Source organism: Streptomyces ortus (assembly GCF_026341275.1).
In the GTDB taxonomy this organism is placed as follows: Bacteria; Actinomycetota; Actinomycetes; order Streptomycetales; family Streptomycetaceae; genus Streptomyces; species Streptomyces ortus.
Genome location: NZ_JAIFZO010000002.1, coordinates 5,962,550 through 6,020,220, shown reverse-complemented (window position 1 = coordinate 6,020,220; position 57,671 = coordinate 5,962,550). Strand labels below are relative to the sequence as shown.

Sequence of the window (57,671 nt, the reverse complement as noted above, 5' to 3'; positions counted from 1 at the left end):
ACCGGGATACGGATGGTGCGGGCCTGGTCGGCCATGGCGCGGGTGATCGCCTGACGGATCCACCACGTGGCGTAGGTCGAGAACTTGTAGCCCTTGGTGTAGTCGAACTTCTCCACCGCGCGGATCAGACCGAGGTTGCCCTCCTGGATGAGGTCCAGGAAGAGCATGCCGCGGCCGGTGTAACGCTTGGCCAGGGAGACCACCAGACGGAGGTTGGCCTCCAGGAGGTGGTTCTTGGCGCGGCGGCCGTCCTCGGCGATGATCTCCAGCTCGCGCTTGAGCTTCGGGGCGAGCTTGTCGGCGTTGGCCAGCTTGTCCTCGGCGAACAGACCGGCCTCGATGCGCTTGGCGAGCTCGACCTCCTGCTCGGCGTTGAGCAGCGGGACCTTGCCGATCTGCTTGAGGTAGTCCTTGACCGGGTCGGCGGTGGCACCGGCCGCGGCGACCTGCTGCGCGGGCGCGTCGTCCTCGTCCTCGTCGGACAGCACGAAGCCCTGGGCGCCGTCCTCGGTCGGCTCGTCGCCGGTCTTGGCCGTGCCCGGAGTCTCCTCGGTCGCCTCGTCGTCGCCCTGCTCGGCGTCGGCGCCCTTGGCGGTGGTCTTCTTCGCCGCCGTCTTCTTGGCGACGGTCTTCTTCGCGACCGCCTTCTTGGCGGTCGTCTTCTTGACCGCGGCCTTCTTGGCGGTCACGTCCTCAGCGGGATCGTCGACCTCGGACACGGTCGGCGTGGCGGTGGCGGTGGCCTTCTTGACCGTCGCCGTCTTCGCCGCGACGGTCTTGGTGGCGGTGCGCTTGGCGGGACTCTTCGCTGCGACGCTCTTCCGGGTGCGCTTCGGCTCCGCGGCACTGACCATCAGCGTCACACCCTCTTCCTCGAGGATCTGGTTGAGGCTGCGCAGTACGTTCTTCCACTGAGTGGCCGGAATCTGGTCAGCTTCGAAGGCCCGACGCACGTCATCGCCGGCGATCTGCCCCTCAGCCTTTCCCCGCTCAATGAGCGCCATGACAGAGACGGACTCGGCGATCTCCGGCGGGAGCGTACGGGATGTGCTGGCCGACACGAACAACCTCTCGGAACGTTGGAAAACGGCTTCCGGCCCCGTCCACTGCGGAGAGGAGCCGACGACCGCCGGCTTTGGAGTGGGCCGACGGCGCGGGCGGGAGCCGGGGAGAGTCACAGCGCCTGAAGCGGCGCCCGTATTCCCTACTCGGCTGTCACCTCTTAGGTCATCGCGCTGTCCCGAAGAGTGTTACGCCCAATCTGCGTGGCCCGAGTCACACCCCGTAAGCATCTAAAACTGCCAGATGCGGTCAAAGGTGGTCGGTGGCCGATTCCAGCACCCATCGCACCGCCGGGCCCCGCCGGACTCCTGGAGGATCCGGCGGGGCCCGGCGGCAGACGGTTCGCCGGCCGAACGGTGCCACGCCGGGCGAACGCTCCCGACCGCGCCACCCGCGGTACGCGATCAGTGCTCGCGCGGCGCGGGCACGACGCGCTCCACCTCGGGGTGAACGGTGAGCAGCTGCCGCATGGCCGCCTCCGCGCCCGAGGCGTCGCCCGCCGCGAGCGCGTCGGCGATGCGGGCGTGGTGCGAGAGGGAGGCCTCGGTCGGCCGGTCGCAGCCCGCGATCGGGCCGCCGGACACCTGGAGCGCGGCCGACACGATCCCGGAGAGGTGCTCCAGCATGCGGTTGCCCGCGACCTGGATGAGCAGCGAGTGGAACTCCGCGTCGGCCCGCGAGAAGGTGAGCGCGTCACCCTGCCCCATCGCGTGCCCCATGATCTCGACCATGTCGGTGAGCCGCTGCTGGACCTCCGGCCGACCGTGCCCGGCGGCAAGGCGGGCGGCCAGCGGCTCGATCGTCCAGCGCAGCTCGCTCAGCTCACGACGCTGGTCGTCGCGCTGCGGGCCGAAGGCGCGCCATTCGATGATGTCGGGGTCCAGGAGGTTCCAGTCGCTGACCGGACGTACCCGTGTGCCGACATTGGGGCGGGCACTGACCAGGCCCTTCGCCTCAAGGACGCGCAGGGACTCACGGACGACGGTGCGGGAGACCTCGAATCGCTGGCCGATCTCCTCGGGGACGAGCGGGCGGTCGGCGCCCAGGTCCCCGGAGACGATCATCTGACCCAGCTGCTGAACCAGTTGGCCATGCAGGCCGCGGCCGCGACTTCCGGCGGCACGTCGCCCCATGCGGCCCAGGTCGGGGTCCGTGGCATCCCACACAGAGCTGCTGACGCGGTCCGCGCCGGGTCCCTCCGCGTAGGGGTAGCGGTCGAGTTCGCCCGGACCGGTGAGGCCGGAATCTGCGGAACGGGCGGCTGTCATCATGGCGTGCGCAAGGGTAGTCACGGATCATTTGTCGGCGTCGTCTCCAACTCCCTTGAGGTCTTTGGTGAAAAGCACACGAAAGGGTGATCGCTCACCGCGTCGCAATTGACGCCTTATCGTAAAGAAATGGGCGTTCTGCGCGGAGTTGTGCGCATCAGGGGAACACACGTGCACGGGTGGTCGTCATCGAACCCGGCTCCGCAGGCTCGTGAGCAGATAAGCGCAGAGCAGAGCGGTGAGTGACAACATCAATGCGCCCGCGACGGGTTGGGCGATCACTCCCGCCGCGGCGACCAGATAGTGCTCGCCCCCGAACGGCCACCGCACCAGTACGAGCTCACGCAGCCGCGTCGAGACCCCGGCGGCCGTCCGGACCGACGGCCCCTCCAGAACCTTCTGCACCAGCGGTACGACCAGGATCGGCACGGCGAGCACCGCCGCCAGACCGGCCGTGGTGGACCGGAAGATCCCCGCCGCCAGAACACCCGCCCAGGCGCAGCCGATCACGAGACCGATCCAACTGGCACCCAGAGGGATCCAGTCCGGCGGAACTCCGGTCAGCTCCCGTCCGTAGACGATGTGGAGCAGTTCGGCGTTCAAACCCACCACGCCGAGGGCGAGCGTCAGCGCGGTGGCCGCCGCGACGACGAGTTTGGCGGCCAGCAGCCCAAGGCGCCGGGGGACGGTACCGCGGTCGGTGGCCAGTGCGGGGTGACGGAACTCGTCACCGAAGGCGAAGGCGCCGAGCAGTCCCGCACCGAGCGCCGCGGGCGGCAGGGGAAAGTCCCGCGGCCACGCGGCGAGCAACCGCGACTGCGGTGTGTGGCCCGCTCTGGCGAGGAGTACGGACACGAGGGCGGAGACCGCGAGCACGGCGGCCGCGGTGAGCCAGCCCGTCGCGACTCCCGCCGCCCGGCGCAGCTCGTAGCGCAACGGACGCAGGGGGCCGGCGCCCCGGCGGACGGTGACGGGCGGCGGCAGCGGCGACAGTTCACGCCCGCCCCGCACCCCCGCGCTCCGCACCGAAGGACCGGCCCCACCCCCGTCCTCGACCTCGGTCTCCACCTCCCCCGCCCGGGGACGCTCCTCCGGTTCCGGCGCGGACGCCGCCCCCATGTCCCCCACCTCGTCGGCGAGTTGATGTACGAGGATGCCGTGGCGGTAGGCGGACTCGCCGATGTCCGCACAGGTGCTGCCGTACACGGAAAGGCGGTTGCCGTCCTCCCGCACGACCTCGACGGAACACCGGTCGGCGCGGGCCTCCTTGACCAGCAGGGCACCGAGCCGGGCGGCGTGCGGGCTCCGGACGACGACGCGCGGCCGGAGCCGGGTGCGGGCGAAATCCGCGGCCTCCTGGTCGGCGACGAGCCTGCCCTTCTCCAGCGTGACGACCCGGTCGGCGGTCCGCGCGGCCTCCCTGGGGTCGTCCGTGGCGAACAGCACGGTGCCGCCCGCATCGGCGTGGGCGCGCAGCACTCCGTGCAGCCAGCGGCTTTCGCGAGCGGAGAGTCCGTCCGTGGCGCCGTCGAGCACGAGGGTGTGCGGATCGGCCAGCAGGGCACAAGCGAGGCCCAGGCGGCGGTCCATACCTCGCGAGAGAGTTCCCAGACGTTCGTCACGCAGGCTGACCAGCCCCACCACCTCCAGGACGTCGTCGGCGCGGCGCGCGGGTACGCCCGCCGCGGCGCACAGCATGCGGAGTTGGCCCCGGACCGTGCGTGCCGGGTGGCCGGGAACCTCACCGAGGAGAACGCCCACCTCGCGCGAGGGGTGGGCGATGCGGTGCAGCGGGCGGCCTCTGAAGTAGGTGATTCCGCGGCCCTGTTGCAGTTCGAGCATGAGCCTGAGGGCGGTTGTCTTGCCTGCGCCCGGGGCTCCGAGGAGCGCCGTGACGCGGCCGGGGGGCGCCTCGAAAGAGACGTCGTCGACAGCGGGGGGAAGCTCCTTGCGGGCGTTGCTGGTCAGTCCGATGGCCTGGATCACCCAAAGCAAGATAGCGCGATATGTACCGTTTCCCGGTCACCTCGGGCGCGCCCGGGAGCAGCCTTCCCGCCGGTCCGGCCGCTTTGCCTCAGTGCCGTCGTCGTGGCCGACGGCTCCCGGCTCGGCGTCAGACTTCGGGGCGGAGCATCGGCGGGTTGAGCAGGGTGGCGCCGCCCGCCCGGAAGAGCTGGGCGGGACGGCCGCCCTGCCGGGTCGTGGTCCCGCCCGTGGGGACGAGGAAACCCGGCGTACCGGTCACCTTGCGGTGGAAGTTGCGCGGGTCGAGCGCCACCCCCCACACCGCCTCGTACACGCGGCGCAGCTCTCCGACCGTGAACTCGGGCGGGCAGAAGGCCGTGGCCAGCGACGAGTACTCGATCTTGGAACGGGCACGCTCCACGCCGTCCGACAGGATCTGGGCGTGATCGAAGGCGAGGGGCGCGGCCTGCTCCCCGTCACGTCCGTAGCCGCCCTGCTGAAGCAGGTCCTCGACGGGAGCCCAGCGCGCGCTGTTCGCGTCTCCGCCGGCTCTGGGCGCGGGCAGGTCGGGCGCGAGAGCGAGATGGGCGACGCTGACGACCCTCATGCGCGGGTCACGCTTGGGGTCGCCGTAGGTCGCGAGCTGCTCCAGGTGAGCCCCGTTCGCCTGCACGGGAGCGTCCGGGGAGTGTGCGCACAGCCCGGTCTCCTCCCGCAGCTCCCGGGCCGCGGCCTGCGACAGGTCTTCGTCGGGCCGCACGAACCCACCGGGCAGTGCCCACCGCCCCTGGAAGGGCGGCTCGCCCCTGCGGATCGCCAGCGCGCACAGCGCGTGACGACGCACGGTCAGCACGACCAGGTCGACGGTGACGGCGAACGGCGCGAAAGCTGACGGGTCGTAGGGCATGCCGCGATCATAGTCGTCTGCCTGACGATAAACACTCTCTTCACGGGTCGCTCACATGGGGATCCGACGCCCTCGGACAGCACACAGCGGCCCTCGTGAGCCCAGGTCCGCGGGGGACCGATCCTCACGCCCCCAGCTGGAGCCCGTCGGCCGCCTCCTCGACCATGGCCAGACCCAGCCTGCTGACACGTACGGAGAAGGGGGCACCCGCGACGCGCAGGCCGGTCAGCCCGATCTCTCCCAGCGGAGCACCGCGCACCGGACGCAGCGTCACCGTGCCGGCCGGCACGTCGGGACGGATCCCGGTGAGCGTGGCGAGCAGGAGGACACCGGCGGCCGCGGCGGTGGCCGCCGGTCTGCAGGCCGCCGGATGCGGAACCGGGGAACCGCCTTCCGTGCGCCGCTCCCCCGCGTACATCTCCGGCAGCCGGTGACCGAAGGCCTCCGCCGCCGCCAGCACGCCCAGCAGCAGCGCACTCGCCTCCTTCTCGTAACCCGCTGCGGCCAGCCCCGCCACGGCGAGTGCCGTCTCATGGACGCGCACGGCACCGCTCCGATGCCCGAAGGGGTTGTAGCCCGTCTCCTTCACCCCGAGGCTGCGCAGTCCCCAGCCCGAGTCCATGGCGGGTCCGCCGAGCAGACGCGCGAGCTGTTCCGTCTGCGCCTGATCGAGCAGACCCGGTGCCGCCGCACCCGCTCCGAGCAGTCCGGTATCGAGCAGGTGGACACCGCCGGAACCCAGGTACGGCACGATCCGTCCACCCGGCAGCAGGGCCGCGGCCGGTCTGCCGCCTCCTCTGTCCTCGATCCAGAAGTCCTGCCGGAACGCCGTACTCATAGCCCCCGCCCACCGCCGCAACTCGGCGCCGCCTTCCCTGCCGTACGCGTCGAGGAGGTCGGCGCCCAGCAGAGCGGCCCGATGAGCGTGCGCCTGTGTCTCACAGCGCCATGGCCCGCCCGGGTGCGGGTCCGCCAGGTACGTACCGTCCCCGACCGCGGTCCGCAGCCACTGGAGGCAACGTTCGGCCGCGGGCAGCAACTCCTCCGTCTCCGCCCCGGAGAGCCCCCAGCGGCGGGCCTCCGCGAGCACCACGGGAAACAACAGCGTCGCTTCCTGCCCCGTGCAGGTCGGTGGCAGTTGCGCACCGGCCTGCCTGCGCGGGCCGGGAATCAGACCGGAGCCTGGTCCGGCGCCCACGAGTTGGGTGCGGGCGAGGGTTCGCAGGGTTCCCGCGGCGAGACGCGTACCCAGCGGCAGAGTCATGCGAGCTGCCGCCAGAGCCTCGGCCGGTGCCATGCCGCAGCGCCAGGGGGCCCCGGCCGCCAGGTGTGCGTCGGACGGCTGCACGGGGTCACGCAGCAGAAGGGCCTGCAGATCCTCGATGCTGGCGCGCAGAAGTGCCTCGGCCCGTGGATCGTCACTATCGGCCCGGGCCGGAGCGAGGGGGCTTGTGGCACCACGCGCGACGACCCGCAGGGGCCTCGCCCCCGCCGGACCCACCCGCAGTTCCACGCTACGGGCGCCGCCGGGAAGCAGTTCGAACTCCCAGCGCAGCAGCCCGGCGGAGGCCAGCGCATCCGCGGGCGGCGGGTCGGCCGTGACAACGGAGTCCCCGGTGGCACACGACCACCGCATGCCCGAGTCGTGGACGCTGGCCGGCAGATCGGGGCCGGCTCTCCCCGCCGCGACCGCACCCAGTTCGGCCAGGTCCGTGCCGAGCGCCACCTCGACGGGGAGGCGCAGAGGCCGGTCGGCCGCGCTGCGCAGGGTGATCCGCTCCGTGCCGTCCGCGTATCGCATACGTTCGACCAGGACGTCCGGGTCGGGGCCACCGTCGGCGCGGAGGCTCAGGACCGCCGCGAATCGCGCCTGGTCGGGCGCGACCATCCGGGCCTGGACCGCGAGCGGCTCCCGGCCCGCCACCCGCAGCCGGCACCGGGAGAGCACGCGCCGGCCCGATCGGTAGAAGCCCTCAAGGCCATGTCCCGTCAGCTGCCCCTGATCCGTGGAGATGGCGAGCCCCGGCAGGGCGACACAGATCAGTGCGGCGTGGGCGGGTGGCAGGGACACCGTGCCGCGTGGCACGACCGGCGCCGTCTGCGGGGCAAGGGCGGCGCCGCGACCCATTGAGGGCCGGTCGGAACTGCCGAAGGACGACGGGCCGCTGTTCGGGCCGGAGGGCATGGAGGACGGGGTGGGCAGAGGCATGGGGCGGCTTCTTCCGTACTCCGTGCGCTGAGTGGATGCTCGGCGGTGTATGAGGGCTCGGCGAGGTGCGAGGGCTCCGACGGGGCGAGGCCGATGCGAGGGCACGGCACGCTTGCGGGCTGCGCCACACAGGTGAACGGAGCTGACCTGTCCCGAGTCACGCCCGGGTCGGCGCAAGCCCGCCGATCGGACCCGACCGGCCGATCCACCGACACCGCGGCCCGGCCGGCCTGACTGACTCCCGGAAGCCCACGGCCTCACTGGACACCCCGCCCCGCCCCTGGCGCCGACCTCACGCCTCGCCCTTCGACTCACTCTTCGGCGTTCCGGACCGCCCGGTGCGGCGAGAGCGAGTCGCACCAGGAGTGCCGTCGCCATCGCGGCCCGGACCTCCCTGCGCATGGGACGCCGAACCGGAAGGAGCGGCGCGAGGACGGCGTGTGCCACCCGTACCGGCCGGTCGGGAACCAGGCCGGTCGACCACGCCCTCCGCGGCGCGCGACCTGCGTCGGCGACGGGCGGAGCCCTTGGCGGGCCCCGCCGGAACCTCTCCGGGCAGCCCATCGGCGCCCGACGGCCCCACACACGCCGCCGACGAGGCAAGCACCTCACCGTCGGCATGCTCGGCGCGCTCCCCCCGCAGACAGCGGCGGATCGTCTCCGGGTCCAGACCCTCGTTGCACGCCTGGTGGAGCAGCCGGGCGAAGAGGTATCCGGAATCCGCTCCGAGTGCCATGGCCAGGGCCTCGCGCGCCTCCAGCTCGTCGCCCGAGGACCAGGCGACCCACCCGGCGAGCGTGAGGGGCGCCGCCGCGTGCTCCCCGTACGATCCGACGCAGCGGCGTGCCAGGGCCCTCCAGAGACGCAGGGCAGGTCCGGCCTCGTCCCCCTCCATCCACACTGCCGCCCGGTCCCGGGTGGTGCGGTCCTGCAGCCCGAGGATCAACGTGGCCGCCTCCTCGTGACGCAGTAGCTCGTCGTCCCGGAGGTCCGCCGGCAGTGTGCCGGGCCCCGGAGCTGCGGAGGTGGTGTCGGCGAACCGGCGCATGACCTGTCGGGCCAGCTCCAAGGTGCCGGCCGCCACCCCGGAGCGACTCTCGTCGTCCAGAATCCGGGGAATCAGCGCCATGCTCACCGCGTCCAGCGCGGATTCCTGCTCCAGCGCCGCCTTGCTCTCCCAGGGCGTGAGCCTCGCCCGCAACTGCCGCAGGGTGCCCCGCACCTGCAGCCCGGCGTAGGTGGCAGCCGCCGCCAGCACGGACGTGCCCGGCAGCCCCATGGACGTACCGTCCGGCGGACAGCAGTGCTCGCTGGGGCAGCAGTACGACCAGAAGCGGCCGTCCGAGATGCACAGCGCCTCGATCACCGGGACGTCGAGTGCTCCGCAGGCCGTGCGCAGCAGCTGGGCGAGCGGACGCAGCCGTTCCATGACCGCCCGGCCCGACTCCCCTTTCCCGGGTTCGTGACAGAGGAAGGCGACCATGCTCTCGGGCAGGGCCCCCCTTCGCTCGCTGCCCTTCACCAGGCCGTGCGTCAGCTGCTGCGCCACGGACGGCCAGTCGTCCGCGTGGCTCGGGATGCCGAGTCGGGCCCGTCCGCCGAAACGGCCACGCCCGTCCCTGTCGTGCAGGGCGACGAGCACGATGCTGTCCTCGGGCCGGTATCCGAGCAGGTACGGCAGGGCGTCGGCCAGTTCGGCCGGTGTGCGGAGGGTGACCTGGTGGTTCGGACACAGGCTGCCGGTCGCGCCAGGTGAACCGCCGACCGCGGTGTGTGCCGCACCGGCAGAGGTCGTCCCGTCGTGGCCCTCCCACCCGCTCTGCCTGCTCTGGTGGCTGTGATTGCTCTGCTGGCTCTGGCTGTCCTGCCTGTCCGTGCCGTTCTGCGCGGCGGTCTCGTCGCATCGGCCGGTGTCACCGTCGGCGGGGTTCTCGGCCGGTTCGCTGTAATTCGTCATGCCGTGACCATCCCGCGAAACCCGGGATTCTGGTTATACCTGTGGATAACCACGACCATGGCCACGTCAGAAGTTGTCCACAGCTGACCGGCTCATTCGCGCGATGTCCGACCCATCGGGTTGCATGGGGCCATGAGCAACGAAGAGCTGCGCACAGCGGCCGACACCGTCCTCGCCCGCCTCGTCGGCGCGCCGGGAGGCGACGCCCGGCTGCGCGAGGACCAGTGGCGCGCCATCGAGGCCCTCGCGGCCGACAAGCGCAGGGCCCTGGTCGTACAGCGCACCGGCTGGGGCAAGTCGGCCGTGTACTTCGTCGCGACCGCGCTGCTGCGCGGGCAAGGGGCCGGTCCCACCGTGATCGTCTCCCCGCTCCTCGCGCTCATGCGCAACCAGGTCGAGGCAGCCGCCCGCGCCGGCATCCGGGCGCGGACCATCAACTCGTCCAATTCGGAGGAGTGGGACACGATCCAGGACGAGGTCGCCGAGGGTGAGGTCGACGTCCTGCTGGTGAGCCCGGAGCGGCTCAACAACCCGGACTTCCGGGACCAGGTGCTGCCCAGACTGGCGGCTGCGACAGGTCTCCTCGTGGTGGACGAGGCGCACTGCATCTCCGACTGGGGCCACGACTTCCGGCCGGACTACCGCCGCCTGCGCACGATGCTCGCCGACCTTCCCGCGGGCGTCCCGGTCCTCGCGACCACTGCCACGGCCAACGCGCGTGTGACCGCCGACGTCGCCGAGCAACTGGGCACCGGCGGAAGCACCGACGCCCTCGTCCTGCGGGGCCCGCTGGACCGCGAGAGCCTGAGCCTGAACGTGCTGCAGTTGCCGGACGCCGCCCACCGGATGGCCTGGCTCGCCGAGCACCTGGTCGATCTGCCGGGCTCCGGGATCATCTACACGCTCACCGTGGCCGCCGCCGAGGAGGTCACCGCCTTCCTCCGGCAGGCCGGGCACACCGTGGCCTCGTACACGGGGAAGACGGAGAACGCGGAGCGCCAGCAGGCCGAGGAGGACCTGCTCGCCAACCGCGTCAAGGCCCTTGTCGCCACCTCGGCGCTGGGCATGGGCTTCGACAAGCCCGACCTCGGCTTCGTGGTGCACCTGGGTTCGCCGTCCTCACCCATCGCCTACTACCAGCAGGTGGGCCGTGCGGGCCGTGGGGTCGAGCACGCCGAGGTGCTGCTCCTGCCCGGCAAGGAGGACCAGGCGATCTGGCAGTACTTCGCATCGATCGCCTTCCCTCCGGAGGAGCAGGTCAGGCGCACCCTGGATGTTCTCGGCCAGGCGGGCCGCCCGCTGTCGCTCCCCGCGCTCGAACCGCTGGTGGAGCTGCGCCGGTCACGGCTCGAAACGATGCTCAAGGTCCTGGACGTGGACGGCGCCGTGAAGCGCGTCAAGGGCGGCTGGATCTCCACGGGCACCCCCTGGACGTACGACACCGAGCGCTACGCGTGGGTGGCCAAGCAGCGCGCGGCCGAGCAGCAGGCCATGCGTGACTACGTGACGACGACGGGCTGCCGGATGGAGTTCCTGCGCCGGCAGCTGGACGACGAGGGGGCCGCCCCGTGCGGCCGCTGTGACACCTGCACGAAGCCGCGGTTCACCGACGCCGTGTCCTCGTCCGCACTGGACTCGGCACGTGGCGAGCTCGGCCGCGCGGGTATCGAGGTGGACCCCAGGAAGATGTGGCCCACGGGCCTGCCCGCCGTGGGCGTCGACCTGAAGGGACGCATCCCGGCCGGGGAGCAGGCCGCCACCGGACGGGCGCTGGGGAGGCTTTCGGACATCGGCTGGGGGAACCGACTGCGACCGCTGCTCGGCCCCCAGGCCCCGGACGGACCTGTCCCGGACGATGTGGCGCAGGCCGTGGTCGGCGTCCTGGCCGACTGGGCCAAGGGACCGGGCGGTTGGGCCTCGGGCGGTTCCGGCGCCGTGGCGCGCCCGGTCGGCGTCGTCACCATGGCGTCGCAGCGCCGGCCGCACCTCGTCCGGTCGCTGGGCGCGCGGATCGCCGAGGTCGGCCGCCTGCCTCTGCTGGGTTCCATCGAGTACGCCCCGGGAGCCGACGCCGCACAGGTCTCCAGGAGCAACAGCGCACAGCGGCTCAAGGCTTTGGACGGCGCGCTGGTGGTGCCGCCTCCGCTGGCCGAGGCGCTCGCCGGAGCCGATGGGACCGTCCTGCTCGTGGACGACTCGACCGACACCGGCTGGACGCTCGCGGTGGCCGCGCGCATGCTGCGGCGGGCCGGCGCTCAGGGGGTGTTGCCGCTGGTACTCGCTGTGCAAGGTTGATTCCTGCGGTGCGGTGGTAAATACCGAGCAGGGATATAAGCAGCGGATCACCAGATAACGGTCGGTGGCCCCAATTGCTCGTTGCCGCAACCAAGTTCGACAGGAAGAATTGGCCTCGCGCCCCGCGTGGCCTCCTGAGGCCGCCCGTTCGGGCTGTGCCGCGGCGCGCTCCCCCAGTCCGACCTCGCCCGCTGTGTGGGCGCGTAGCCGAAGGGAGGACCGTGACCTTCGGATTCGCTCCGTCCTCGGCGGCATCGATGTCGACGGCCGCCACTTCCGCCCACCCACTGACCCGGATGCTCGAACCCGCCGAATGGGCCGCTGCGGGGATTCCGCTACTGCGTGATCCCCGGGAGGTCGTCAGCGGGCTGCACTCCCGACATCGGCCCGGCCCCACGACCGCGATCCTGGCGGTGCTCGATCCCGACGAGCGGCTGAGCGCGAGCGCGTCCTTCGTCAGGCGGCCGGCTCCGGCGGACGGCTGGATGTTCCGCAACGCGCTGCTCGCGCAGTTGCGCCGGGTCATCCCGCACGACCTGCGGCGCCGCACCCCGGTGCGTACCGCCGTGCTGCTCTACTGCCGTGACGGCGACGCCCGGTGGACGGAGGAGGACGGGGCCTGGATGTGGGGGCTGCGCGACGCCTGCACGTTGCACGGGCTGCGCTGCGGGGCGTACATCACGCTGACGCGTGACGGCTGGCAGGTACTCGGTGAGGGACGCGGCGGCCGTCGGCCCAACGCGGACTCACCGCCGGAGTCCCTGGAGTCGCTCGCGGCGGCCGAGTCCATACAGCCGCGCACCGGTGGATCCGCTTCGGAGGTCCTGCGCCGCGCGGCCGCGCGCTGAGCCGACGGCCGGCTTCGGCCGTCGGCACCGGCACCGGCACGACCGAACGCGACAGCCACTCTGATGACGTCACAGACGTCACACCGGTGGCGTCACGCCGGCACGTCCCCCGTACCGGCACACGTCGGACCGTCCTCTGTGCATGCTCCGCAGGCTCCGAGCGGATGCCACCGCGGTGGCATCCGAGCCGTGTGAAACCCCTGGAAGAGCGGGAGTTCTCAGACCCTCGTGCCCAGCACCGAGTTGATCTGCTGCGGGTCTCCGCAGACGATCAGCAGGGCGCCGGCTCGGCCGAGGGCCAGCGGCAGCGCGGTGGCAGCGGTGGCGTCGGGCCCGCCATTGACGGCGACAACGACCACGGGCCGGGACGCGGCACGACCGACAGCGGAGGCGTCGGCGTAGAACACGTCGTCTCCCGCGTCGTGCTGGGCCCAGTACGCGGCCTCGCCGAAGGAGAGCTCGTGCGCGGCCCACGGGTGGGGTTCGCCGGTGGTGACCACCAGCACCTCACCGGGGGCCCTGCCCGAGTCAAGGAGCAGGTCGACCGCTTCCTCGGCGGCGTCCAGCGCGCCCTCGGCCGAGGCCGGGATCAGCTGGATCGTCGGGGACGAGGCTGCGGGTGGGGCCGCCGGAGCGGCAGGCCCCGGCTTGGCCACGGCCGTGTCGCGCGGCGTGCGTTGCGCAGGCGGCATCGGCCGGACAGGACCCGGACGGCCTGGACGCGGCGGTGCCGCGGGACGGGGGCCGGGTACGGGGCGGGGGGTCGGCGCGGTCCGGCCGGTGGCCGGACTGACGCGGGGACCCTGGGCACTCTCGTGAATCTGAGGCTCCTCGGGAATGAGAGGCATGAGCTGATTTTTATCAAACGCCGGTGCGACCCGCGCAAGCGGGTGGCACATGAGTGCGAACGGAACTGTCAGAAGTCGAAGCCGAGTTGCCCTTCGATCTCCGGAACGGTTTCATCCGCCCAACTGCGGACCTTCTTGAGGTGCCGCCACTGGGGCAGCGCATCAAGATACGCCCACGACAGCCGGTGGTACGGGGTGGGGCCCCGCATCTCCAGTGCGGCCCGGTGAACCGGTGACGGATACCCGGCGTTGGCCGCAAAACCGAAGTCTGCATGGTCGACACCCAGTTCGGCCATCATTTTGTCGCGCTGGACCTTCGCGAGCACCGAGGCCGCCGCTACGGAGACGCAGGACTGGTCGCCCTTGATCACCGTGCGGACCCGCCATGGGAGGCCCAGGTAGTCGTGTTTCCCGTCGAGAATGACAGCGTCGGGACGTACCGGCAGCGCTTCGAGGGCGCGGCAGGCGGCCAGCCGCTGTGCGGCCGTCATCCCCAGCTGGTCGATCTCCTCCGGAGAAGCATGCCCGAGGGCGTACGACGTCACCCACTCCGCCAGTATCCCGGCGAGCGCTGTGCGCCTCTTGACGGTGAGGAGCTTGGAGTCGGTGAGGCCTTCGGGCGGGCGACGCAGGCCCGTGACCGCCGCGCAGACGGTGACCGGGCCGGCCCAGGCGCCGCGCCCCACCTCGTCGACACCGGCGATGACCTTGGCTCCGGTCGTGGCGCGCAGGGAGCGCTCGACGGCGTGGGTCGGTGGTTCGTACGGCATGACACGCTCAGCGTACGCCGCCCGCGACCCCACCCGACACCCGGTTCCCACGAGCGCCCCGCGCACCTCCGCCCGGAGCGACAGCGGAAGCCCGGTCAGGCACCTTCCGGGCGCAGCAGCGGGACCATGAGCTGGTCGATCATCTCCTCGATGTCCCGCTCGTGCCATTCGCTCGCGCACACCTTGGATCGGTACATCATCATCGCCGGAATGGCGTCGAGGACATAGGAGTTGGCCGCGTCCGGGCGGACCTCCCCCCGCTGGATCCCACGGTCGACGACCTCGCCGAGCAGGCGGATCGTCGGCTCCACGACCCCCGACAGGATCACGTCATGGAAACGCTGCGCCTGCGACGAGTCACATTCGTGAATCACCGAGCGCAGCGCGAAGCCGGGGCGCGAGAACATCGCCTCGCGCGCCCGGCGGCACAGTTCGAGCAGGTCGTCCCGCACGCTTCCCAGATCGGGCACGTTCATCAGCGACGGCAGTCCGGCCCGCAGCGCGTCCGCGACGAGGTCCTCCTTGGACGGCCAGCGGCGGTAGACCGCGGCCTTCCCCGTCTGGGCGCCTGCCGCGACACCCTCCATCGTGAGTCCGTTCCAGCCGACCGTGCTGAGCTGCTCCAGCGCGGCGTCGAGGATCGCGCGTTCGAGTACGGCGCCGCGTCTGCGCGGGGAGGCCGCCTGAGCGGGGACGGCCGTCCAACTCGAAGTAACCATGAGCCTGTCTCCATGTGAGCGGGCGAGGGACGCGCACGTTCGGGCACCTGCACGTACGCGCCGTACGGACCGGGGTCCGTGAGCGGGCGAGTGACATCAATCGGCGGCGAGTTCAGTGAACGCTTGCGTTCACTGTCGGGGACTCACTACCTTTTGACGCGACAGTGAACGCGAGCGTTCACTAACGCACTCGTGGGGGACTCAATAGTGACTACCTCTCCGTTGATCAAAGATCAGAAGCCGGGAGCGGCCCGCCGGGAAGGGCATCCCGGCATCGCGCTCACCGTCATCGCGGCCTGCCAACTCATGGTGGTACTCGACGCGACGATTGTGAACATCGCGCTCCCGCACATTCAAGGCGCCCTCAAGTTCTCCACCACGGATCTCACCTGGGTGGTCAGCGCCTACACACTCACGTTCGGCGGTCTGCTGCTGCTCGGCGGCCGGGCCGGTGACATCCTCGGGCGACGCCGGGTCTTCATGTCCGGCATCCTGCTCTTCACGGTCGCCTCGCTGCTCGGCGGACTCGCCCAGGAGCCCTGGCAACTGCTGGCGGCGCGCGCACTGCAGGGGGTGGGCGGCGCGATCGCCTCCCCCACGTCGTTGGCGCTGATCACGACGACTTTCCCCGAAGGGCCCGAGCGCAACAGGGCGTTCGGGGTGTTCGCCGCGGTCTCGGCGGGCGGTGGCGCGATCGGGCTGCTCGCCGGTGGCATGCTCACCGAATGGCTCGACTGGCGCTGGGTGCTCTTCGTCAACGTACCCATCGGTGTGCTGATCGCGGTGCTCACCCCGCTCTACATCAGCGAGTCCGAGCGGCACCCAGGGCGCTTCGACATCGCGGGCGCCCTGACCTCGACCCTCGGTATGGCCTCGCTCGTCTACGGCTTCATCCGGGCCGCGGAGGAGGGCTGGCGGGACAGTCTCACCATCGCGTCCTTCGGCACCGCGGTCATCCTCCTGGCGGCCTTCGCGCTGGTCGAGTCCCGGGCCAGGGAACCGATCACACCGCTGCGGATGTTCGCCGACCGCAACCGCTCGGGTACGTACGTGATCATGCTGAGCCTGGCCGCGGCGATGTTCGGCATGTTCTTCTTCATCGTTCTCTTCGTGCAGAACGTGCTGCGGTACACGCCGATCGAGGCCGGTCTGGCCTTCCTCCCCATCACGGTCGCGATCGTCACCGGTGCGGGGCTGTCGCAGCGGTTCCTGCCGGTGCTCGGCCCCAAACCGTTCATGGTGGTCGGCTCGACCCTCGTGGTGATCGGACTCGGCTGGCTGACCTTCATCGACCCCGAGAGCTCCTATGTCAGCGGTGTGCTCGGTCCGATGCTGCTGTTCGGCTTCGGCATGGGGCTGAACTTCGTGACGCTGACCCTGACCGCGGTCTCCGGAGTGGCCACCCACGAAGCGGGCGCCGCGTCGGGGCTGCTCAACGCGACGCAGCAGGTGGGCGGTTCGCTCGGCCTCTCCATCCTCACCACGGTCTTCGGTACGGCGAGCCGTGACGAGGCGGAGAAGCAGGTCGTGGACTTCATGGCCAACGCCTCGCCCGAACAGAAGGCGGAGTTCGCCACCACGCACCAGCTGCCCGCTCCCTGGAGTCATGAGGTGCTCGCCCACGGCATCTCCACGGCCTTCCTCCCGGCTGTCGCCATGGCCGTGCTGGCCCTTGCCGTCGCCACACTGGTGATCCGGGTCCGCAAGAGCGACCTGGAGGCGCTGTCGGGCACGGCGGGTGTCGCGGCGGGCTGACCGACCGCCGTCACGGACGCGATGCGCAGGCCGGGCCGCCGTACTGGAAACGGCGGACCGGCCTGCTTGGTTCCCACGCGGTCGACGCGGCGGCATCGGAGAGAAGCGAGGGCGCGCCACGAGGGGTGCAAAGGACTGCGAGGAGTGCGCGAAGGACTGCACGAGGAGTGCGCGAAGGACTGTGAGGGGTGCACGAAGGATCCGCGCGGGATACGCGCCCCGCGCGCCCCGCGCGCCCCGCCTCAGCGGTACGCCAGTTCCTGGCCCAGGCGGCCGCACACCCGCCAGTCGGCCTCGGGGGACGGCTTCCGCTCGTCGAGGATGTTCCGGGCGCGTGCCTCGCCCCAACTCGTGGCGTACCAGGGACGGGCATTCTCCCCCAGGTCCTCATCGATGGATTTCAGGGCACAGGAACGTAGCGGCTCATCAAGTTTGTCCAGAGCCGGTACGGCGTCGGCGGACAACCCGCGCGCGTAGTCGAGGTCGAACGTGCCGGTCCGCTCGTACCGCTCCACGTTGGTCTCGGCGATCAGCCCGTCGGGCGACACGATCCCGAAGACGAGCACTGTCGCGGCGGCGCCGGCCAGCACGGCGCGCGGCAGCCAGCGGGCTCCGAGGACGCCGGCCGCCATGATGAGCACGATGACCAGGCCGAGCCAGAGTTCGACGGTCACCACGGAAATCCTCAGCCGGGTCAGCCCGTACGCCTCCACGTACATGTCCATGCGCCGGACCGCCGAGGCCACGACCACCAGGGCGAGGGCACAGAGGGTGCCGAGGACCGCGCGTACCAGCGTCCGGTCGCGCGGGTCGCCCCGGGGCGCCCAGCGCAGGGCGAGGACGATGACGAGGAGGGTGAGGAGCGTGACCAGGAGCAACTGCCAGAAGCCCTGACGCGCGTACTCGGAGTACGTCTGGCCGGTCTTCTCCAGGACGGCGTCGTAGCCCCCGAGCAGGACGACCAGCTGGACGGCGTTGAAGACCGCGAAGAGCGCGACGAGCACGATCAGGGGCAACGTCCACTCGACTCGGCCACGGGCACGGCCCGCGGGCACCGCGACGCGGTCCCACCGAACGGGTGCCGCAGCCGTGTGCGCCGCCGCCAGAGCGCCGACCACGCCGATCACGAACAGGAGTGCGTGCCAGGGACCGCCGGAGACCGACGCGTCGGGTACGAGGTCCGCCAGGAGGTCGGCGAAAGCCGCGTCCGCGCCGGCGAAGAGGGCCCCGAAGACCACCAGCAGGACGGCGGCCACCACGATCGCGCGCAGCACCGGGCCCACGGTGCCGCGCGCCCCGCCGGTCCGCTCGCGCAGTCCGCGCCAGCCCCAGCCCGGACCGGTGACCAGCGAGGTGTAGAGGCCGATCGGGCCGAACAGCATCCCTGTCCAGGTACGGCCGCCGTGCAGGGCGAGCGAGCCCACCGCCAGAGCGGCGACGACGGCGAGGAACGACGGCCAGCCGGCGTCCCGCAGGGCCGGAACGATCAACAGCGCGAGTCCGCCACCGCCCCACACCAGCGTCCACGGGCGTAGCCGTCGGCCCGCTCTCCCTGGCGCGAAGTACACGCCGAGCGTGACCGGTATCGCCACCAGCAGGAGATTGAGCGCCAGACCCTCTCCGAGCAGGAGCATGCTGAGCAGTCCGGTGGCCAGTGCGGCCCAGAGAGTCGCGGTACGGACGGGCGCGGGCGTGCCCGGCTGGATGTCCGCGAACCAGGACTCCACCGCGGGGCCGCCGGCAGACCCGGCGGGCCCCGCAGACCCCGCTGACTCCCCCGACTCCACCGACTCTTCGATTGTCGACCCGCTCGGCTCGGCCGCCTCGGCCGCCTCGGCCGCCTCGGACGGTTTGTCGGACACAGGACCCCCTCCCCGACCGGTCCGGGCAGCACGCAGCGCACGGCTGCGGGGGAAGCGCGGGGACCGGTTTCTGTCGGCGCCGACGCTTGATGATCAACGATCGGCGTGCCGGAAAGAGTAACCGCGGGGTTATCCGGACAGCGGGCCAAGGCTTCTCTGTGGCAGGGCTGTGACAGGGATCGACACGTGGGACGAGTGAGAAGAGGGCACGCGCGCGTGGCCCATCACTTGAGCAGGCATCTCGCCGCCAACCAAAGACAGCCACCCTCAGACCCTGCCGAAGCGCCCCTCAAGCCCTGCCGAAGCCCTCCGCAAGCCACGCCGGACGGCCGCCCTGGGGTGCCCTGCCGCAGTCATCCTCAAGCCCTGACGGACGGCCCCCGCCCCCTAGACCCCATCCGCCCGTGGCAGCCATCCCGGCAGCGTCTCGGTGCGTTCCAGCCACTGTGCGGGAGGCGCCCCGGCCGTCCCGGCGGCCACCACGCCGCCGACGATGGCGCAGGTCGTATCCATGTCGCCGCCCACCTGGGCGGTGGCCCAGAACCCCGCTTCGTAGTCGCCGAGGGCCCGCGCCGCCGACCAGAGCGCGAACGGGACGGTGTCGTGCGCGGTCGTGCGTCGGCCGCAGCCGAGGACGGCGGCCACCGTGGTCGCGTCCCCGTAGTCGAGCATGTCCCGGGCGCGCCGCAGACCCGCCCTCACGGCGCTGCGCGGCACGAGAGCGATGACCGCGTCGAGCAGCGCGGCGGGCCCGGGCGGCCCTCCCGGCGCCGCGGCCAGCGCGGCGGCGGCCGCCACGGCCATGGCGCCGACCACCGCTTCGCGGTGCTGATGCGTGGGGTACGCCGAGATCTCCGCCTGATGGGTGGCCTGCTCCGGATCGTCGGCGTACCAGGCGCCCAGGGGGGCGATCCGCATCGCCGCGCCGTTGCCCCAGGAGCCCTGTCCCTTGAAGAGGGCCGAGGACAGTTCGCGCCAGTCGCCGCCCTCCCGGATCTGTCGCAGCAGCCGGTCCACCGCGGGCCCGTAGTCCCGGTCGGCGTCGTGGCGCTCGGCGAAGGAACGCGCCAGTTCGTCCTGGTCGATGCGGTGATGGGCGGCCAGAGTGGCCACTACGGAGGCGGCCATTTCCGTGTCGTCGGTCCAGCTCCAGGGGCCCGGCGGCAGTGCGCGGTCCTGGAGCAGCGGATAGTTCGCGGGCACGAAGAACTGTGAGCCCAGCGCGTCTCCGACCGCGAGACCGCGCAGGCTGGCCAGGGCGCGGTCGAGGCGCCCGGCGGAGGAGGAGTCAGCGGTCATCGCCCTGCCACTCTGGTTCGTCGCCGACGAATAACGGACAAAGAAATATAAAGTACAACAAATAAAAATGGCACCTGCTACCCGATGGCCCCGTACGACTCCGGATCGCGCCAGCGGTCGAAAGGACGGTCGATCGTGTAGCGGCCGTCCTCCCCGAGGACCAGCATCCGCATCTCCGCGTTCCCCGGGTTCGACAGCGACTCGAACTCGGCGACCGTCCAGTGGAACCAGCGCATGCAGAACAGCCGCATGGCCAGACCGTGCGTCACCAGCAGCACGTTGGGCGGGTGGTCGGGTGCCTCGAAACTGCGGAAGAGGCTCTCCAGGAAGTTGCCGACCCGGTCGTACACGTCGGCGCCGGACTCGCCCTGGGCGAAGCGGTAGAAGAAGTGCCCGTACGCGTCCCGATAGGCCTTCTGGAGACGAACGTCGTCCCGGTCCTGCCAGTTCCCCCAGTCCTGCTCGCGCAGCCTGGGCTCCTCGCGGACGCGGACCTGGCCGGGATCGAGATGGAAGGACCTGAAGGTCTCGTGCGTGCGGCGGTACGGGGAGACGTACACGCTCACCTGCTCGCGGCCGAAGACCTCCCTGAGCCGCTTGCCCGTCTCCTCCGCCTGTCGCCACCCCTTCTCGGTGAGTGCCAGAGCGTGGTCGGGTTCACGCTCGTAGACGGAGTCATCGGCATTGCCCACCGACTCGCCGTGCCGGACAAGAACGATGCGCCGTGGACGTGCCATACCGGCACCCTAGATCGGGTCACGCCCGATGGAGCACTCGTAAGGGCTTCATACGTCACAGGTCACACCGATCGCGGCCGTGGTGGGCGCCGTCGGGAAGCCGTGTCGGACGTCGTCAGGAGGCCGTGGCGGGGCTGTCAGGAAGCGTGGCGGGACGCCGTCAGACGGTCCAGGTCGGTTCCAGTTGGACGATGTCCCCCGTGAGCGCGACGACGTCCGCCTCTATCTGGGCCCGCAGGGCGAGCCGCTCCACCCGCTCGGCGCGGTACTTGCCGTGTTCGGCGGCGGACTTCCACATCGACAGGACCAGGAACTCGTTGCCGGGCGCCTCGCCGAACAGGCCCCGCACCATGCCGGGCGAGCCGGCCATCGCCGGGTTCCAGACCTTCTCCTGCATCAGCGCGAAGTGCTCGGCGCGCTCCTCGTGCACACGACAGTGCGCCACCCGCACCAGATCGGCCTCCGTGAAACGCGGCTCGAAGCCGGTCTTCACATCGAAGCGGTGGTCGAAGAGTGTGGCGTACTGGTCCTTGAAGGTGCCCGACTGGGACGCGGCCAGCCGGTCATGGGAGCGCGCCATGAAGGAGTCGTAGAAGGCACGGCTCTCCCAGAAGGCGAAAACGTGGGCGACCCCGGGCCTGCCCCGGCTCCAGCCCCCGCCCTGCCCCCGGAATCCCGGCTCCCCCAGAAGTCCCGCCCATTTTCGCTGTCCCCGTTCGAAACCGCGGCGGTCCACCACGGTGCAGCGAATCCACTTGACCAGCACGGCGCCATCGTAAGGCCCAGGAACGTGGCGTCGGTCACGGTCGGGTGCACTGCATCCGCGCAAGCGCCCCCGTGTGCGTGGCACGATGGGCAACACGCCTCACCTGCCAGGCAGTTGAGGCGGCCGACACAGGGGCACCAGGAGGGATGTGCGGTGAACGGCCTGAACAAGGGCATCAGCAAGGTCGAGGTCTCGGTGAAGTGGGACCCCAGTCCCCCCGGCGAACCGGCCATCGATCTCGACATCGTCGCCGCCACCTATCTCTCGACCGGAACGCACGAGAACCCCGACTACGTAGTGCACTTCGGCAGCCGTTCCCCGGACGGCACCATCTACCTCAACCGGGACAGCAAGGACGGCAAGGGCTTCGGCTGGGACGAGGTGATGACCCTGGAGCTGAGCCGTCTCAACAAGCGCTACGCGCGCGTGATGGTCGGCGTCGCCATACAGCAGGGCGGCGGACGGCGCACGTTCGTCGGCGTCGCCAACCCGGCCCTGCGGATCCGTGAGGGCTACACCGTCCTGTCCGAGGACGACTTCGGCGGCGTCCTCGGGTCCACGGCCACGACGGTCGCGGAGTTCGTACGTGACGACTCCGGAGAGTGGACCTTCCGTCCCGCCGTTCGCGGCTTCGACGCGGATCCGGCGACCTTCGCGACGATCATGGGCAACGCCGACGCGACCTGAGGACCTCCGGCTCGCACGCACGCGCCGAAGGGCCGACGATCCGCGGACACGCCCAAGGGGCGAAGATCCGCGGACGCGCCGAAGGGCGGCACAGCTTGTCGCTGTGCCGCCCCTTCGGCGTACGGGTCCGGCCGGACCCACGTCCGGCCGGCGCCCTGGATCAGCTGCAGCCGCTCGTCGAGCCGCAGCCCTCGCAGATGTAGCAGGAACCGGCACGCTGCATCTTCGTACCGCAGGAGAAGCACAGGGGGGCGTCCGCCTGGATGCCCAACTGCATCTCCACCAGTTCGGCACTGGTGTGGGCCTGCTGCGGAGCGGGCTTGACCGCTTCGACCTCGGCCTTGGGGGTGATGACGGCCTTCAGTTCCTGCGCGCGGGGCGCGGACTGGGCAAGCCCCTCGACATCGACGTCGACCTCTTCCTCGCTCGACTCGTACGAGCCCGTCTCCAGGTGGCGCTGACGCTCGTCGGCCGAGTGGATGCCGAGGGCGGAACGCGTCTCGAAGGGCAGGAAGTCGAGCGCCAGGCGGCGGAAGATGTAGTCGACGATCGACTGCGCCATCCGCACGTCCGGGTCGTCCGTCATACCGGCCGGCTCGAAGCGCATGTTCGTGAACTTGGAGACGTACGTCTCCAGGGGCACGCCGTACTGCAGGCCCACGGAGACGGCGATCGAGAAGGCGTCCATCATGCCCGCGAGGGTGGAGCCCTGCTTCGACATCTTCAGGAAGACCTCGCCGAGACCGTCGTCCGGGTAGGAGTTGGCGGTCATGTACCCCTCGGCGCCGCCGACCGTGAAGGACGTGGTGATGCCGGGACGGCCCTTGGGCAGGCGCTTGCGGACCGGGCGGTACTCGACGACCTTCTCGACCGCGGTACGGATGGTGTCCTCGGCCTTGGCCGTGACAGCGTCCGTGACGGTCTTCTCCTTCTCCTTGGTCTTCGCGGAGAGGGGCTGGCCGACCTTGCAGTTGTCGCGGTAGATCGCGAGCGCCTTGACGCCCATCTTCCACGCCTCGAAGTAGACCTCTTCGACGTCCTCGACGGTCGCCGTCTCCGGCAGGTTGACCGTCTTGGAGAGCGCGCCGGAGATCCACGGCTGGATCGCGGCCATCATGCGGACGTGGCCCATCGCGGAGATGGAACGCTCGCCCATGGCGCAGTCGAAGACCTCGTAGTGCTCGGTCTTCAGACCCGGGGCGTCGATCACATTGCCGTGCTCGGCGATGTGGGCGACGACCGCCTCGATCTGCTCCTCCTGGTAACCCAGGCGGCGCAGGGCCTGCGGGACGGTGCCGTTGACGATCTGCATCGAGCCGCCGCCGACCAGCTTCTTGAACTTGACCAGGGCGAGGTCGGGCTCAAGGCCGGTGGTGTCGCAGGACATCGCGAGACCGATGGTGCCGGTCGGGGCGATGACCGAGGCCTGCGCGTTGCGGAAGCCGTTCTTCTCGCCGAGGCGCAGGACGTCCTGCCAGGACTCCGTCGCGGCGGCCCAGATCGGCGTGTCCAGGTCGTCCACGCGGGGAGCCACGGCGTTGGCGTCGGAGTGCTGCTTCATGACGCGCTGGTGCGGCTGCGCGTTGCGGGCGTAGCCGTCGTACGGGCCGACGACCGCGGCGAGCTCGGCGGACCGCTTGTACGAGGTGCCGGTCATCAGCGAGGTGATGGCGCCGGCCAGGGACCGGCCGCCGTCGGAGTCGTACGCGTGTCCGGTCGCCATCAGCAGGGCGCCGAGGTTGGCGTAGCCGATGCCCAGCTGACGGAAGGCGCGGGTGTTGTCGCCGATCTTCTGCGTCGGGAAGTCCGCGAAGCAGATCGAGATGTCCATCGCCGTGATGACGAGCTCGACGACCTTCGAGAAGCGCTCGACGTCGAAGGACTGGCGGCCCTTGCCGTCGTCCTTCAGGAACTTCATGAGGTTCAGCGAGGCGAGGTTGCAGGACGTGTTGTCCAGGTGCATGTACTCGCTGCACGGGTTCGAGCCGTTGATGCGGCCGGACTCCGGGCACGTGTGCCAGCGGTTGATCGTGTCGTCGTACTGGATGCCCGGGTCGGCGCAGGCCCAGGCCGCCTCCGCCATCTTGCGGAAGAGGTCCTTGGCGTCGACCTCCTCGATGACCTCGCCGGTCATGCGGGAGGTGAGGCCGAACTTCTCGCCGTTCTCGACGGCCTTCATGAACGTGTCGTTCACGCGGACCGAGTTGTTGGCGTTCTGGTACTGGACGGACGTGATGTCGTCGCCGCCCAGGTCCATGTCGAAGCCCGCGTCGCGCAGGGCGCGGATCTTCTCCTCTTCCTTGACCTTGGTCTGGATGAAGTCCTCGATGTCGGGGTGGTCGACGTCCAGGATGACCATCTTGGCGGCACGGCGCGTGGCGCCGCCCGACTTGATCGTTCCGGCGGAGGCGTCGGCACCGCGCATGAAGGAGACGGGACCCGAGGCGTTGCCGCCCGAGGAGAGCAGCTCCTTGGAGGAGCGGATCCGGGAGAGGTTCAGGCCGGCGCCGGAGCCGCCCTTGAAGATCATGCCCTCTTCCTTGTACCAGTCGAGGATCGACTCCATGGAGTCGTCGACGGCCAGGATGAAGCAGGCGGAGACCTGCTGCGGCTGGGGCGTGCCGACGTTGAACCACACCGGCGAGTTGAAGCTGAAGATCTGGTGCAGGAGGGCGTACGCCAGCTCGTGCTCGAAGATCTCGGCGTCGGCGGGCGACGCGAAGTACTTGTAGTCCTCGCCGGCCTTCCGATACGTCTTCACGATGCGGTCGATGAGCTGCTTGAGGCTCACCTCGCGCTGCGGAGTACCCACGGCACCCCGGAAGTACTTGCTGGTGACGATGTTGACCGCGTTCAACGACCAGAAGTCGGGGAACTCGACGCCACGCTGCTCGAAGTTGACCGAGCCGTCGCGCCAATTGGTCATGACGACGTCACGGCGCTCCCAGGACACCTCGTCGTACGGGTGCACGCCCGGGGTGGTGTGAATGCGCTCGATGCGCAGTCCCTTGGTGGCCTTGGTGCCCTTCGCGCGGGAACCTCGTGCCGGACCGCTCGCCGTCTCTGTCATGCCGCCTCCCTGTATCAGGCTAAAACGCCCTGAAGTGCCTCGTTCTTCCCGGGGCACGGTCTGTGTTCTGGTATTGCGAGCACCGCCTACGCGTCCGCTCGCAACAGGTATGTGGTCGCCGCCGACCGGCAGGGCCGGTGCCGGCCCCTCTCGTCAGTCGGCGGCGTTCGCGGGTACGGGGACCTCGACAGCCTCTCCGGACCCGCGGTCGTTCCCTTGGCACCCCTCGCACACGTCGTCGTCGGCCGTGGCGGGGCCGTGCGTCTCTTCCCTGAGTTCCGTGATGGCGGACTCGAAGTCCTCCAGCGAGTCGAACGCCCGGTACACGGACGCGAACCGCAGGTAAGCGACGAGATCGAGCTCCTGCAACGGCCCGAGTATGGCCAGACCCACGTCATGGGTGGTCAGTTCGGCACTCCCGGTGGCCCGCACCGCCTCCTCGACCCGCTGGCCGAGCTGAGCGAGTGCGTCCTCCGTGACGGGCCGCCCCTGGCACGCCTTGCGCACGCCGTTGATGACCTTCGTACGGCTGAACGGCTCGGTGACTCCGGACCGCTTCACCACCATGAGGGAGCACGTCTCCACGGTCGTGAACCGACGGGAGCAGTCGGGACACTGGCGGCGCCTGCGGATCGACGTGCCGTCGTCCGTCGTACGACTGTCGACGACACGACTGTCGGGGTGCCTGCAGAAGGGGCAGTGCATCGAATCCAACCCTCCTCGCACAGCACGACTCGATAGCCTCGACAGGCCCTCGGGCCCCTCGAAGCAGCCCCCAGCATAGGCGATGACCTAGGACCCGGAAGACCCGGGACCACAACTTCTGGGCCACTGAGGAACTCGGACCACTATATGTAGGGCCTGACCCGAATTTCACGCTCTACGCGCGTGTCGCACCCGTATTGGCATGTGCCGCGCGTCCGTTCCGGCGGAGAGCGTACGGGGATACGGTGTGCGGCAGCGGTACGGGGGCCGGTTCCCGCTCCACGGGGCGCCTGATGGCAGACTGGCCTTCGTCCCGCTCCGACCCACAAGGCCTCGGCATCGGCGACGAAGAGTACGAGAAAATGCGGCACCGAGCACCTTCGTCCGCCCCGTGCAGCGGTAGCCATACACCCAGACGCGTGATCACGTAAGGCCATTCGCGTTTTTTCACTCGAACGTGTGTTTGGCGCAACCTTTCGAAAGCAACTACCGTTGTCCAGCAGGGAGACGAACGAGAGGGGCCGACGTGACCACCACCGCAGACAGTGCCACCATCACTGCCCAGGACCGCTCCCAGGGCCGATTTGAGCCGGTGCAAGCCATGAATGAGACCGCGAACCAGGAGGGGCAAAAGCCCGCCCGCTCCCTGCCGGGCCGACCTCCAGGCATCCGGGCGGACAGCTCCGGACTCACCGACCGGCAACGCCGCGTCATCGAAGTCATCAGGGACTCCGTGCAGCGGCGGGGATATCCACCGTCCATGAGGGAGATCGGGCAGGCCGTCGGCCTCTCCAGCACCTCCTCCGTGGCCCATCAGCTGATGGCACTGGAGCGCAAGGGCTTCTTGCGCCGCGATCCGCACCGCCCCAGGGCCTACGAGGTCCGCGGATCCGACCAGTCCACCGCGCAGCCCACCGACACGGCCGGCAAGCCGGCGGCGTCGTACGTCCCGCTCGTCGGCCGGATCGCCGCCGGTGGTCCGATCCTCGCCGAAGAATCGGTCGAGGACGTCTTCCCGCTGCCCCGGCAGCTGGTCGGCGACGGCGAGCTGTTCGTGCTGAAGGTCGTCGGCGACTCGATGATCGAAGCCGCGATCTGTGACGGCGACTGGGTGACCGTCCGGCGCCAGCCGGTCGCGGAGAACGGCGACATCGTGGCCGCCATGCTGGACGGTGAGGCGACGGTCAAGCGCTTCAAGCGCGAGGACGGCCATGTGTGGCTGCTGCCGCACAACTCCGCCTACCAGCCCATCCCGGGTGACGAGGCGACCATCCTCGGGAAGGTCGTGGCGGTGCTCCGGCGGATCTGAGGATCCACCCCTGACCGGGCCCCGGGACCTCTGCGCCGGTTCCGGGGCCCTGTGCTGTCCCCGTTTCCCGCACACCTTCCCCGCGGGGCCCTGCGCCGGACCGCTGCGCACGTCACAGGGGCTGCTTTCTTCCGGCTCTCACCCGAGCCGGAAGAAAGCAGCCCCTGTGACCGTTCAGGCCTCCTCGACCGCCCCGGCCTCCTGAGCCGCACCATCCTCCTGAGCCGCCTCGGCCTTGCGGGCCTTCTCGTCGATGGCGGCCAGCGACCGCCGCGCCTGGTTACGGTCCGTCGTGTACCAGAAGTCGGGCAGCGACGCCTTGAGGTAGCTGCCGTAGCGCGCGGTGGCGAGCCGCTGGTCGAGCACGGCCACCACACCCCGGTCCTCCGTCGCCCGTACGAGGCGGCCGGCGCCCTGGGCCATGAGCAGGGCCGCGTGCGTGGCCGCGACGGCCATGAAGCCGTTCCCGCCGGCGTCCTCGACCGCCTTCTGCCGGGCGCTCATCAGCGGGTCGTCGGGGCGCGGGAAGGGGATCTTGTCCATGACGACCAGCTGACAGCTGGGGCCCGGGACGTCCACGCCCTGCCAGAGCGAGAGCGTGCCGAACAGACAGGTCTTCGGGTCCGCGGCGAAGTTCTTGATCAGCTCGCCGAGCGTCTCCTCGCCCTGCAACAAAATGGGGAACTCCGGGATGCGGGAGCGCAGTTCCTCCGCGGCGAGCTGGGCGGCCCGCATGGAGGAGAACAGGCCGAGCGTACGGCCGCCGGCCGCCTGGATCAGCTCGGTGAGCTCGTCGAGCATGTCCCCGCGGTCGCTGTCCCGGGCGGGTCTGGCCAGGTGTTTCGCGACGTACAGGATGCCCTGTCTGCCGTAGTCGAAGGGCGAGCCCACGTCGAGGCCCTTCCAGAGCGGGATGTCGTCCCCCTGGACGCCTTCCGGGGACAGGCCGAGCGAGGCTCCCACGCCGTTGAAGTCCCCGCCGAGCTTCAGTGTGGCCGAGGCCAGGACGACGGAGCGGTCCGTGAAGAGCTTCTCGCGCAGCAGGCCCGCCACGGACATCGGCGCGACCCGCAGGGAAGCCCCGAAACGGTCGTGCCGCTCGTACCAGACGACGTCCCACTCGGAGCCGTTCGTGATGCGCTCCGCCACGTCGTGGACGCTCTCCACGGAGGCGAGGGCCTGCTTGCGGACCGCGTCCTCGTCGGTGACGGACTTGTCGCGGGTCGCCCCGATCCCCGAGATCACCGTGCGGGCGGCGTCCCGCAGGGCCATCAGCGCGTACCCGAGGTCTTCCGGGATCTCTTCGAGGCGGCCGGGCAGGGCCAGCTCCATCAGCCGCTCGAAGCCCTCGGCCGCCGTCTGGAGCTGATCGGCCGCCTTCTCGTTCACCAGTTTCGCCGCCCGGCGGACAGCGCGGTTGACCTGGCCCGGGGTGAGCTCGCCGGTCGCGACCCCGGTGACCCGGGAGACCAGCTCATGGGCCTCGTCGACGATCAGCACCTCGTGCTGCGGGAGGACGGGAGCGCCTTCGATGGCGTCGATCGCAAGGAGGGCGTGGTTGGTGACGACGACATCGGCGAGCTTGGCGCGCTCACGGGCCGCCTCGGCGAAACACTCCGCTCCGTAGGCGCACTTCGAGGCGCCGAGGCACTCCCTGGAGGAGACGGAGATCTGTGACCAGGCACGGTCCGAGACACCGGGGGTGAGGTTGTCCCGGTCCCCCGTCTCGGTCTCGTCCGACCACTCCCGCAGCCGCAGCAGGTCCTGGCCCAGCTTGCTGGTGGGCGCCGCCGCCTCGAACTGGTCGAAGAGGCCCTCCTCCTCGTCCTGCGGCGCCCCTTCGTGGAGACGGTGCAGGCACAGGTAGTTCGACCGGCCCTTGAGCATCGCGAATTCGGGGCGGCGGCGCAGCAGCGGATGCAGGGCGTCCACCGTGCGTGGCAGGTCCCGCTCCACGAGCTGCCGCTGGAGCGCCAGAGTGGCGGTCGCCACGACGACCCGCTCCCCGTGCGCCAGCGCGGGAACCAGGTAGCCGAGGGACTTACCGGTGCCGGTGCCCGCCTGGACCAGCAGATGGGAACCGTCGTCGATGGCCTGCGCGACGGATTCGGCCATGGTCACCTGGCCGGGGCGCTCCGTACCGCCGACGGCTGTGACGGCGGCGTGCAGGAGTTCGGGGAGTGAGGGCTCTGTCATAGCCAGCCCACCCTACGGGTCGGCACTGACAACCGGGTGATCGCGGCGGTGGAGGGGGATGTGATCAGGACGCGTACCCGGGCCACGGCGGCGCGGGTGATCACGACCGGTGGAGGGGGTTCGGGACGGTGCCGTGCACGGCGGCGTGCGGGCGCCGCGGCCGGTCCCGGTAACCGTCGAGGTGCAGCCGGTTGCGGTTGAGGCAGAGCCGCTCGATACGGGGAGTGAGCAGGTCGAACGTTTCGTAGCGTTCCTTGAGCTCGGGAAAGAGCTGGTGGTGCCGGATGATCTCCGCCCGGACGAGTGACCAGAACTCGTCCTCACGGACACCCAGTTGCTCCTGGCACAGCGGGGCCAGATAGCGGAAGACGCCGACGAAGAGCCCGGAGTGGATGAACTGGGTGAGGAAGGCGGCCGGTTCGGTGAGCAGCACCGCCCGTACGTCGTCGGGCATCGAGGCGTGCTCGGGGAGGCGCTCGGCGCTCACGTTCACGTCGTCCACGAAGTCCTTCACCGCGAGCCGCACGGGTACGTCGTGGTCGTCGAAGACGACGATCGCGTTCTCGCCGTGCGGGCTGAACACCGTGCCGTAGCGGTAGAGGAAGTGCAGCAGGGGCGGCAGCAGCGCGGCGAACAGGCGGCGCAGCCAGCTGCGCGGGTCGAGGCCCGAGCGGTCGACGAGCTCCGCCGCGAAGGCACGGCCCTCGGGGTCGGTGTGCAGCAGGGCGGCGAGCGTACGGGCGCGTTCGCCGGGTGCGAGATGGCGGGAGAGCGGCTCGCGCCAGATCGCGCCGAGCAGTTCCCTGTACTGGTACGGGACTTCCGGCAGCGCGTCGTAGACCGGGTGCCCGACCGTCACGGACGCGACCTCGCCCAGCAGGATCACCCCGCAGGTGTCGTGCAGGAAGGGATCGGTGTCCCGCAGCCCGTGCATCCAGGCCGTGACCGCGGGGGCGGCGAGCGTCCGTTCCGTCGGGAGCCCGCGCCACACAAGGGTGTTGAGGACGGACAGCGACAGCTTCACGGTGTGCCGGTCCGGACGTGAGGTGTTCAGGAACGTACGGATCGACTGCTGGGGCAGACGGAGATCGCCGTCCGGGGGCAGGGGGACGATGGCTCCGGCGGCGACGGAGGGCGCGAAGAGCGGCAGCACGACGTCGTTCCACTGCCAGGGATGCACGGGCAGATAGAGGTACGACTCCGGAGTGAGCCCCCGTGTGCGCAGTGCGGTGTCGTACGACTTGCGGACAGCCGGGTCGAGCTCGCGCGCGTAGAGCTGATCGGCGCTGTCCAGGCCCCGGACGCCCCGGTAGGTGGCGAGCGAGGTGTGGACGGCGATCCAGGGCAGGACGGTGGCCCTTCGGCCCTCGGGCGCCCACTGGGCGGCGTCGGTCGCGGAGAAGCCGAGCCGCCCCTTGTTGAGGACGATCCAGGGGTGGCCCGTCTGGTGGCCCTCCAGCTCCGCGTATCCGAGATCGGCGAGGCGGGCGGCCGGGAGTGCGGTGTGGTCCAGCCGGGCGTCCGCGGCGAGGGTGGTGGACAGCTCTCGGATAACGTGGCCGAGGGTGGCGCCGTCGAGGTGGAGCACGGCACGCGCGCGCGTGAGGAAGTCGAGGGGGTCGGTGTAGGGCCGCTGGTGCGGGGAGGACTCGGCTTCGGCTGCGAGTACGGTCCAGGCGGCGCGTTCGGCGGCAGGTGCCGCGGTTGTCCCGGTCGCTTCGGTCAGCGTGAGTGATGACGGGTCGACCCGCCAGCTGTCGTACGCCCCACGGCGGGCGCGGAAAGCAAGGATGCCACCGGCGTCGAGACGGAGTGTGTAGGAGCGTTCGCCGTCGAGGGCGGGGCCGGCCGGTTCGGGCTCGATGGAGGGCGCGGCCTGGGGCCTGAGGGCGGGGGGCGAGGTGGGCGGCGAGGCGGGCGGTCCCTGAGCCTCTGTGCCGGGAGGCGAATCGTCTCCTCTGATGGGAACGCCGGCTGCCGCCGTACCGCCGCCGCGGTGCGCAGCCGGTTCCGGCAGCAGGATCTCCTCGTGCGCGAACTCACCGATCATCTTCGCGAGCAGGCGGCGCCCCGCCGCCTCCCATCTCTCCTGGCTCAGTTCCGGCGGGTCGTAGAGATCTGAGGGCTCTCCGGGAGCCGGGGCGGCGGACGGGTTCGGCACAGGGACTCCTCGACTGGGAACCTGATCGGGACGTGTTTCGTTACTGCAAGTGACGGATCTACAACAGAGCGCGCAGGGCCCGGTCTCGGACCATGAGGGCTGCCTTCTTGTCGGGCAGCTCGACCTCGGCGGAGAACCGGAAGCCGGCGCCCAGGAAGGCGGCCACGGAGGGGGTGTTGCGAAGGTCGGGCTCCGCGACCACGCGTGCGCAGGAGGGACGACGGTCGAGGACGAGGTCGGAGACAGCACGGAGGAGGACCGTGCCGAGTCCCCGCCCGCGATGGGCGACGCCGCCGATGAGGAGGTGGATACCGGTGTCGTGCAGGCGGGCCGGGTAATGGCGGGCCAGCGGGTCGAGATCGGCGCGGTAGATCTCCCAGTAGCTCATCGGGGTGCCGTTCAGCATGCCGAGACAGGGGACGCTGCGTCCGTCGCCGTCGAGCTGGGCGCGCAGATGGTCCTCGGTCGCCGTACCGGGCCCGGAGAGTTCCCAGAAGGCGGCCACCGCGGGGTCGTTCATCCAGCGCCCGATCAGCGGAAGGTCACGGTCGAGGCGTACGGGGACGAGGTGGAAGGCGCCCGCGGAGGTGGCCGTCGGCCCCCAGTCACCGACACGGTCGAGCAGGTCCTCACCTGCGGGGGTGAAGGGGTGGACGTCCTTGGTGAAGAGCGCGAGGAAGTCGTCCGGCAGACGCAGGTCGAGGGTGTCCGCGTTGCCCGGGCTGCTGGCGTCGGGGGGAGGCACGGCGACGCTCCTCTCAGGAGACGGAGACGGAGTGGGTCATGTGACGGAGTGGGTCATGTTCGCCAGGAGCGCAGGGGGTTGGCGATGGTGACGTAGACGGACTGGGTGTCGACCGGGCCGACGAGTTCGTCGAGGCCGTGCAGCCGGGTCAGCAGATTCGCCTTGCAGCGCAGGACGGGAGAGTCGAGCAGAAGGGCGGGCAGGGTGGTTCGCGGCAGGCGGCCCGGGCCGGAGGCGACGTTGGTGAGGAAGCGACGGAAGGCGGCCAGCAACAGCCGTTCATCGGCGAGACGTTGGGAGCCGAAGGCGCCGATGAGACCGAGCACGTTGTTGATGGCGAGGTAGTAGGCGAACCGTTCGTCGGTGACCTCGTCGGAGACGAAGGTGTCGCTGTGCTCGCCGATGCCGGGCAGCCGCTTGCTCAGCTCCGCGCGGCGGGACTCGCGGAAGTAGTAGCCCTGGTTGTCGCGGTAGCGGCCACCCCTGGGCCAGCCGTCCTGGTCCAGCAGGAGCAGGGTGTTCTGCTGGTGTGCCTCCAGCGCGATGCCCGCTTCGCTGTCGAGCCAGAGGACCGGGCGGACGACGTGTTCGAGGTAGCGCAGGAACCACTCGGCGGCGACCGCTCCGCGCGGTCGGCCCGTGCGTCCGGCGAGCCGGGTGACGATCTCGGTGAGCCGGGAGCGGCTCACGGACCGGGCCGGCTCGGGGTGCCGCTGTCCGGGGGGCGTGCCGCCGGGCCTGGGCGAGACGAGCCCCGCGATACAGGAGACATCGTCGGTCGGCGTGAACGGATTGTGGCGGATCATCACGTCGAGGCCGGTCACCGGGGTGCCGTCGGATTCGTTCACCGCGAGCCACGCGGGGTCGCGCACGATGTCGAAGCCGGGGTGGGCCGCCTGCCACTGTTCGGCGAGGCCGGCCCGCAGCAGGCGGTGGACCTCCACCCCGCGGTGGAATTCCTTGCGGAGGTTCTCCCTGCGGGAGTTGGTGATGCGCAGGCCCAGCGACAGCTTCAGCATCGCGGGGGCACCGGAGCGGTAGAGGGTGCGGACGGAGGAGGTCGGGTGCCATGGGGAGCCATGGGGGCCGAGGTCGCGGAGCAGACCGGCGGTCAGGAGGTTCGCGGTGTCCGGGCGCCGGTGGACTTCTCGAAGCTGCCAGGGGTGCATCGGCAGCGCGGCGTACCCCTCGGGCAGTCGCAGTCCAGTACCGGCGAGCCGGGCCGTGAGCTGTCCGGCCGCCACAGGTCGGCCCCGCTCGGTCCACGCCGAGTCGGTGGCGAGCACGGAGGGGGCTACGGCCATCCAGTGCAGCGCGAAGGAGCCCCTCAACTCCGGCGAGTAGAGCCGGTTCTCGGCGACAGAGAGGCCGTCGCGGCTCTTCGGGGTGGGGTGGAGCGGATGGCCGAGCAGTAGTGACTGTTCGGCGGAGAGGAAGAGGTCGGAGCCGTCGGCGGGGTTCGCCCTGCGGTCCGCGATGAAGACGACGGTCCGTCGCAGGGAGTCCGCGACCCGGCCGACCAGGTCACCGTCGTCGACCGGTACCCGGAACCCGGCGACCGCCGCCGCGGCGGCGCCGTACGCGCTTCCCTCGACGGCGGTCGCACCCGGTACGGCCGGAGTCCCGTGCGTCGGCGTGCCGTACATCGGCGTTTCGCGCGTCGGGATCTCGCGGCCCAGCAGGGCCGCGAGCGTGACGGCGTCGGTGGGAGGTGCCTCGTCGGGGGCGCTGGCCAGGTGAGGCGGGCCCAGTCGGTGCCAGCCCGTGGGGGACCAGTACTGGACCGGGACGACGAGGGCCGTGCCACTGGCGGGAAGGGGGATGCGCAGGGTGCCGTCGACCGGAGCGGGGAGGTCGTGCTCGCGTACCCAGCAGCGCAGCAGGTTCTCCACGGCCGCGGCCTGGGCGGCGGTGTGCGGGTCGGGGTGTTCCAGCAGATCGGTGTGGGCGCCGTACAGTCCTTCGGACTTCCTGGCCCCTCCCTTCTGCCGGGGGACCGCTTCGGCCCCCGGCCCGAGCGGGACCTGTGGGCGGCAGGTTGCTCGCTCGTGGGGCTGGGGGCGTCCGTCGGATGCGGGCGTGGCGTTCAAAGAGGTTCCTTGGAGTGGTTCGGGGTGGTGAGGTGGGAGGTGCTGCTCGGTGCTGCCGTGTGGCGGTCACCAGGAGTGCGCCGGCTCCGCCGCCACCTCCGCCACCGCGTCCGCGAGCCGGTCCAGTACCGCGGTCGCCTGCTCGTCCGTGATCGTGAGCGGTGGAAGCAGACGCACCACGCTGGAGTCCCTGCCACCCAGTTCCACGATCAGTCCGCGTCTCAGGCACGCCCGCTGGACGGCGGCGGCCGGCGCGGGCGCGGCGGGAGGAGGCCCGCCGGGGGTCGTGGAGGGCCTCTCGGGATCCACGAACTCGACGCCGATCATCAGCCCCCGGCCGCGCACCTCCCCGACGCAGCCGAAGTCGGCCTCCAGAGCGCGGAGTCGGCCGATCATGCGGTCGCCCAGTGCGGCGGCGCGCTCGGCGAGTCCGTTCTCGCGGACGTACGCGAGGGTCGCGGCGCCCGCCGCCATGGCGAGCTGGTTGCCCCGGAACGTGCCGGCGTGGGCGCCCGGTTCCCATACGTCGAGGTCGTCGCGGTAGACGACGACGGCCAGCGGCAGGCTGCCGCCGATGGCCTTGGACAGGACCATCACGTCGGGTGTGACGCCGCTGTGCCCGACCGCCCAGAAGGTGCCGGTCCGGCCGACCCCGGTCTGCACCTCGTCGGCGATCAGTGGAATGGAGCGCGCCGCGGTGATCTCCCGTATCCACCGCATCCAGTCGTCGCGGGCCGGGATCACCCCGCCCTCGCCCTGCACCGGTTCGAGGATCATTCCGGCGGGGTTCGGCACCCCGGATTTCGTGTCGTCGAGGAGGGACTGCGTCCAGCGGGCGGCGAGTTCGGCCCCGTGCTCGCCGCCGACGCCGAACGGGCAGCGGTAGTCCTGCGGATAGGGCAGGCGCGTGACTCGTACGTCGGGAGCGCCTCCGGATGCCGCGAGCGCCCCCTCCGTCATCCCGTGGTAGGCGCCCGTGAAGGCGAGGATCCCGCTGCGTCCGGTCGCGGTGCGCACCAGTTTCAGCGCCGCCTCCACGGCGTCCGTGCCCGCGGGGCCGCAGAACTGCACCCGCGCGCGGTCGGCGAGACCGGGCGGCAGGGTGCGGAACAGCTCGGTGGTGAAGGCGTCCTTGACGGGCGTGGCCAGGTCCAGGACGTGCAGCGGGGCTCCCGAGTCGAGGACCTTCCGGATGGCCTCCAGGACGACCGGGTGGTTGTGGCCAAGGGCCAGTGTGCCCGCGCCGGAGAGGCAGTCGAGATAGCGGCTCCCGTCGGCGCCCTCGATGGTCAGCCCGCGCGCCCGGACGGGGACGATCGGCAGGGCGCGCGCGTAGGTGCGTGCCGCGGACTCGCGCGCCGACTGCCGCCGCAGGATGCCCTCTTGCGCCGTGCGCGCCGTGCGCGCCGTCGCGTTCTCGTTCATCGTGTGCACGGTCGCGGTGTCGCGCGCCGTGCGCGCCCTCGCGTTCTCCTGCACCGCGTGCGCCCCCGCCGCTTCATGCATCGTGCGCGCCCCCGCCGCTTCCTGGGTCGCGGGCGCCGTCTCGGGCGCAGACTCCGTCACAGCCACGTCTGCCGTCCTCACGCTGTTCACGCTGTTCACGCCGCTCACGCCACGCTGTGCGGAGGCGCGTCGCCGGTCCGCCCGATGGGAGGCGGCAGGGGGAATGAACGCAGCCGGAACGTCCCCCGTACGTACCAACGACAAGAACCGCGCGGGGCAACGGCGGGGCAGCGGCGGGCCGAAGATCCTCGCCGTGACGGAACCGTTGCGGGCCCGTCGGAAGTCCCCCACAGCAACGGCATAGTCTGTGGTGCCGTTCGGCGATCCTCGCTGATCAGCACCCACGGTCCACGTCGGGTACGTACGGGTCCCCGGATCCGTGCGGGGTCCGGGGTGGCAGCACAGAGCAGTTCGTTCACCTCCAGGGGGAGTTCACACCATGCGACCGATACGCCCGCTCTTCACCGCCCGTCCAGGGAGGAGCCCGCGCCGCAGAATCTCCCCCGTGCTCGCCGCGGTCGGCATGGCCACCGCGCTGGCTCTGACCACCACCGCCTGTGACTCCGGTACGGACGCCGACGCGGCTGCCGAGACGTCCGCCGCCGCGGCCGGTGACGGCAAGATCCAGATCCCGGACGACATCAAGGACCGGCTCAAAGAGCACGGCATCGACATGGACAAGTGGAAGGACGGGGCCTGGAAGGACTGGGACCGGGACGACTGGTTGCGCGAGGCCGGCGACTACATCAACCCGATCATCGCGGACCTGTGGGACCCGGACCGTATGCGCGAGGCCGAGGACCCGGACCAGGGCAAGGGGGTCGACGAGAACGACCTCTCCGGTGACCAGGGTGTGACCGACCCCGAGCCGGCGCCGGTGGAGGCGCAGGCCGTCCCGGCGGCGTACCACGAGAACGTGCCCGAGGCGGGCAAGGTGTTCTTCGACTCCCCCGAGGGCACCATGGTCTGCTCGGCGACCGTGGTCGAGGACCCCGCCCACCCGGGCAAGTCCAACCTCGTCTGGACGGCGGGCCACTGTGTGCACGCGGGTGCCAAGGGCGGCTGGTACCGCAACATCGCCTTCGTGCCCTCGTACAACAACAGCGCGCTGTCGGCGGGCGAGAACGCGAACGCCACCAAGGAGCAGGTCGCTCCGTACGGTGTCTGGTGGGGCAACTGGGCGCAGACCTCGGACCAGTGGATCGAGCAGGGCGGCCCGACGGGCGGCGAGGGTGCCTCGTACGACTTCGCCGTCATCCATGTGACGCCGGAGAAGGGTGGCGACGGCAAGTCCTTGGAGGAGACCGTCGGTTCGGCCCTCCCGGTCGACTTCAACGCTCCCGCCGTGTCCGAGGTCGGGGACATCACCGCGACCGGTTACCCGGCGGCGAAGCCGTTCGACGGGGAGACCATGTACCAGTGCACGGACAAGCCGGGCCGGCTCTCGCTCGTCAAGTCCAATCCGACGATGTACCGCATCGGGTGCACCATGACCGGCGGTTCCTCGGGCGGCGGCTGGGTCGCGACGGGCTCGGACGGTGAGCCCGCGCTGGTCTCCAACACCTCGATCGGCCCGGTGACCGCGGGCTGGCTGGCGGGTCCGCACCTGGGCACGGAGGCCAAGGGGATCTACGACGCGGTGAGCAAGAAGTACGCGGCACAGCGGTAGCGGCCCGGGACGGACGGCGGCAGGGTGGGCCTCTCCTGGGGCCAGGGCTGGACCCACAGGTGCCCGATTCGCCGGTGCCTGACCCGCAGCCGCCTGCCCCGCAGGTCGGAAATACACGTTCTATCGGGGGTAACCACACCATGCGTCCCACACGTCCCTCCTACGCGGCACGTCGCGGACGGCGCCGCGTCCTCGCCGCCGCCGGACTCGCCGCGGCCCTGGCCCTCACCGGCACCGCCTGCGACTCGGGGGACGACAAGGCCGCCGACAGGCCGGCCGCCACGGGTTCCGAGACCTCCGGTTCCGACAAGATCAAGATTCCGGCCGACATCGCCGACCGGCTCAAGGAGCACGGCATCGATGTCGACGACTGGAAGGACGGCGAGTGGAAGAACTGGGACAGGGACAAGTGGCTCAGTGAGGCCCAGGACTTCGTCAACCCGGTGATCGAGGACCTCTGGAAGCCCGAGCGGATGACGGCGGCCGAGGACCCGCAGAAGACGCTCTCCACGAACGACGCGGCGGCCGAGCAGGGTGTCAGCGACCCGGCGCCCGCGCCGGTCACGGCGACGCGCGAGAAGACGCCGTACCACGAGAACGCCGCGCCGGTCGGGAAGGTCTTCTTCGACTCCCCCGAGGGTTCGATGGTCTGCTCGGGCACGGTCGTCACGGATCCACGCCATCCCGGCAAGTCCAACCTCGTGTGGACCGCGGGCCACTGTGTGCACGCCGGCGGCGGCGGTGGCTGGTACCGCAACATCGCCTTCGTGCCCGCCTACAACGACCTGGGCAAGTCCGAGGCCCAGCTGGGCAATGCCACGCAGCAGGAGATCGCCCCGTACGGCCAGTTCTGGGCGGACTGGGCCTCGACCTCCGACGAATGGATCGCGGGCGGCTCGGAGTCGGGCGGCGCGGGTGCCCCGTACGACTACGCGGTGCTGCACGTGAAGCCCGAGTCCGGCGACAAGTCCCTTGAGGAGACGGTCGGCAACGCGCTGGACGTCGACTTCTCCACGCCCGTCGCCGCCAGGGCGGGCGCAATGGGGGCCTGGGGCTACCCGGCGGCGGCACCCTTCGACGGGCTGATCATGCACAAGTGCGTCGACCGGCCGGGCCGGCTCTCGCTCGGCCCGGGGCTGCCGACCATGTACCGCATCGGGTGCACCATGACCGGTGGTTCGTCCGGCGGCGGCTGGTTCCGCGTGGCCGACGGCAAGACCGTGCTCGTCTCGAACACCTCGATCGGCCCGTCCGACAGCACCTGGCTGGCCGGTCCGCAACTGGGCAAGGGCGCCAAGGCCATCTACGACAACATGAGCGAGGAGTACGGCGCCAAGTAGCCGCCGTACCTGCCCGCACCTCACGTCATGCGAACGCGAACGCAGAACTACGCATACGCGGAACTACGCATACGCGGAACGGCGAAAGGCCCGCCCCCTGCTGGAGGGGGCGGGCCTTTGGGCGTTGTACGGAGGTCAGGCCACGGGCGCCGGAACGTACGGAGCCAGCTCCGCCGCCAGTTCCTCGTGCACCCTCACCTTCAGCAGGGTGCCCTCCGGGGTGTGCTCCTCGGAGAGGACCTCGCCGTCGGCGTGGGCGCGGGCCACCAGCCGGCCGAGCGTGTAGGGCACGAGGGCCTCCAGCTCGACCGAGGGGTGCGGCAGTTCGACGTCGATGAGCGCGAGCAGCTCCGCGATGCCCTGGCCCGTACGGGCCGAGACCGCGATGGAGCGCTTCTCGTTGCGCATCAGCCGTTGGAGCACCAGCGGGTCCGCCGCGTCCGCCTTGTTGATCACCACGATCTCGGGCACCTTGGTGGCGCCCACGTCACGGACGACCTCGCGCACGGCGGCCAACTGCTCCTCCGGCGCCGGATGCGAACCGTCCACCACGTGCAGGATCAGGTCGGAGTCGCCGACCTCCTCCATCGTGGAGCGGAACGCCTCGACGAGGTGGTGCGGCAGATGCCGTACGAAGCCGACGGTGTCCGCCAGCGTGTACAGCCGCCCGCTCGGGGTCTCGGCCCGGCGCACGGTCGGGTCGAGGGTCGCGAACAGCGAGTTCTCGACGAGTACGCCCGCGCCCGTGAGGCGGTTGAGCAGGGAGGACTTGCCGGCGTTCGTGTAGCCCGCGATCGCGACCGAGGGCACCTTGTTCCGGCGGCGCTCCTGGCGCTTGATGTCGCGGCCGGTCTTCATGTCCGCGATCTCCCGGCGCATCTTCGCCATCTTCTCGCGGATACGGCGCCGGTCGGTCTCGATCTTGGTCTCACCGGGACCACGGGTGGCGAGGCCGCCGCCCGCGCCGCCGCCCATCTGGCGGGACAGCGACTGACCCCAGCCGCGGAGCCTCGGCAGCATGTACTGCATCTGCGCGAGGGCGACCTGCGCCTTGCCCTCCCGGGACTTGGCGTGCTGGGCGAAGATGTCGAGGATCAGGGCCGTCCGGTCGATGACCTTGACCTTGACGACGTCTTCGAGGTGGATGAGCTGGCCCGGCGACAGTTCACCGTCGCAGATGACCGTGTCCGCACCGGTTTCGAGCACGATGTCGCGCAGCTCGTTGGCCTTGCCGGAACCGATGTAGGTGGCCGCGTCCGGCTTGTCCCGGCGCTGGATGACACCGTCGAGCACGAGCGCTCCCGCGGTCTCCGCGAGGGCGGCCAGCTCGGCCAGTGAGTTGTCCGCGTCGGTCGCGGTCCCCGAGGTCCACACACCGACGAGTACGACGCGCTCCAGACGGAGCTGTCGGTACTCGACCTCGGTGACGTCCTCGAGCTCGGTGGAGAGGCCCGCGACGCGGCGCAGGGCCGCACGCTCGGAGCGGTCGAACTGGTCGCCGTCCCGCTCTCCGTCGATCTCGTGGCTCCAGGCGACGTCCTCTTCCATCAGGGCATCGGCCCGAAGACCGTCGGGGTGGTTCTGCGCGGGGTGCTTCTGCGCGAGGCTCTGCGTGTCCTGAGAAGGGGAAGAAGAGGAGGTCATTGGGTCCTTACGTCGATGGGTTACCGGGGTGACGGACTCCTCGCCCGTCACACGGCACAACGTCCGGGGCCGCCGGGAGATTCCCGACCCGGGCCGGAGGGCCGTGCCGCCGACCTGAAGCGTCGTCGACGTGAAGATGTTCGCACGGTACGCCCCGTCTCGTCACTCGAATTCCCGGCGGCTACGGGGCACGCCCGGCGGGAGTCACCGGGCGCTTCCCGGTGGCCGCGAGGCATGCCCGGCGGGAATCGCCGGGCGGGCTTCGAAGGGGTCACCCGGCGCGTTTCGCGGTTTTCGCGGCGGGCGCCGCGCTCTTCCAGTCGGGGTGCCCGGGCATGGGTGGGGTCTTCTCGGCGTAGAGCCACTCCTTGAAGAAGCCGCTCAGATCGCGGCCCGCGATGCCGGTGGCCAGGCGCTCGAAGTCCGCCGTGTCGGCGACACCGTCGTGGTGGGTCCTCACCCAGGTGCGCTCAAGCCGCTCGAAGGCGGGGCGGCCGATCTCCTCGCGCAGCGCGTACAGGACGAGCGCGCTGCCGTCGTAGACGTTCGGACGGAAGATACTGAGCTTCTCGCCCGGCTCGGCCTCCTTGGGGGCGGCGGGCGGTCCGCCGGCCCTGCGCCAGGTGTCGGACGACCCGTAGGCGGCCTTCATCCGGGCCTCCATGGGCCGGTCCGCCTTCTCCTCGGCGAAAAGAGCCTCGTACCAGGTCGCGTGTCCTTCGTTGAGCCACAGATCGGACCAGGTGCGCGGGGAGACGCTGTCGCCGAACCACTGGTGGGCCAGTTCGTGCACCATGATCGACTCGACGTACCACTTCGGGTACTCGGACCGGGCGAAGAGTTCCCTCTCGAAGAGGGAGAGCGTCTGCGTCTCCAGTTCGAAGCCGGTACGTGCCTCGGCGATGAGCAGCCCGTACGTCTCGAAGGGGTAGTCGCCGACCTTCTCCTGCATCCAGGCGATCTGGTCGGGGGTCTTCTTGAGCCACGGCTCCAGCAGCTCGCGGTCCTTCGTGGGGACCACGTCGCGTACGGGGAGACCGTCGGGGCCGTTTCTGCGCACTACGGAGGAGCGGCCGATGGACACCTGGGCCAGTTCGGTGGCCATGGGGTGTTCGGTGCGGTAGGTCCAGGTGCTGCCCGCAGCCCGGCGGGTCGTCCCTACGGGGAAGCCGTTGGCGACGGCCGTGTAGCCGTCGGGGACGGTGACCCGGATGGTGAACATCGCTTTGTCCGAGGGATGGTCGTTGCTGGGGAAGACGCGGTGCCCGGCGTCGGCCTGGTTGGCCATCGCGAGGCCGTCCTTCGTCTGCACCCAGCCGCTCTGCTGGTCCTTCGTGGAGACGGGGTTGCTGTCGTGGTGCACGGTGACGCGCATCGGGATGCCGGGCGGCAGCGTTTCGGCGGGCGTGACGACCAGGTCCTCGCCGGCGCTCCGGAACTGCGCGGGCTCGCCGTCCACCTCGACCGACCGCACTGTTCCGTGCGAGTAGTCAAGATTGAACTGCTCCAGCCAGTCCGTCGTACGGGCCTCGATGACCGTGACGGCCGGCAGCGGCTTGGTGTTGTCCCCGGAGTAGGTGAAGGCCAGGTCGTACGCCGTCACGTCGTACCCGGGGTTGCCCAGGTGCGGGAAGAGGCGGTCGCCGATCCCGAGCGGGGACGGTGCGGGGGCGCTCGCGGCGATGAGGCAGACGGAGGCGGCGGAGGCAAGGAACGCGGTCGTGAACCGCCGCTGCCGCCGCTGCCGTCGCTGTCGAGGGGCCGTCGCGGCCGGCGTCCCGGCGCTGTGGGGGGTGGTGGTGGGGGTGCGCAGCATGAACCACGGCTATCAGCGCACACGCCCCCCACAACGCCGACTCGCACCAAAGCCACCCAAACGGACACCTCCCCGCGCCCGCAAGAGACCCCCCACCACGTGACACGCCCCCAAAGAGAGGACCGCCCACACCAAACGCCACAACCCTCCCCTCCAGGGGCGGGAGGACTGCGGAATCGCCTGCCCTTACGAGCGCGGGGAACAGCGCAACCTGCGGCCTTCAGGGGCGCGGAGAAGGGCGCAGTCCTTCCCTTTAGGGGCGCGGGGAACGGCGCAGTCTTTTGCCTTTAGGGGGCGTAGGGAGCGGCGCGGCCAGCCACCGCCGGCCCCGCACCCACACCGCTTCGCGGACAGCTCCCGCTCAGCCGTCCACCGCGCGACAGCGCGACCGCGCCCTACGGAGCCGTCGACTGATGATGCGCGCGACTCACGTCGTAGACCCCCGGCACATTCCGCATCGCCCGCATAAGAGCCGGCAGATGCGCGGCATCCGGAAGCTCCAGCGTGTACGTGTGCCGCACCCGCTGCTGGTCGGGCGGCTCCACGGTCGCCGAGACGATGGCGACACCTTCCAGGGCGATCGCCTCGGTGAGGTCGGCGAGGAGATGGGGCCGCCCGAAGGACTCCGCGAAGAGCGTGACACGGCACTCGCTGCTGTCACCCCACCGCACCTCGACCTCCGCACGCCCCACGCTCTTCATGCGCTCCACCGCGGCGCACTCGACGCGGTGCACGGTCACCACTCCCCCGCGTACGGAGAACCCGGTGATCGCGTCGGGCGGTACAGGCGTGCAACAGCCCGCCAGACGGACGGTCGCGCCGGGCCGGTCGACGACGACGTCCGCGGCGGCGGGCCGGGCGGCGGGCCCGTCCGCGGCCGGGCGGCGGGTCTCGGCGGGCGCCTCGGACGCCGTGCCGGACGTCGGGTGCGCCGCCAGCCAGCGGGTGATGGCGATCCGCGCGACAGGCGTGTGCGCGTGCTCCAGCCACTCTCTGGAGGGCTCCGAGGCCGGGTCCTGGCCCATGAGCAGCTGAACGGTGTCGCCGTCGCTCAGAACCGTGCTCAGTCTCGCCAGGCGGCCGTTGACCCGTACGCCGATACAGGCGTGCGCGTCCTCGCCGTACTGGGCGTAGGCGGCGTCCACGCAGCTGGCGCCCGCGGGCAGTCCGAGGGTGCCTCCGTCGGGACGGAAGACCGTGATCTCCCGGTCCTGGGCGAGGTCCTCCCGGAGCGTGGACCAGAAGGTGTCCGGGTCGGGCGCGGCCTCCTGCCAGTCCAGGAGGCGGGACAGCCACCCGGGGCGGGTGGGGTCGGCGCGCTCGCCGTCGCCGTCGGCCTGCCCCTCCTGGGCGTCCGCGGGATCCGCGGCCTCCGTCGGAGAGGCGTAGGGATTACCGAGGGCGATGACGCCGGCCTCGGCGACCTTGTGCATCTGGTGCGTGCGGATGAGGACTTCGGCGACCTGTCCGTCGGGGCGGGCCACGGCTGTGTGCAGCGACTGGTACAGGTTGAACTTGGGGACGGCGATGAAGTCCTTGAACTCCGACACGACCGGGGTGAGACAGGTGTGCAGTTCGCCGAGGACCCCGTAGCAGTCGGCGTCCTCGTTCACGAGGACGAGCAGACGGCCGAAGTCGGCGCCCCGCAACTCGCCGCGTTTGCGCGAGACGCGGTGCACGGACACGAAGTGCCGTGGCCGGATGAGGACTTCGGCCTGCAGACCGGCCTCGCGCAGGACTCCGCGCACCTCTTCGGCGATCTCGGCGAGGGGATCGTCGGTGCGCGAGGAGTTCTCGACGATGAGTCCGCGGGTGTGGGCGTACTCCTCGGGGCGCAGGATCGCGAAGACGAGGTCTTCCAGCTCGGTCTTGAGCGCCTGGACACCCAGGCGCTCGGCGAGCGGGATGAGGACGTCCTTGGTGACCTTGGCGATGCGTTCCTGCTTCTCGGGCCGCATGACTCCGAGGGTGCGCATGTTGTGCAGCCGGTCGGCGAGTTTGATCGACATCACGCGTACGTCGCTGCCGGTGGCTACGAGCATCTTGCGGAACGTCTCGGGCTCGGCGGCCGCTCCGTAGTCGACCTTTTCCAGCTTGGTCACGCCGTCGACGAGGTAACGCACCTCCTCGCCGAACTCCTCCCGCACCTGATCGAGCGTCACATCCGTGTCCTCGACGGTGTCGTGGAGCAGGGAGGCGGTCAACGTCGTGGTCTCCGCGCCCAGTTCGGCGAGGATCAGCGTCACGGCGAGCGGGTGCGTGATGTACGGCTCCCCGCTCTTGCGCATCTGGCCGCGGTGCGAGGACTCGGCGAGGACGTAGGCGCGGCGCAGCGGGTCGAGGTCGGCGTCGGGGTAATGGGCCCGGTGGGCCTCGACCACGTGGCCGATCGCGTCGGGCAGCCGGTCGCGGCCCGCGGGCCCCAGGAGGGCGGCCCTGCCCAGGCGCCGCAGGTCGATCCGGGGGCGGCCCCGCCTGCGCTGTACCGCGGGCGTGATGGGGCCGGGCGTCGCGGGGTTCGTGGCCTCCGCACTCATGGGCACCTCCGGCTGCGTTGACCGGCGGACGGGGCGCCCCATGGCGTACGCGGCTCTGGGGATGGCGTCGTTCCCCCGTCCGGGCCGGCCCTTGATGCTACCGAGCCCACCACGCCCGACTGACCGCCTCTCGCCGAGCGTGAAACGGATCACCCATTCGAGCGAAGGTTCAGGGGGTCGCGTTTTCGAGCCATTCGGTGTCGATCTCACCCTCTGCGACGATCACCGCAGGCCCTGTCATCTCGATCTCGCCGTCGGGGCGCTCGGTGATCACGAGCCGTCCCCCGGGCACGTCGACGGTGTATGTGGCCGGAGTACCGGTCACCGCGGGGTCGGCGCCGTCCCTGCGCGCGGCGGCCACGGCCACGGCGCACGCGCCCGTGCCACACGAGCGGGTCTCGCCCGAGCCCCGCTCGTGAACACGCAGAGCAACGTGATGAAGGCCACGGTCGACGACGAACTCGACGTTCACGCCGTCCGGGTACGCGGACGGTGGGCTGAACGGCGGTGGGGTGTACAGATGTCCGGCGTGGTCCAGGTCCTCCACGAAGGCCACCGCGTGGGGGTTGCCCATGTTCACGTTGCGGGCGGGCCAGGTGCGGTCTCCGACGGTCACCGTGACGTCGCCCTCGGGGAGGATCGCCCTGCCCATGCCGACCGTGATGTCGCCCTCCTTGGAGAGGTGCACGGTCTTCACGCCCGCGCGCGTGGCGACCGCGAGGTCACCTTCGGCGACATGTCCGGCGCGCTGGAGGTAGCGGGCGAACACGCGCACTCCGTTGCCGCACATCTCCGCGATCGAGCCGTCGCCGTTGCGGTAGTCCATGAACCATTCCGCTTCGGCCGCCATCGAACGGGCCTCGGGGTGCGCGGCGGACCGTACGACATGCAGCAGGCCGTCCCCGCCGATGCCCGCGCGGCGGTCACACAGGGCGGCGGCGGTGGCCGCGGGCAGGTCGATGGTGTTGTCGGGGTCCGGGACGATCACGAAGTCGTTCTCGGTCCCGTGCCCCTTGAGGAAGGCGATCCGCGTGCTCATTCCTCGATCGTAAGGGGTCGGTACGACAGCCCGGCATGCCTGCCGGCCCCGGCGGACCGGCCTGCCTGTCCGGCGGGCGGGACGGGCGTTCCGGCGGGCGGGACGGGAGACCGAGCGGACGTGCCCCCCCCTGTCGCGAGTCCGGCCAGGGGCGGCCGGGGGCCTCAGCGCAGGCGGGCCACGCGCCACACTGCGAGCACCACGACCGCGGCGACGAGGACGGCGTACGCGATCGCTACGCGCCAGTCGGGGCGGCGGCCCGAACCGCGCTGGGGCAGGCCGGGCCACGTGTAACCCACCCGGCGGGCCGCCATCATTCCCCAGCCCGCGGCGCAGGAGCAGATCAGCAGGCCGAGCATGGCGATCATGGCTCCGCTGTCGCCGAAGTCGAAGGCCAGCGGGAAGGCGAACATCAGGGAGCCGAGGGCGGCGAGGCTCACGATGGGGGCGAGCTGCCAGATGCGCATGCGGCGCTGCGGACGCAGCTCCACCTCGACCTCGGGCCCCGGGAACATCTCGTCGGGCTCGGGACCGTCCGCGGTCACCCCGCCGCCGATCTCCTCGGGGCCGTCCGGGCTGAGCCGGTCCCCGTCGGGGTCCTGCTGGTCCTGTGCGGTGTCGTGCACCCCGCCGGGGGCGGTGTCCTGCTCCGCGCCCGGTGCGGTGTCACGAGGGCCGGCCTCCATCGCCACGCGCCCTCCCCACTCGGACTCCACTTGGTCGATCGAAGCTCGATGATGGCACGGCCCCAGAGGCCCGGATGACGGCCGGAGCGTCCCGATGCCAGGACGTGATCAGGCTGTGACCGGTCGTTCGACCAACGCCAACGCAAGCTGCGGAAGTTCTGTGAGGTCCGCCGAGGCCCCACTGAGCCAATGCACCCGCGGATCCCGTCTGAACCATGAATCCTGACGGCGCGCGAAGCGCTTGGTGGCACGTACGGTCTCGGCTCGCGCCTCGTCGTCGGTGCACTCCCCGGAGAGCGCCGTGAGCATCTGCTGGTAGCCGAGTGCGCGCGACGCCGTACGCCCCTCACGCAACCCCTGCGCCTCCAGTGCGCGCACTTCCTCGCCGAGGCCCCCCTCCCACATGCGGTCCACTCGGCGGGCGATGCGCTCGTCCAGCTCGGGGCGCGCCACGTCGACGCCGATCTGGAGGGTGTCGTAGACGGAGTCGTGGCCCGGGAGGTTGGCGGTGAAGGGCCTGCCGGTGATCTCGATGACTTCGAGGGCCCGGACGATACGGCGGCCGTTGCTCGGCAGGATCGCGTGGGCGGCCTCGGGGTCCGCGACGGCCAGCCTGGCGTGCAGGGCGCCGGAACCCCGCAGCGTCAGTTCCTCCTCCAGGCGCGCCCGTACCTCGGGATCCGTGCCGGGGAATTCGAGGTTGTCGACGGCACCCCGGACGTACAGGCCGGAGCCGCCTACGAGGATGGGCCAGCGGTTCTCCGCGAGCAGCGCGTCGATGCGGATGCGCGCGAGCCGCTGGTACTCGGCGACGCTCGCCGTCACCGTCACGTCCCAGATGTCCAGCAGGTGGTGGGGAACACCGCCGCGCTCCTGGGGCGTCAGCTTGGCGGTGCCGATGTCCATCCCCCGGTAGAGCTGCATCGAGTCTGCGTTGACGACCTCACCGCCGAGGTGTTGGGCGAGGTGGACGCCGAGATCGGACTTTCCGGCCGCGGTGGGACCCACGACGGCGATGACCCGCGGAACGGGAGCTGCTCTACTCACCGTCACAGTCTCGCAAACCTCCGGCCCACTTCTCGAACGAGCTACGTGACGGTACGCGGTCGAGGTCGTTGCCTGTTGCGAGGTTCCAGCCGCCGGTTTCGAGGACCGGTGACCCCGGGCGACGCAATGGGACGCACCGGGCGACGCGGAATTTCGCCCACACGAGCAGGGTATGGAGACGAAATGGGCGTTTTTGCATGGCTTCTTCGCAAGGAGAGGTCTGAATCCCGCGGGGCCGAGGAGGCGCCGGCCGCGGAGGCGCGGACGGACAGCCCGGAGGCCGGATCGGGAGCGGAACAGGGGGCTGAGCCGGTTTTGGAGGGAACGGCCGACGCCGGGCCGGAGGCGGCGGTGGTCGATGCGACTGCCGGCGCCGCCGATGCCACCGCCGCCGACGCTGCCGCCGAGCCGGGCACCGGGTCCGAGGCCGGGGCCGGGCCCGCACCGTCCGCGTCCGCGTCCGTGACTGCGGAGAGCGGCGAGGCCGCGGCGGAGGCCGTCGAGATCCCCAAGCAGCAGTCCGCCGCGAAGGCGGCCGACAGCGAGGTCGGCGAGAACGCCCGTCAGTGACGGAGTGACGCCTCCGGCGCCTGTGCGGGCGCCGCCCTCGGTGCCCTGCACGACCACACTTCGGCGGACGACCTCGGAGCCATCACGGCTCGGGGTCGTCCGCCGTGTGCGCGACACCGGTCCCCGGGGGTTTGCGGGTTGCGCGGGCCGCGGAGGGGGCGGCCTTCGGGTGCTGCCGGGGCGGGTCGCGCTCTTCAGATGCGGGCGCGCTGTGGTTTTTGCGCCGTTCCCCGCGCCCCTGGGGCGGTGAGGGTGAATGCAGTCGGGAAGTGCGCGATGGCGTGGCTGCCGGGGCGGGTCGCGGTCTTCAGGTGCGGACGCGCTGTGGCTTTTGCGCCGTTCCCCGCGCCCCTGGGGCGGTGAGGGTGGGCGCGGTCGGCGGGTGCTCGGGGTGTGGTGGTGGGTCGTCCACGCGCGCGTGGGGGCCGACGGGCTACGACCAGGTCGCGATCAGGTAGCCGACTCCGTAGGGGGCGTCCTCGTACAGGAGGGTGCCGTCGAGGTCCGCTCCCTGGGCCGCGCCCGCGAGCACTTGCCAGGGGGCCCGGCCCGACGCCTTCAGCTCGTACGCCAGCCCGGCGTCCAGGGCCTGGAGGGCGGCCACGTCCGCCGTGCCCAGTGCACGCGCGACCTCCGCGTCGAAGCCCGCCGCCCGCTCGTCCAGGTAGCCCGGTGCCTTGAGCGTGCGGCACGCGCTGGAGTCGCCCATTACCAGCAGGGCCAGCCGCTCGGGACCGGCGGCGACCTGCCGTCCGACGTCGGCACACCGCTCGGCGGCGAGTGGTTCCCCCACCCCGAGGCCCTCGACGGGAGCGGCCGACCAACCCGTGCGGCCGAGCAGCCAGGCGGCGACCGCCAGCGAGGCCGGGAGCACCCGTCCGCGGGCGTCGGAAGAGGGCTCGGTGCCGTTCTGGCGTCCGTTCCCGCCGAGCCGCACGTCGAGGTCGACACCGAACCCGCGGAACGAACCGTGGGCGCCCTCCGGATGCGGTCCGCGCCCGCTCTCCTCGGCGGGTCCCACGACAACCAGCCGGTCCGGGCGGGCGGCGGCCAGTACCCCCAGGGCGTCCGTGCAGGCGGCCCGGGCCGCGTCGAGTTCGGGCGCGGCCCCCGCGGCCACCTCGGGCACGAGCAGGGGCGGGCAGGGGCACACGGCGGCGGCGACAAGCATGATCGGCAGCGTAACCCCGCACGGCGGCCGGGCGGGGTGTCAGTCCTCGATCAGCACGTCGGTGAGGCCGCGGACGGTGAGCTCCTCCCAGCGGAGTTCCGCCAGACCTCGGCCCAGGCTCTCGGACCGAGCCCTCGGTCCAGCCGTGAAGTCCAAACGCTCAGTCCAGGCGCTCAGTCCTGACCCTCAGTCCAGAGCGCAGCCGCTGCCGGTGGCGACCGGCAGCGGTTCCGGGACGCCGATCTGCGGCAGCCCCAGCATGACGCCGACCGGCTTCGCTGCCTCGGCGGTGTTGCGCTTCTCCCAGGCGTCCCCCGCGCGCGTGCGGCGCACGTCCAGCGTGGGCCCCTCGGCGAGGAGGTGGTGCGGGGCGGCGTAGGTGATCTCGACGGTGACGACGTCGCCGGGGCGCACCTCGGTGTCGGGCTTGGTGAAGTGCACCAGGCGGTTGTCGGGGGCGCGGCCGGAGAGGCGGTGCGTGGCGCCGTCCTTGCGGCCCTCGCCCTCGGCGACCATCAGCTCCAGCGTGCGGCCGACCTGCTTCTTGTTCTCGTCCCAGGAGATCTCCTCCTGGAGGGCGACGAGACGCTCGTAGCGCGCCTGCACGACCTCCTTGGGGATCTGCCCCTCCATGGTGGCCGCGGGGGTACCGGGACGCTTGGAGTACTGGAACGTGAACGCCTGCGCGAAGCGGGCCTCGCGGACCGCGTGGAGGGTCTGCTCGAAGTCCTCCTCGGTCTCGCCGGGGAAGCCCACGATGATGTCGGTGGTGATCGCGGCGTGCGGGATCGAGGCGCGCACCTTGTCGATGATCCCGAGGAACCGGTCCTGGCGATAGGAGCGGCGCATCGCCTTCAAGACGGTGTCGGAGCCGGACTGCATCGGCATGTGCAGCTGCGGCATGACGTTCGGCGTCTCGGCCATCGCGGCGATGACGTCGTCCGTGAAGTCGCGCGGATGCGGCGAGGTGAAGCGCACCCGTTCCAGTCCTTCGATCTTCCCGCAGGCCCGCAGGAGCTTGCTGAAGGCCTCACGGTCGCCGATGTCGGAACCGTAGGCGTTCACGTTCTGCCCGAGCAGGGTGATCTCGGAGACGCCCTCGCCGACGAGGGCCTCGATCTCGGCCAGGATGTCGCCGGTCCTACGGTCCTTCTCCTTGCCGCGCAGCGCCGGGACGATGCAGAAGGTGCACGTGTTGTTGCAGCCGACGGAGATGGAGACCCAGGCCGCGTACGCGCTCTCGCGGCGGGTCGGCAGCGTCGACGGGAACGCCTCCAGCGACTCGGCGATCTCGACCTGTGCCTCTTCCTGGACGCGGGCGCGCTCCAGCAGGACGGGGAGCTTGCCGATGTTGTGCGTCCCGAAGACGACGTCCACCCAGGGCGCCCTCTTCACGATGGTGTCGCGGTCCTTCTGGGCGAGACAGCCACCGACGGCGATCTGCATGCCGGGCCGCTTCGTCTTCATCGGCGCGAGCCTGCCGAGGTTGCCGTAGAGACGGTTGTCGGCGTTCTCCCGCACCGCGCAGGTGTTGAAGACGACGACGTCGGCGTCACCGTCGGAGCCTTCGGGAGCGCGTACGTAACCGGCGTCCTCCAGCAGCCCTGAGAGCCGCTCGGAGTCGTGGACGTTCATCTGACATCCGTAAGTGCGCACTTCATACGTTCTGGTCAGGTCCACTGCCCGGCTCCGGTCGCTGCTGCTCATGCGACAAGGGTAGGTGCTGCCCGGAGTGCGCCCCGCCCCGTGGTCCCACGCGCACCCCGCCCCGTGGACGCGTGCGCCCCGCCCCATGGGTCCCGCCCGCACCCGTCCCCCGCTGTCCTGCGTGCGCCCCCGGCCACCGCCCTGGTCATCCGTGCCGGTGAGCTGGCAGGATCGCGCGCATGTTCCAGGCACTCTCCCCCCTCGGCCGACGCCGGGCCCTGCAGGGTTCGGCCGCCGCCTTCGTGGCCTTCGGGCTGCTCCTGTGGTGGCTGCTGCCCCTGGGCGAGAGCTCACCGGGCGGAAAGGTCGTCTTCAGTACGGGGACCCGGACCGGCGTGTACCAGCTGTACGGGAACCTGCTGCAGGACGCGCTGGCCAAGGACATGCCGCGCCTGGAGGTGGACCTGCAGCAGAGCGAGGGATCCCAGGAGAACGTGGAACGGGTGGCCACCGGAGAGGCCGACTTCACCATCGCGGCGGCCGACGCGGTCGAGAAGTACAAGGCGAGCGGCAAACCCGGCGCGGACCAGTTGCGCGGCTGCGCGCGTCTGTACGACGACTACGTGCACGTGGTCGTTCCCCAGGACTCCCCGGTGAACTCCATCGCGGACCTGAAGGGCAAGAAGGTGGCGATGGGCCAGCAGGGATCCGGGGTGCTCCTCATCGCGGAGCACGTGCTGGCGGCGGCCGACCTCGGCCCGAAGGACGTCAAACCGGTGTACGCCGGTATCGCGGACATGCCCAGGATGCTGGAGAAGAAGAAGATCGACGCGTTCTTCTGGTCCGGCGGACTCCCGACCGGTGCCGTGACCGACCTCTCCATGCGTTTCGACATCAAGCTGGTCCCGATCACGGCGGACCTGGTCGCGAGACTGCACCGGCCGAACGCGGGATCCAGTTACTACCGGTCGGCCCTCATGCCGGCGGACACCTACCACGGGGGCCGCAACGAGGCCGCGGTCCCGACCATCGCGGTGGCGAACCTGCTGGTGACACGGGCCGGGACGGACGCGACACTCACCGAGGGAATGACCCGGACGGTGATCAACAGCCGTGACCGCATCGGCAAGGAGGTGCACGCCGCACAGCGCGTGGACCTGAGGACCGCCATCTACACCGACCCTCTGGAACTGCACGAGGGCGCCCAGCGCTACTACCGCTCGAACAAGCCGTAACCCGCCCGAACGGAGACGGGTTTCCTGAGCCCTGAAGCGCACTCTTCCGCCGCCTCCTCCGCTAGCCCCCGGATGGCCCCTGAAAGGCCCTCGGAAGGCCCCTGTACGCCCGCTCAGGCCCCGGGCATCGTCCGCGGCACCGTCACGGTCACCTTCAGCCCGTGCGGCTCGTGGTGGGCGTACGCGATGGAGCCGCCGCCAGCCGAGAGCAGTGCCCGGGAGATCGAGAGGCCCAGACCCGAGCCCTTGATGTTCTGGTGGCCCGCGCTGCGCCAGAAGCGGTCGCCGACACGGGCCAGGTCCTCGTCGCTCAGGCCGGGCCCGCGGTCGGTGACGACGATCGTCGAGACCTCGCCGTTCGAGGCCACCCCCACCTCGACGGACTCTCCCTCGGGTGTGAACTTCAGCGCGTTGTCGATGACCGCGTCCAGCGCGCTGGACAGGGCGACGGCATCGACCCACGCGGTCGTGGCAGGGCACGTACCGACAAGCCGTACGCCCTTGTCGTCGGCGACCGGCGACCAGGAGGCGACACGTTCGGCGGTGAGCTCGCCGATGTCGGTGAGCCGCAGGTCCGCGTCGGCGTGCTCGGCGAGAGCGAGGTCCAGGAGGTCGTCCAGGACATGGGCCAGGCGCTTGCCCTCCGTACGGACGGCGGTGATCTCCTCGTTGCCCTCGGGCAGTTCGAGGGCCAGCAGTTCGATGCGCAGCAGCAGGGCCGACAGCGGGTTGCGCAACTGGTGGGAGGCGTCGGCGACGAAGGCGCGCTGCTGCTCCAGGACCTCCTGGACGTTGTCGGCCATCTCGTTGAAGGACCGGGCCAGCCGCCTGAGCTCCGGCGGTCCGCCTGCGGCGGCGACCCGGGACTTCAGGCTGCCGGTCGCGATGTCGTGGGTGGTGGCGTCGAGGACGCGTACGGGCCGCAGCACCCAGCCGGTCAGCCGCAGGGCCGCACCCAGCGCGAGGAGCATCGCGCCGATCTCGCCCGCGCCGATGACGAGCCAGCCGTGCAGGATCCTGGACCGCATCTGTCCGGTGGGCGAGTCGGTGACCACGACCGCGACGACGTCACCGTCCCGAATGACGGGGGACGCGACGACGAGACGGTCCCGCTGCCACGGCCAGACCTGCGCCGGGTCATGGCTGCGGCGGCTCTGGAGCGCTTCGTCGAACGCGGCGCGCACCTCGCCCTTCCTGGGTATGGTCCAGTCCCCGGGCGCGTTGGCCATGATGTCGTCGTCGCGGTAGAAGACGCCCGCGTTGATCCCGTACAGCTTCTGATAAGTGCCCAGTTCCTGCCGGAGCGTCTCGCCGCGCTGTTCGGTGGCGCTGACCCGTGAGCCCTCCGGGCGGTCGGCCACGAACTGGGCCAGGGACGCGAAGCGGGCCGTGTCGTCGATGCGGTCGACGACCACGTTCTGCTGCTGGGCGGCCGCCAGGCTCGCGGCGAGCGGGATGCCCAGGGCGAGCAGGATGGCCGCCATCAGGACGATGAGCAGCGGAAGGAGGCGTGTGCGCACCGGGGCCCGCTACGCGGCGGGTGCGACGAGCCGGTAGCCGACGCCGCGCACGGTCTCGATCAGGGCCGGCATGCGCAGCTTGGAGCGCAGCGACGCGACATGCACCTCCAGGGTGCGGCCGGTCCCCTCCCAGCTGGTGCGCCAGACCTCACTGATGATCTGCTCCCGCCGGAACACCACGCCGGGCCGCTGGGCGAGGAGGGCCAGCAGATCGAACTCCTTGCGGGTGAGCTGGACGACCGAACCGTCGACGCTGACCTGCCGGGTGGGCAGCTCGATACGGACGGGCCCCAGGTGCAGCGCGTCGTCACCGGGGGACGCCGCGTCGTCGGGGACGGTGCGCCGGGCGACGGCGTGGATACGGGCGAGGAGTTCCCCGGTGTCGTAGGGCTTCACCACGTAGTCGTCGGCGCCGAGGTTGAGTCCGTGGATCCGGGAGCGTACGTCCGCGCGCGCGGTCACCATGATCACGGGGGTACTGGTCCGCTTGCGGATCTTGCCGCAGACCTCGTATCCGTCCTGGTCGGGCAGGCCGAGGTCGAGGAGCACCACTCCGAAGCCGTTGCCCTCCGGGACGAGGGCCTGGAGGGCCTCCTCGCCGCTGCGGGCGTGGGTGACGGCGAAGCCGTGGCGGGCGAGGACCGCGGACAGAGCGGCTGCGACGTGGTTGTCGTCCTCGACGAGGAGCAGTCTCATTACGGCCCCCTTCAGTTCATCGTTCGTACGTCGTCGGTGCATGGACGCTCGATAGACATACACCCTCGGTGGTCGGACACGGCCACGCGCGCGTGTCCCCAGGCAGTGAGGCCGATGGACGCGGACGGCGTCAAGCGTGTGCGGGGCCCGGCCCGCATCCGTTACGCAGCCGGTACGCGCCCGGAGGCGGCCTTCACGAAGAGTGTCGGTTTGCCGCCGGATCGTTATGCTCAATTTCCCCTCAGATGTAATGACGTTGATCGTGCGGCGTCACTACTGTCCTCCGCAACCGAGGAGGACGGAGCTAGAGGCCGATGACCGAAGTATCGGTGACCAAGGACGCCCTGCCCGCGACCGACGATCTGGTCGTACTGAAGAACGTCAACAAGCACTTCGGTGCGTTGCATGTACTTCAGGACATCGATCTGACGATCGCCCGTGGTGAGGTTGTCGTGGTCATCGGACCCTCCGGGTCCGGAAAGTCCACCCTGTGTCGCGCGATCAACCGTCTGGAGTCCATCGAGTCGGGATCGATCACGATCGACGGGAAGCCGCTGCCCGAAGAGGGCAAGGCACTCGCCCGCCTGCGTGCCGACGTGGGCATGGTGTTCCAGTCGTTCAACCTGTTCGCGCACAAGACAGTGCTCGAAAACGTGATGCTGGGCCAGCTCAAGGTTCGTAAGGCGGACAAGAAGGAAGCCGAGGAGAAGGCCCGCGGTCTGCTCGACCGGGTGGGTGTCTCCGCCCAGGCCGACAAGTACCCGGCGCAGCTCTCCGGCGGACAGCAGCAGCGTGTCGCGATCGCCCGGGCGCTGGCGATGGGCCCCAAGGTCATGCTCTTCGACGAGCCGACGTCGGCTCTCGACCCGGAGATGATCAACGAGGTTCTGGAAGTCATGCAGCAGCTCGCGCGTGACGGAATGACGATGGTCGTGGTCACCCACGAGATGGGATTCGCCCGTTCGGCGGCCAACCGCGTCGTCTTCATGGCGGACGGACGCATCGTCGAAGAGGCTGTGCCGGACCAGTTCTTCAGCAACCCGCGCAGCGACCGGGCGAAGGACTTTCTGTCGAAGATCCTGCACCACTGACGACCTACGGCACCCGCACGCCGGATCGCACTTCTTCACCACTCAAAGGATGTTCACCATGAAGCTCCGCAGGGTCACCGCCGCCTCGGCCGCCGTCCTCGCTCTCGCTGTCGCCGCCACCGCGTGCGGTTCCGACGACAAGGACGACAGCGGCTCCTCCTCCGGGGGCGGCAGCAAGAAGATCACCATCGGCATCAAGTTCGACCAGCCCGGCATCGGCCAGAAAACGCCGGACGGCTACACGGGCTTCGACGTGGATGTCGCGACGTACGTCGCCAAGCAGCTCGGCTACGACGAGAACCAGATCCAGTGGAAAGAAGCGAAGAGCGCCGACCGCGAGACCATGCTCCAGCGTGGTGACGTCGACTTCATCGCCGCCTCCTACTCGATCAACGACGAGCGCGCCGCGAAGGTCGACTTCGCCGGCCCGTACCTCCTCGCCCACCAGGACATCCTCGTCCGCGCCGACGAGAAGGACATCAAGTCGCCGAAGGACCTCAACAGCAAGAAGCTGTGTTCCGTGGCGGGCTCGACCTCCGCGCAGAACGTCAAGGACAAGCTCGCCCCGAAGGCCCAGCTCCAGCAGTACCAGACGTACTCCCAGTGTCTGACCGGTCTGCAGAGCGGCGCGATCGACGCGCTGACCACGGACGACTCGATCCTCGCCGGTTACGCCTCGCAGGCGAACTTCAAGGGCAAGTTCAAGCTCGGCGGCTTCAAGATGACCAACGAAAACTACGGCATCGGCGTCAAGAAGGGCAGCGACCTCAAGGGCAAGATCGACACCGCCCTGGAGAAGATGGTCTCCGACAAGTCGTGGGACAAGGCCGTCGAGGCCAACTTCGGTCCGGCCGGCTACAAGAACGAGCCCGCTCCGAAGATCGGCAACGTCGTCAAGTAAAGCGGGATCCGACCTGACCGGTGCGTCGCCCTCCGGGGACGGCGCGCCGGTCAGGAGGGCCCTCCCCACACGCGGAAGCACGGGAGATCGTGTTCGATTTTCTTGAAGGTTATAACCTGTGGGAAGCCTTCTGGACGACGGTGCAACTGACCGTCCTGTCCGCCGTCGGCTCCCTGATCTGGGGAACTCTGCTGGCCGCCATGCGGGTCGGCCCGGTACCTCTTATGCGCGGTTTCGGTACCGCCTACGTCAATATCGTGCGGAACATTCCGCTGACGGTCATCATCCTGTTCACGTCCTTGGGTCTCAACCAGACGTTCGAGGTCACACTCGGCTCGGACATGACCGACACCACCAACTTCCGGCTCGCGGTGCTCGGTCTGATCGCGTACACCTCGGCGTTCGTGTGTGAGGCGCTGCGGTCGGGCATCAACACGGTGCCCGTCGGCCAGGCCGAGGCCGCACGTGCCCTCGGTCTGAACTTCACGCAGGTGCTCACCCTGGTCGTGCTGCCGCAGGCGTTCCGTTCGGTCGTCGGTCCGCTGGCGAACGTCCTGATCGCGCTGACGAAGAACACCACGGTGGCCGCCGCGATCGGCGTCGCCGAGGCGGCGCTGCTGATGAAGGAGATGATCGAGAACGAGGCGCAACTCGTCCTGATCTCCGCGGTCTTCGCGTTCGGATTCGTGTGTCTGACACTGCCGACCGGTCTGATCCTCGGCTGGGTGAGCAAGAAGGTGGCGGTGAAACGATGAGCTCGGTCCTCTACGACGCGCAGGGCCCCAAAGCCAAGCGGCGGAACATCGTCATCTCGGTGGTGTTCGTCGCCGTCCTGGCCGCGGTGCTGTGGTGGATGTACGGCGCGCTGGACGAGAAGGGCCAGCTCGCTTGGGACCTGTGGAAGCCCTTCTTCCACGGGGAGGCATGGAGCACCTACCTCTGGCCGGGTCTGCAGAACACCCTGAAGGCCGCGGCGCTCGCCATGATCATCGCCCTGCCGCTGGGAGCGGTCCTCGGTATCGCCCGGTTGTCCGACCACGCGTGGGTGCGTGGTGTGGCCGGTGTGGTGGTCGAGTTCTTCCGCTCCATCCCGGTACTGGTCCTGATGATCTTCGGCCTGGCACTGTTCTCCGAGTACACGAACGTCAGCACGGACGACCGTCCGCTGTACGCGGTCGTAACCGGCCTGGTGCTCTACAACGCCTCGGTCCTCGCCGAGATCGTCCGGGCCGGCATCCTGTCGCTGCCCAGGGGGCAGGCCGAGGCCGCGTCGGCCATCGGTCTGCGCAAGAACCAGACCATGCGGTTCATCCTGCTGCCGCAGGC

General features: G+C 70.5%; 43 protein-coding genes (2 of these 43 running past the window's edge). 13 read left to right on the top strand and 30 right to left on the bottom strand.

What is annotated here, in order from left to right:
• The 6 genes from K3769_RS29865 to K3769_RS29840 all read right to left on the bottom strand — a co-directional run.
• Positions 1–1,061: the 5' portion of an RNA polymerase sigma factor gene (locus K3769_RS29865; RefSeq protein ID WP_267029356.1), read on the bottom strand. It extends 478 nt beyond the left edge of the window; 1,061 of the gene's 1,539 nt are visible here — the first part of the coding sequence; its start codon is at positions 1,059–1,061; its stop codon lies off the left edge, out of view.
• A 405-nt stretch (positions 1,062–1,466) separates the two neighbouring features.
• Positions 1,467–2,354 (bottom strand): FadR/GntR family transcriptional regulator, encoded by an 888-nt coding sequence (locus K3769_RS29860; RefSeq protein ID WP_267029355.1) that lies wholly within the window; start codon positions 2,352–2,354, stop codon positions 1,467–1,469.
• A 162-nt stretch (positions 2,355–2,516) separates the two neighbouring features.
• Positions 2,517–4,316: an ABC transporter ATP-binding protein gene (locus tag K3769_RS29855; protein WP_267029354.1), complete on the bottom strand. Its 1,800-nt coding sequence runs from the start codon at positions 4,314–4,316 to the stop codon at positions 2,517–2,519.
• Between the two features lie 127 nt (positions 4,317–4,443).
• Entirely contained in the window at positions 4,444–5,202 is a 759-nt protein-coding gene (locus K3769_RS29850; RefSeq protein ID WP_267029353.1) for an NUDIX hydrolase, read from the bottom strand.
• Between the two features lie 124 nt (positions 5,203–5,326).
• A complete protein-coding gene (locus K3769_RS29845; protein ID WP_267029352.1) occupies positions 5,327–7,411 on the bottom strand; it encodes a glycogen debranching N-terminal domain-containing protein in 2,085 nt (694 codons plus the stop codon).
• 292 nt (positions 7,412–7,703) lie between these two features.
• Positions 7,704–9,368, bottom strand: a complete 1,665-nt coding sequence (locus K3769_RS29840; protein ID WP_267029351.1) for a DUF4192 domain-containing protein — start codon at positions 9,366–9,368, stop codon at positions 7,704–7,706.
• A gap of 132 nt (positions 9,369–9,500) precedes the next feature.
• Here K3769_RS29840 and K3769_RS29835 point away from each other — a divergent pair, with 132 nt between their 5' ends.
• The gene (locus K3769_RS29835) at positions 9,501–11,663 is read left to right on the top strand and encodes a RecQ family ATP-dependent DNA helicase (RefSeq protein WP_267029350.1); all 2,163 of its coding nucleotides are present in this window, start codon (positions 9,501–9,503) and stop codon (positions 11,661–11,663) included.
• Positions 11,664–11,884: 221 nt separating this feature from the next.
• Positions 11,885–12,511, top strand: coding sequence for a hypothetical protein (locus K3769_RS29830; protein WP_267029349.1), 627 nt, complete (start codon positions 11,885–11,887; stop codon positions 12,509–12,511).
• Between the two features lie 218 nt (positions 12,512–12,729).
• Here the strand turns inward: K3769_RS29830 and K3769_RS29825 are convergent, their stop codons facing one another.
• The 3 genes from K3769_RS29825 to K3769_RS29815 form a co-directional block, all read right to left on the bottom strand.
• On the bottom strand, positions 12,730–13,359 hold the full coding sequence (locus tag K3769_RS29825) for a hypothetical protein (RefSeq protein WP_267029348.1): 630 nt from the start codon (positions 13,357–13,359) through the stop codon (positions 12,730–12,732).
• Positions 13,360–13,427: 68 nt separating this feature from the next.
• Positions 13,428–14,129 carry a ribonuclease HII gene (rnhB, locus tag K3769_RS29820; protein WP_267029347.1) on the bottom strand — a complete coding sequence of 234 codons (702 nt, stop codon included), beginning with the start codon at positions 14,127–14,129 and terminating at the stop codon, positions 13,428–13,430.
• Positions 14,130–14,224: 95 nt separating this feature from the next.
• Positions 14,225–14,848: a TetR/AcrR family transcriptional regulator gene (locus K3769_RS29815; RefSeq protein ID WP_267029346.1), complete on the bottom strand. Its 624-nt coding sequence runs from the start codon at positions 14,846–14,848 to the stop codon at positions 14,225–14,227.
• Between the two features lie 207 nt (positions 14,849–15,055).
• Here K3769_RS29815 and K3769_RS29810 point away from each other — a divergent pair, with 207 nt between their 5' ends.
• Positions 15,056–16,603 carry an MFS transporter gene (locus K3769_RS29810; protein ID WP_267029345.1) on the top strand — a complete coding sequence of 516 codons (1,548 nt, stop codon included), beginning with the start codon at positions 15,056–15,058 and terminating at the stop codon, positions 16,601–16,603.
• Positions 16,604–16,845: 242 nt separating this feature from the next.
• On the opposite strand, the gene K3769_RS29805 is transcribed toward K3769_RS29810, so the two are convergent.
• The 4 genes from K3769_RS29805 to K3769_RS29790 all read right to left on the bottom strand — a co-directional run bounded on the left by K3769_RS29805 (position 16,846) and on the right by K3769_RS29790 (position 21,267).
• Positions 16,846–18,330 carry a DUF4153 domain-containing protein gene (locus K3769_RS29805; RefSeq protein WP_267031605.1) on the bottom strand — a complete coding sequence of 495 codons (1,485 nt, stop codon included), beginning with the start codon at positions 18,328–18,330 and terminating at the stop codon, positions 16,846–16,848.
• A 522-nt stretch (positions 18,331–18,852) separates the two neighbouring features.
• Positions 18,853–19,764 (bottom strand): ADP-ribosylglycohydrolase family protein, encoded by a 912-nt coding sequence (locus tag K3769_RS29800; RefSeq protein WP_267029344.1) that lies wholly within the window; start codon positions 19,762–19,764, stop codon positions 18,853–18,855.
• Positions 19,765–19,841: 77 nt separating this feature from the next.
• Entirely contained in the window at positions 19,842–20,501 is a 660-nt protein-coding gene (locus K3769_RS29795; RefSeq protein WP_267029343.1) for a histidine phosphatase family protein, read from the bottom strand.
• Positions 20,502–20,661: 160 nt separating this feature from the next.
• On the bottom strand, positions 20,662–21,267 hold the full coding sequence (locus tag K3769_RS29790) for a YdbC family protein (RefSeq protein ID WP_267029342.1): 606 nt from the start codon (positions 21,265–21,267) through the stop codon (positions 20,662–20,664).
• A 153-nt stretch (positions 21,268–21,420) separates the two neighbouring features.
• Between K3769_RS29790 and K3769_RS29785 the strand changes: the two genes are divergently transcribed.
• Positions 21,421–21,954: a TerD family protein gene (locus K3769_RS29785; RefSeq protein ID WP_267029341.1), complete on the top strand. Its 534-nt coding sequence runs from the start codon at positions 21,421–21,423 to the stop codon at positions 21,952–21,954.
• Between the two features lie 160 nt (positions 21,955–22,114).
• On the opposite strand, the gene K3769_RS29780 is transcribed toward K3769_RS29785, so the two are convergent.
• Both K3769_RS29780 and nrdR read right to left on the bottom strand, forming a co-directional pair.
• On the bottom strand, positions 22,115–25,024 hold the full coding sequence (locus tag K3769_RS29780; RefSeq protein WP_267029340.1) for a vitamin B12-dependent ribonucleotide reductase: 2,910 nt from the start codon (positions 25,022–25,024) through the stop codon (positions 22,115–22,117).
• 153 nt (positions 25,025–25,177) lie between these two features.
• Positions 25,178–25,729 carry a transcriptional regulator NrdR gene (gene nrdR, locus K3769_RS29775; protein ID WP_267029339.1) on the bottom strand — a complete coding sequence of 184 codons (552 nt, stop codon included), beginning with the start codon at positions 25,727–25,729 and terminating at the stop codon, positions 25,178–25,180.
• A 526-nt stretch (positions 25,730–26,255) separates the two neighbouring features.
• Between nrdR and lexA the strand changes: the two genes are divergently transcribed.
• On the top strand, positions 26,256–27,038 hold the full coding sequence (gene lexA, locus K3769_RS29770; protein ID WP_267029338.1) for a transcriptional repressor LexA: 783 nt from the start codon (positions 26,256–26,258) through the stop codon (positions 27,036–27,038).
• Between the two features lie 174 nt (positions 27,039–27,212).
• On the opposite strand, the gene K3769_RS29765 is transcribed toward lexA, so the two are convergent.
• The 5 genes from K3769_RS29765 to K3769_RS29745 all read right to left on the bottom strand — a co-directional run bounded on the left by K3769_RS29765 (position 27,213) and on the right by K3769_RS29745 (position 35,655).
• The gene (locus tag K3769_RS29765; protein WP_267029337.1) at positions 27,213–29,234 is read right to left on the bottom strand and encodes an ATP-dependent DNA helicase; all 2,022 of its coding nucleotides are present in this window, start codon (positions 29,232–29,234) and stop codon (positions 27,213–27,215) included.
• 100 nt (positions 29,235–29,334) lie between these two features.
• On the bottom strand, positions 29,335–31,395 hold the full coding sequence (locus K3769_RS29760; RefSeq protein WP_267029336.1) for an IucA/IucC family protein: 2,061 nt from the start codon (positions 31,393–31,395) through the stop codon (positions 29,335–29,337).
• Positions 31,396–31,453: 58 nt separating this feature from the next.
• Entirely contained in the window at positions 31,454–32,140 is a 687-nt protein-coding gene (locus tag K3769_RS29755) for a GNAT family N-acetyltransferase (protein ID WP_267029335.1), read from the bottom strand.
• A 53-nt stretch (positions 32,141–32,193) separates the two neighbouring features.
• Complete coding sequence (locus tag K3769_RS29750) at positions 32,194–34,230, bottom strand: IucA/IucC family protein (protein ID WP_372515066.1); 2,037 nt, start codon at positions 34,228–34,230, stop codon at positions 32,194–32,196.
• Between the two features lie 66 nt (positions 34,231–34,296).
• Positions 34,297–35,655: a diaminobutyrate--2-oxoglutarate transaminase family protein gene (locus K3769_RS29745; protein ID WP_267031603.1), complete on the bottom strand. Its 1,359-nt coding sequence runs from the start codon at positions 35,653–35,655 to the stop codon at positions 34,297–34,299.
• Between the two features lie 520 nt (positions 35,656–36,175).
• On the opposite strand from K3769_RS29745, the gene K3769_RS29740 reads away from it, so the two are divergent.
• Positions 36,176–37,405: a trypsin-like serine peptidase gene (locus K3769_RS29740; protein ID WP_267029334.1), complete on the top strand. Its 1,230-nt coding sequence runs from the start codon at positions 36,176–36,178 to the stop codon at positions 37,403–37,405.
• 140 nt (positions 37,406–37,545) lie between these two features.
• Positions 37,546–38,745, top strand: a complete 1,200-nt coding sequence (locus K3769_RS29735) for a trypsin-like serine peptidase (protein WP_267029333.1) — start codon at positions 37,546–37,548, stop codon at positions 38,743–38,745.
• 135 nt (positions 38,746–38,880) lie between these two features.
• Here K3769_RS29735 and hflX read toward each other — a convergent pair whose 3' ends face one another.
• The 6 genes from hflX to miaA all read right to left on the bottom strand — a co-directional run bounded on the left by hflX (position 38,881) and on the right by miaA (position 47,514).
• Positions 38,881–40,389, bottom strand: a complete 1,509-nt coding sequence (hflX, locus tag K3769_RS29730; protein WP_267029332.1) for a GTPase HflX — start codon at positions 40,387–40,389, stop codon at positions 38,881–38,883.
• 271 nt (positions 40,390–40,660) lie between these two features.
• On the bottom strand, positions 40,661–42,205 hold the full coding sequence (locus K3769_RS29725) for a M1 family metallopeptidase (protein WP_267029331.1): 1,545 nt from the start codon (positions 42,203–42,205) through the stop codon (positions 40,661–40,663).
• Positions 42,206–42,600: 395 nt separating this feature from the next.
• The gene (locus tag K3769_RS29720) at positions 42,601–44,742 is read right to left on the bottom strand and encodes a RelA/SpoT family protein (protein WP_267029330.1); all 2,142 of its coding nucleotides are present in this window, start codon (positions 44,740–44,742) and stop codon (positions 42,601–42,603) included.
• Between the two features lie 169 nt (positions 44,743–44,911).
• Positions 44,912–45,781, bottom strand: a complete 870-nt coding sequence (gene dapF, locus K3769_RS29715) for a diaminopimelate epimerase (protein ID WP_267029329.1) — start codon at positions 45,779–45,781, stop codon at positions 44,912–44,914.
• 164 nt (positions 45,782–45,945) lie between these two features.
• Positions 45,946–46,467 carry a hypothetical protein gene (locus K3769_RS29710; RefSeq protein WP_267031602.1) on the bottom strand — a complete coding sequence of 174 codons (522 nt, stop codon included), beginning with the start codon at positions 46,465–46,467 and terminating at the stop codon, positions 45,946–45,948.
• Between the two features lie 108 nt (positions 46,468–46,575).
• On the bottom strand, positions 46,576–47,514 hold the full coding sequence (gene miaA, locus K3769_RS29705; RefSeq protein ID WP_267029328.1) for a tRNA (adenosine(37)-N6)-dimethylallyltransferase MiaA: 939 nt from the start codon (positions 47,512–47,514) through the stop codon (positions 46,576–46,578).
• A gap of 351 nt (positions 47,515–47,865) precedes the next feature.
• Here miaA and K3769_RS29700 point away from each other — a divergent pair, with 351 nt between their 5' ends.
• On the top strand, positions 47,866–48,084 hold the full coding sequence (locus K3769_RS29700; protein WP_267029327.1) for a gliding motility protein: 219 nt from the start codon (positions 47,866–47,868) through the stop codon (positions 48,082–48,084).
• A gap of 433 nt (positions 48,085–48,517) precedes the next feature.
• On the opposite strand, the gene K3769_RS29695 is transcribed toward K3769_RS29700, so the two are convergent.
• Both K3769_RS29695 and miaB read right to left on the bottom strand, forming a co-directional pair.
• Complete coding sequence (locus tag K3769_RS29695) at positions 48,518–49,255, bottom strand: class III extradiol dioxygenase subunit B-like domain-containing protein (RefSeq protein ID WP_267029326.1); 738 nt, start codon at positions 49,253–49,255, stop codon at positions 48,518–48,520.
• A gap of 186 nt (positions 49,256–49,441) precedes the next feature.
• Positions 49,442–50,962: a tRNA (N6-isopentenyl adenosine(37)-C2)-methylthiotransferase MiaB gene (gene miaB, locus K3769_RS29690; protein ID WP_267029325.1), complete on the bottom strand. Its 1,521-nt coding sequence runs from the start codon at positions 50,960–50,962 to the stop codon at positions 49,442–49,444.
• 179 nt (positions 50,963–51,141) lie between these two features.
• On the opposite strand from miaB, the gene K3769_RS29685 reads away from it, so the two are divergent.
• Complete coding sequence (locus tag K3769_RS29685; RefSeq protein WP_267029324.1) at positions 51,142–52,137, top strand: TAXI family TRAP transporter solute-binding subunit; 996 nt, start codon at positions 51,142–51,144, stop codon at positions 52,135–52,137.
• Between the two features lie 113 nt (positions 52,138–52,250).
• Here K3769_RS29685 and K3769_RS29680 read toward each other — a convergent pair whose 3' ends face one another.
• Complete coding sequence (locus tag K3769_RS29680; protein ID WP_267029323.1) at positions 52,251–53,657, bottom strand: sensor histidine kinase; 1,407 nt, start codon at positions 53,655–53,657, stop codon at positions 52,251–52,253.
• A 9-nt stretch (positions 53,658–53,666) separates the two neighbouring features.
• Positions 53,667–54,353 (bottom strand): response regulator transcription factor, encoded by a 687-nt coding sequence (locus K3769_RS29675; RefSeq protein ID WP_267029322.1) that lies wholly within the window; start codon positions 54,351–54,353, stop codon positions 53,667–53,669.
• Between the two features lie 314 nt (positions 54,354–54,667).
• Between K3769_RS29675 and K3769_RS29670 the strand changes: the two genes are divergently transcribed.
• From K3769_RS29670 to K3769_RS29655, 4 genes are all read left to right on the top strand, one after another.
• Positions 54,668–55,444: an amino acid ABC transporter ATP-binding protein gene (locus K3769_RS29670; RefSeq protein WP_267029321.1), complete on the top strand. Its 777-nt coding sequence runs from the start codon at positions 54,668–54,670 to the stop codon at positions 55,442–55,444.
• Positions 55,445–55,502: 58 nt separating this feature from the next.
• Positions 55,503–56,345 carry a glutamate ABC transporter substrate-binding protein gene (locus K3769_RS29665; protein ID WP_267029320.1) on the top strand — a complete coding sequence of 281 codons (843 nt, stop codon included), beginning with the start codon at positions 55,503–55,505 and terminating at the stop codon, positions 56,343–56,345.
• Between the two features lie 89 nt (positions 56,346–56,434).
• Positions 56,435–57,100, top strand: coding sequence for an amino acid ABC transporter permease (locus K3769_RS29660; RefSeq protein ID WP_267029319.1), 666 nt, complete (start codon positions 56,435–56,437; stop codon positions 57,098–57,100).
• A protein-coding gene (locus K3769_RS29655; protein ID WP_267029318.1) for an amino acid ABC transporter permease crosses the window boundary here: on the top strand, positions 57,097–57,671 show its 5' portion. Its footprint extends 319 nt past the window's final position; the window shows 575 of its 894 coding nt (coding positions 1–575); the start codon lies at positions 57,097–57,099; its stop codon lies beyond the right edge, outside the window. The genes K3769_RS29660 and K3769_RS29655 overlap by 4 nt, the downstream gene beginning before the upstream one ends.

Bases quoted from the DNA above. Each gene is read 5' to 3' on its own strand.
- K3769_RS29685 (WP_267029324.1), top strand. From the start codon at position 51,142: ATGTTCCAGGCACTCTCCCCCCTCGGCCGACGCCGGGCCCTGCAGGGT.
- K3769_RS29695 (WP_267029326.1), bottom strand. From the start codon at position 49,255: ATGCTTGTCGCCGCCGCCGTGTGCCCCTGCCCGCCCCTGCTCGTGCCC.
- K3769_RS29745 (WP_267031603.1), bottom strand. From the start codon at position 35,655: ATGAACGAGAACGCGACGGCGCGCACGGCGCGCACGGCGCAAGAGGGC.
- hflX (WP_267029332.1), bottom strand. From the start codon at position 40,389: ATGACCTCCTCTTCTTCCCCTTCTCAGGACACGCAGAGCCTCGCGCAG.
- K3769_RS29780 (WP_267029340.1), bottom strand. From the start codon at position 25,024: ATGACAGAGACGGCGAGCGGTCCGGCACGAGGTTCCCGCGCGAAGGGC.
- K3769_RS29815 (WP_267029346.1), bottom strand. From the start codon at position 14,848: ATGGTTACTTCGAGTTGGACGGCCGTCCCCGCTCAGGCGGCCTCCCCG.
- K3769_RS29825 (WP_267029348.1), bottom strand. From the start codon at position 13,359: ATGCCTCTCATTCCCGAGGAGCCTCAGATTCACGAGAGTGCCCAGGGT.
- K3769_RS29835 (WP_267029350.1), top strand. From the start codon at position 9,501: ATGAGCAACGAAGAGCTGCGCACAGCGGCCGACACCGTCCTCGCCCGC.
- K3769_RS29675 (WP_267029322.1), bottom strand. From the start codon at position 54,353: ATGAGACTGCTCCTCGTCGAGGACGACAACCACGTCGCAGCCGCTCTG.
- K3769_RS29670 (WP_267029321.1), top strand. From the start codon at position 54,668: ATGACCGAAGTATCGGTGACCAAGGACGCCCTGCCCGCGACCGACGAT.
- K3769_RS29840 (WP_267029351.1), bottom strand. From the start codon at position 9,368: ATGACGAATTACAGCGAACCGGCCGAGAACCCCGCCGACGGTGACACC.
- K3769_RS29800 (WP_267029344.1), bottom strand. From the start codon at position 19,764: ATGACCGCTGACTCCTCCTCCGCCGGGCGCCTCGACCGCGCCCTGGCC.
- K3769_RS29850 (WP_267029353.1), bottom strand. From the start codon at position 5,202: ATGCCCTACGACCCGTCAGCTTTCGCGCCGTTCGCCGTCACCGTCGAC.
- K3769_RS29795 (WP_267029343.1), bottom strand. From the start codon at position 20,501: ATGGCACGTCCACGGCGCATCGTTCTTGTCCGGCACGGCGAGTCGGTG.
- K3769_RS29720 (WP_267029330.1), bottom strand. From the start codon at position 44,742: ATGAGTGCGGAGGCCACGAACCCCGCGACGCCCGGCCCCATCACGCCC.
- K3769_RS29845 (WP_267029352.1), bottom strand. From the start codon at position 7,411: ATGCCTCTGCCCACCCCGTCCTCCATGCCCTCCGGCCCGAACAGCGGC.
- nrdR (WP_267029339.1), bottom strand. From the start codon at position 25,729: ATGCACTGCCCCTTCTGCAGGCACCCCGACAGTCGTGTCGTCGACAGT.
- K3769_RS29665 (WP_267029320.1), top strand. From the start codon at position 55,503: ATGAAGCTCCGCAGGGTCACCGCCGCCTCGGCCGCCGTCCTCGCTCTC.
- miaB (WP_267029325.1), bottom strand. From the start codon at position 50,962: ATGAGCAGCAGCGACCGGAGCCGGGCAGTGGACCTGACCAGAACGTAT.
- rnhB (WP_267029347.1), bottom strand. From the start codon at position 14,129: ATGCCGTACGAACCACCGACCCACGCCGTCGAGCGCTCCCTGCGCGCC.
- K3769_RS29765 (WP_267029337.1), bottom strand. From the start codon at position 29,234: ATGACAGAGCCCTCACTCCCCGAACTCCTGCACGCCGCCGTCACAGCC.
- K3769_RS29740 (WP_267029334.1), top strand. From the start codon at position 36,176: ATGCGACCGATACGCCCGCTCTTCACCGCCCGTCCAGGGAGGAGCCCG.
- K3769_RS29710 (WP_267031602.1), bottom strand. From the start codon at position 46,467: ATGGAGGCCGGCCCTCGTGACACCGCACCGGGCGCGGAGCAGGACACC.
- K3769_RS29725 (WP_267029331.1), bottom strand. From the start codon at position 42,205: ATGCTGCGCACCCCCACCACCACCCCCCACAGCGCCGGGACGCCGGCC.
- dapF (WP_267029329.1), bottom strand. From the start codon at position 45,781: ATGAGCACGCGGATCGCCTTCCTCAAGGGGCACGGGACCGAGAACGAC.
- K3769_RS29735 (WP_267029333.1), top strand. From the start codon at position 37,546: ATGCGTCCCACACGTCCCTCCTACGCGGCACGTCGCGGACGGCGCCGC.